At 54.6% G+C, this 56,708-nt stretch carries 55 protein-coding genes, 1 tRNA gene and 1 pseudogene (1 of these 57 running past the window's edge); 27 read left to right on the top strand and 30 right to left on the bottom strand.

What is annotated here, in order from left to right:
- The 3 genes from IM299_RS15100 to IM299_RS15090 form a co-directional block, all read right to left on the bottom strand.
- Positions 1-31, bottom strand: the beginning of a protein-coding gene (locus IM299_RS15100; protein WP_045631062.1) for an amino acid-binding protein. 365 nt of this gene lie to the left of the window's left edge; the window shows 31 of its 396 coding nt (coding positions 1-31); it begins with the start codon at positions 29-31; its stop codon lies beyond the left edge, outside the window.
- A complete protein-coding gene (locus tag IM299_RS15095) occupies positions 24-347 on the bottom strand; it encodes an antibiotic biosynthesis monooxygenase (protein ID WP_048957604.1) in 324 nt (107 codons plus the stop codon). Before IM299_RS15095 ends, IM299_RS15100 begins: the two co-directional genes overlap by 8 nt.
- Positions 348-422: 75 nt before the next feature.
- On the bottom strand, positions 423-1,835 hold the full coding sequence (locus IM299_RS15090) for an aldehyde dehydrogenase family protein (protein ID WP_048957605.1): 1,413 nt from the start codon (positions 1,833-1,835) through the stop codon (positions 423-425).
- A gap of 100 nt (positions 1,836-1,935) precedes the next feature.
- Between IM299_RS15090 and IM299_RS15085 the strand changes: the two genes are divergently transcribed.
- A complete protein-coding gene (locus tag IM299_RS15085; protein ID WP_041911333.1) occupies positions 1,936-2,838 on the top strand; it encodes a LysR family transcriptional regulator in 903 nt (300 codons plus the stop codon).
- On the opposite strand, the gene IM299_RS15080 is transcribed toward IM299_RS15085, so the two are convergent.
- Positions 2,825-3,304, bottom strand: a complete 480-nt coding sequence (locus IM299_RS15080; RefSeq protein WP_014882392.1) for a carboxymuconolactone decarboxylase family protein — start codon at positions 3,302-3,304, stop codon at positions 2,825-2,827. The two genes, IM299_RS15085 and IM299_RS15080, sit on opposite strands and share 14 nt — an antisense overlap.
- A 101-nt stretch (positions 3,305-3,405) precedes the next feature.
- On the opposite strand from IM299_RS15080, the gene IM299_RS15075 reads away from it, so the two are divergent.
- Positions 3,406-4,794, top strand: a complete 1,389-nt coding sequence (locus tag IM299_RS15075) for a PLP-dependent aminotransferase family protein (protein WP_193357745.1) — start codon at positions 3,406-3,408, stop codon at positions 4,792-4,794.
- Between the two features lie 39 nt (positions 4,795-4,833).
- On the opposite strand, the gene IM299_RS15070 is transcribed toward IM299_RS15075, so the two are convergent.
- Complete coding sequence (locus IM299_RS15070) at positions 4,834-4,995, bottom strand: DUF1127 domain-containing protein (protein WP_032644967.1); 162 nt, start codon at positions 4,993-4,995, stop codon at positions 4,834-4,836.
- Positions 4,996-5,171: 176 nt separating this feature from the next.
- Between IM299_RS15070 and IM299_RS15065 the strand changes: the two genes are divergently transcribed.
- Positions 5,172-6,587 (top strand): PLP-dependent aminotransferase family protein, encoded by a 1,416-nt coding sequence (locus IM299_RS15065; protein ID WP_041911335.1) that lies wholly within the window; start codon positions 5,172-5,174, stop codon positions 6,585-6,587.
- Positions 6,588-6,665: 78 nt separating this feature from the next.
- On the opposite strand, the gene foxA is transcribed toward IM299_RS15065, so the two are convergent.
- From foxA to IM299_RS15050, 3 genes are all read right to left on the bottom strand, one after another.
- Positions 6,666-8,774 carry a ferrioxamine B receptor FoxA gene (gene foxA / locus IM299_RS15060; RefSeq protein WP_193357773.1) on the bottom strand — a complete coding sequence of 703 codons (2,109 nt, stop codon included), beginning with the start codon at positions 8,772-8,774 and terminating at the stop codon, positions 6,666-6,668.
- Positions 8,775-8,895: 121 nt separating this feature from the next.
- Positions 8,896-9,849 carry an AraC family transcriptional regulator gene (locus IM299_RS15055; protein ID WP_193357744.1) on the bottom strand — a complete coding sequence of 318 codons (954 nt, stop codon included), beginning with the start codon at positions 9,847-9,849 and terminating at the stop codon, positions 8,896-8,898.
- Between the two features lie 138 nt (positions 9,850-9,987).
- Positions 9,988-10,221: a DUF2171 domain-containing protein gene (locus IM299_RS15050; RefSeq protein WP_063942935.1), complete on the bottom strand. Its 234-nt coding sequence runs from the start codon at positions 10,219-10,221 to the stop codon at positions 9,988-9,990.
- Between the two features lie 220 nt (positions 10,222-10,441).
- Here IM299_RS15050 and IM299_RS15045 point away from each other — a divergent pair, with 220 nt between their 5' ends.
- A complete protein-coding gene (locus IM299_RS15045) occupies positions 10,442-10,627 on the top strand; it encodes a hypothetical protein (protein ID WP_048957611.1) in 186 nt (61 codons plus the stop codon).
- Between the two features lie 38 nt (positions 10,628-10,665).
- Here IM299_RS15045 and IM299_RS15040 read toward each other — a convergent pair whose 3' ends face one another.
- Complete coding sequence (locus tag IM299_RS15040) at positions 10,666-11,787, bottom strand: cupin domain-containing protein (protein ID WP_193357743.1); 1,122 nt, start codon at positions 11,785-11,787, stop codon at positions 10,666-10,668.
- A gap of 135 nt (positions 11,788-11,922) precedes the next feature.
- Positions 11,923-12,525, bottom strand: a complete 603-nt coding sequence (locus tag IM299_RS15035; RefSeq protein ID WP_059355685.1) for an ATP-dependent Clp protease proteolytic subunit — start codon at positions 12,523-12,525, stop codon at positions 11,923-11,925.
- 88 nt (positions 12,526-12,613) lie between these two features.
- On the opposite strand from IM299_RS15035, the gene IM299_RS15030 reads away from it, so the two are divergent.
- Both IM299_RS15030 and IM299_RS15025 read left to right on the top strand, forming a co-directional pair.
- Complete coding sequence (locus IM299_RS15030; RefSeq protein ID WP_193357742.1) at positions 12,614-13,000, top strand: VOC family protein; 387 nt, start codon at positions 12,614-12,616, stop codon at positions 12,998-13,000.
- Positions 13,001-13,179: 179 nt separating this feature from the next.
- Entirely contained in the window at positions 13,180-13,797 is a 618-nt protein-coding gene (locus IM299_RS15025; RefSeq protein WP_193357741.1) for a response regulator transcription factor, read from the top strand.
- A 3-nt stretch (positions 13,798-13,800) separates the two neighbouring features.
- Here IM299_RS15025 and IM299_RS15020 read toward each other — a convergent pair whose 3' ends face one another.
- The 5 genes from IM299_RS15020 to IM299_RS15000 form a co-directional block, all read right to left on the bottom strand.
- Positions 13,801-19,383 (bottom strand): AAA family ATPase, encoded by a 5,583-nt coding sequence (locus tag IM299_RS15020; protein ID WP_193357740.1) that lies wholly within the window; start codon positions 19,381-19,383, stop codon positions 13,801-13,803.
- 9 nt (positions 19,384-19,392) lie between these two features.
- The gene (locus tag IM299_RS15015) at positions 19,393-19,773 is read right to left on the bottom strand and encodes a response regulator transcription factor (RefSeq protein ID WP_193357739.1); all 381 of its coding nucleotides are present in this window, start codon (positions 19,771-19,773) and stop codon (positions 19,393-19,395) included.
- A gap of 20 nt (positions 19,774-19,793) precedes the next feature.
- Positions 19,794-20,057 carry a XapX domain-containing protein gene (locus IM299_RS15010; protein WP_041911344.1) on the bottom strand — a complete coding sequence of 88 codons (264 nt, stop codon included), beginning with the start codon at positions 20,055-20,057 and terminating at the stop codon, positions 19,794-19,796.
- Positions 20,054-20,275: a DUF1427 family protein gene (locus tag IM299_RS15005; RefSeq protein ID WP_193357738.1), complete on the bottom strand. Its 222-nt coding sequence runs from the start codon at positions 20,273-20,275 to the stop codon at positions 20,054-20,056. Before IM299_RS15005 ends, IM299_RS15010 begins: the two co-directional genes overlap by 4 nt.
- A gap of 61 nt (positions 20,276-20,336) precedes the next feature.
- Entirely contained in the window at positions 20,337-21,023 is a 687-nt protein-coding gene (locus IM299_RS15000; protein WP_023331928.1) for a hydrolase, read from the bottom strand.
- 218 nt (positions 21,024-21,241) lie between these two features.
- On the opposite strand from IM299_RS15000, the gene IM299_RS14995 reads away from it, so the two are divergent.
- The 6 genes from IM299_RS14995 (at position 21,242) to IM299_RS14970 (ending at position 29,484) form a co-directional block, all read left to right on the top strand.
- Entirely contained in the window at positions 21,242-23,113 is a 1,872-nt protein-coding gene (locus IM299_RS14995) for an amidohydrolase (protein WP_193357737.1), read from the top strand.
- Positions 23,113-23,520: a DoxX family protein gene (locus IM299_RS14990; RefSeq protein ID WP_193357736.1), complete on the top strand. Its 408-nt coding sequence runs from the start codon at positions 23,113-23,115 to the stop codon at positions 23,518-23,520. The genes IM299_RS14995 and IM299_RS14990 overlap by 1 nt, the downstream gene beginning before the upstream one ends.
- Positions 23,517-25,136 carry an MFS transporter gene (locus IM299_RS14985; protein WP_063438183.1) on the top strand — a complete coding sequence of 540 codons (1,620 nt, stop codon included), beginning with the start codon at positions 23,517-23,519 and terminating at the stop codon, positions 25,134-25,136. The genes IM299_RS14990 and IM299_RS14985 overlap by 4 nt, the downstream gene beginning before the upstream one ends.
- Before the next feature lie 30 nt (positions 25,137-25,166).
- The gene (locus IM299_RS14980; protein ID WP_193357735.1) at positions 25,167-25,988 is read left to right on the top strand and encodes an alpha/beta fold hydrolase; all 822 of its coding nucleotides are present in this window, start codon (positions 25,167-25,169) and stop codon (positions 25,986-25,988) included.
- A gap of 131 nt (positions 25,989-26,119) precedes the next feature.
- Complete coding sequence (locus tag IM299_RS14975; RefSeq protein ID WP_193357734.1) at positions 26,120-28,183, top strand: McrB family protein; 2,064 nt, start codon at positions 26,120-26,122, stop codon at positions 28,181-28,183.
- A complete protein-coding gene (locus tag IM299_RS14970; RefSeq protein WP_193357733.1) occupies positions 28,180-29,484 on the top strand; it encodes an McrC family protein in 1,305 nt (434 codons plus the stop codon). The genes IM299_RS14975 and IM299_RS14970 overlap by 4 nt, the downstream gene beginning before the upstream one ends.
- Positions 29,485-29,518: 34 nt before the next feature.
- On the opposite strand, the gene IM299_RS14965 is transcribed toward IM299_RS14970, so the two are convergent.
- Positions 29,519-30,913: an MFS transporter gene (locus IM299_RS14965; RefSeq protein WP_193357732.1), complete on the bottom strand. Its 1,395-nt coding sequence runs from the start codon at positions 30,911-30,913 to the stop codon at positions 29,519-29,521.
- Between the two features lie 45 nt (positions 30,914-30,958).
- Positions 30,959-32,047 (bottom strand): cellulase family glycosylhydrolase, encoded by a 1,089-nt coding sequence (locus IM299_RS14960; protein ID WP_193357731.1) that lies wholly within the window; start codon positions 32,045-32,047, stop codon positions 30,959-30,961.
- Positions 32,048-32,232: 185 nt separating this feature from the next.
- Here IM299_RS14960 and IM299_RS14955 point away from each other — a divergent pair, with 185 nt between their 5' ends.
- Positions 32,233-33,240: a LacI family DNA-binding transcriptional regulator gene (locus IM299_RS14955; protein ID WP_193357730.1), complete on the top strand. Its 1,008-nt coding sequence runs from the start codon at positions 32,233-32,235 to the stop codon at positions 33,238-33,240.
- On the opposite strand, the gene fosA is transcribed toward IM299_RS14955, so the two are convergent.
- A complete protein-coding gene (gene fosA / locus IM299_RS14950; protein WP_193357729.1) occupies positions 33,226-33,651 on the bottom strand; it encodes a FosA/FosA2 family fosfomycin resistance glutathione transferase in 426 nt (141 codons plus the stop codon). The two genes, IM299_RS14955 and fosA, sit on opposite strands and share 15 nt — an antisense overlap.
- A 199-nt stretch (positions 33,652-33,850) precedes the next feature.
- Here fosA and trpS point away from each other — a divergent pair, with 199 nt between their 5' ends.
- The 7 genes from trpS to IM299_RS14915 all read left to right on the top strand — a co-directional run bounded on the left by trpS (position 33,851) and on the right by IM299_RS14915 (position 38,472).
- Entirely contained in the window at positions 33,851-34,852 is a 1,002-nt protein-coding gene (gene trpS, locus IM299_RS14945; RefSeq protein ID WP_193357728.1) for a tryptophan--tRNA ligase, read from the top strand.
- Positions 34,853-35,103: 251 nt separating this feature from the next.
- On the top strand, positions 35,104-35,586 hold the full coding sequence (locus IM299_RS14940) for a hypothetical protein (RefSeq protein WP_193357727.1): 483 nt from the start codon (positions 35,104-35,106) through the stop codon (positions 35,584-35,586).
- Positions 35,587-35,589: 3 nt separating this feature from the next.
- Complete coding sequence (locus tag IM299_RS14935; protein ID WP_193357726.1) at positions 35,590-37,131, top strand: colicin E3/pyocin S6 family cytotoxin; 1,542 nt, start codon at positions 35,590-35,592, stop codon at positions 37,129-37,131.
- Positions 37,131-37,382 carry a hypothetical protein gene (locus tag IM299_RS14930; protein WP_148386809.1) on the top strand — a complete coding sequence of 84 codons (252 nt, stop codon included), beginning with the start codon at positions 37,131-37,133 and terminating at the stop codon, positions 37,380-37,382. Before IM299_RS14935 ends, IM299_RS14930 begins: the two co-directional genes overlap by 1 nt.
- A 39-nt stretch (positions 37,383-37,421) precedes the next feature.
- Positions 37,422-37,679 carry a colicin E3-like toxin immunity protein gene (locus tag IM299_RS14925; protein ID WP_193357725.1) on the top strand — a complete coding sequence of 86 codons (258 nt, stop codon included), beginning with the start codon at positions 37,422-37,424 and terminating at the stop codon, positions 37,677-37,679.
- A gap of 59 nt (positions 37,680-37,738) precedes the next feature.
- Positions 37,739-37,987, top strand: coding sequence for a bacteriocin immunity protein (locus IM299_RS14920; RefSeq protein WP_193357724.1), 249 nt, complete (start codon positions 37,739-37,741; stop codon positions 37,985-37,987).
- Positions 37,988-38,100: 113 nt separating this feature from the next.
- Entirely contained in the window at positions 38,101-38,472 is a 372-nt protein-coding gene (locus IM299_RS14915; protein ID WP_193357723.1) for a hypothetical protein, read from the top strand.
- Positions 38,473-38,546: 74 nt separating this feature from the next.
- On the opposite strand, the gene IM299_RS14910 is transcribed toward IM299_RS14915, so the two are convergent.
- From IM299_RS14910 to IM299_RS14895, 4 genes are all read right to left on the bottom strand, one after another.
- A complete protein-coding gene (locus tag IM299_RS14910; RefSeq protein ID WP_193357722.1) occupies positions 38,547-39,020 on the bottom strand; it encodes a SymE family type I addiction module toxin in 474 nt (157 codons plus the stop codon).
- A 442-nt stretch (positions 39,021-39,462) separates the two neighbouring features.
- A complete protein-coding gene (locus IM299_RS14905; RefSeq protein ID WP_008501360.1) occupies positions 39,463-39,948 on the bottom strand; it encodes an Hcp family type VI secretion system effector in 486 nt (161 codons plus the stop codon).
- A gap of 1 nt (position 39,949) precedes the next feature.
- On the bottom strand, positions 39,950-40,468 hold the full coding sequence (locus IM299_RS14900; RefSeq protein ID WP_193357721.1) for a hypothetical protein: 519 nt from the start codon (positions 40,466-40,468) through the stop codon (positions 39,950-39,952).
- The gene (locus tag IM299_RS14895; protein ID WP_040020222.1) at positions 40,449-40,964 is read right to left on the bottom strand and encodes a DUF2778 domain-containing protein; all 516 of its coding nucleotides are present in this window, start codon (positions 40,962-40,964) and stop codon (positions 40,449-40,451) included. The genes IM299_RS14900 and IM299_RS14895 overlap by 20 nt, the downstream gene beginning before the upstream one ends.
- Before the next feature lie 638 nt (positions 40,965-41,602).
- Between IM299_RS14895 and IM299_RS14890 the strand changes: the two genes are divergently transcribed.
- Positions 41,603-42,616 carry an HNH endonuclease domain-containing protein gene (locus IM299_RS14890; protein ID WP_193357720.1) on the top strand — a complete coding sequence of 338 codons (1,014 nt, stop codon included), beginning with the start codon at positions 41,603-41,605 and terminating at the stop codon, positions 42,614-42,616.
- On the top strand, positions 42,616-43,200 hold the full coding sequence (locus tag IM299_RS14885; protein ID WP_193357719.1) for a bifunctional 2-polyprenyl-6-hydroxyphenol methylase/3-demethylubiquinol 3-O-methyltransferase UbiG: 585 nt from the start codon (positions 42,616-42,618) through the stop codon (positions 43,198-43,200). Before IM299_RS14890 ends, IM299_RS14885 begins: the two co-directional genes overlap by 1 nt.
- Before the next feature lie 37 nt (positions 43,201-43,237).
- Here the strand turns inward: IM299_RS14885 and IM299_RS14880 are convergent, their stop codons facing one another.
- The gene (locus IM299_RS14880; RefSeq protein ID WP_193357718.1) at positions 43,238-43,672 is read right to left on the bottom strand and encodes a hypothetical protein; all 435 of its coding nucleotides are present in this window, start codon (positions 43,670-43,672) and stop codon (positions 43,238-43,240) included.
- A complete protein-coding gene (locus tag IM299_RS14875; RefSeq protein WP_193357717.1) occupies positions 43,669-44,370 on the bottom strand; it encodes a hypothetical protein in 702 nt (233 codons plus the stop codon). Before IM299_RS14875 ends, IM299_RS14880 begins: the two co-directional genes overlap by 4 nt.
- Positions 44,371-44,713: 343 nt before the next feature.
- Between IM299_RS14875 and IM299_RS14870 the strand changes: the two genes are divergently transcribed.
- Genes IM299_RS14870 through IM299_RS14860 form a run of 3 tightly spaced genes read left to right on the top strand, consistent with a single transcriptional unit; the run spans position 44,714 to position 50,404 of the window.
- The gene (locus IM299_RS14870; RefSeq protein ID WP_193357772.1) at positions 44,714-45,757 is read left to right on the top strand and encodes a DNA cytosine methyltransferase; all 1,044 of its coding nucleotides are present in this window, start codon (positions 44,714-44,716) and stop codon (positions 45,755-45,757) included.
- 5 nt (positions 45,758-45,762) lie between these two features.
- Positions 45,763-48,720 carry an ATP-binding protein gene (locus IM299_RS14865; protein ID WP_193357716.1) on the top strand — a complete coding sequence of 986 codons (2,958 nt, stop codon included), beginning with the start codon at positions 45,763-45,765 and terminating at the stop codon, positions 48,718-48,720.
- A 16-nt stretch (positions 48,721-48,736) separates the two neighbouring features.
- On the top strand, positions 48,737-50,404 hold the full coding sequence (locus IM299_RS14860) for a response regulator receiver domain (protein WP_193357715.1): 1,668 nt from the start codon (positions 48,737-48,739) through the stop codon (positions 50,402-50,404).
- A gap of 530 nt (positions 50,405-50,934) precedes the next feature.
- Here IM299_RS14860 and IM299_RS14855 read toward each other — a convergent pair.
- The 6 genes and pseudogenes from IM299_RS14855 to rraB all read right to left on the bottom strand — a co-directional run.
- A pseudogene (locus IM299_RS14855) lies at positions 50,935-51,249 on the bottom strand (hypothetical protein); the annotation flags it as partial.
- A 756-nt stretch (positions 51,250-52,005) separates the two neighbouring features.
- Complete coding sequence (locus IM299_RS14850) at positions 52,006-52,785, bottom strand: HNH endonuclease (RefSeq protein WP_193357714.1); 780 nt, start codon at positions 52,783-52,785, stop codon at positions 52,006-52,008.
- A 355-nt stretch (positions 52,786-53,140) separates the two neighbouring features.
- Positions 53,141-53,225 (bottom strand) — tRNA-Leu (locus IM299_RS14845).
- 106 nt (positions 53,226-53,331) lie between these two features.
- Positions 53,332-54,054, bottom strand: coding sequence for a topoisomerase II (locus IM299_RS14840; protein WP_193357713.1), 723 nt, complete (start codon positions 54,052-54,054; stop codon positions 53,332-53,334).
- Positions 54,055-54,084: 30 nt separating this feature from the next.
- Positions 54,085-54,843 (bottom strand): tRNA isopentenyl-2-thiomethyl-A-37 hydroxylase MiaE, encoded by a 759-nt coding sequence (gene miaE / locus IM299_RS14835; RefSeq protein ID WP_193357712.1) that lies wholly within the window; start codon positions 54,841-54,843, stop codon positions 54,085-54,087.
- Positions 54,844-54,889: 46 nt separating this feature from the next.
- Positions 54,890-55,315 carry a ribonuclease E inhibitor RraB gene (gene rraB / locus IM299_RS14830; protein ID WP_193357711.1) on the bottom strand — a complete coding sequence of 142 codons (426 nt, stop codon included), beginning with the start codon at positions 55,313-55,315 and terminating at the stop codon, positions 54,890-54,892.
- 99 nt (positions 55,316-55,414) lie between these two features.
- Between rraB and IM299_RS22965 the strand changes: the two genes are divergently transcribed.
- Both IM299_RS22965 and argF read left to right on the top strand, forming a co-directional pair.
- On the top strand, positions 55,415-55,510 hold the full coding sequence (locus IM299_RS22965; RefSeq protein ID WP_213083700.1) for a hypothetical protein: 96 nt from the start codon (positions 55,415-55,417) through the stop codon (positions 55,508-55,510).
- Positions 55,480-56,484: an ornithine carbamoyltransferase gene (gene argF / locus IM299_RS14825; protein WP_193357710.1), complete on the top strand. Its 1,005-nt coding sequence runs from the start codon at positions 55,480-55,482 to the stop codon at positions 56,482-56,484. The genes IM299_RS22965 and argF overlap by 31 nt, the downstream gene beginning before the upstream one ends.
- The last annotated feature ends 224 nt before the right edge of the window (positions 56,485-56,708 follow it).

The following is a 56,708-nucleotide window of genomic DNA, read 5'->3' as shown; positions in this document are numbered from 1 at the left end:
CGTCGCGGAAAATCACGTGAACGTCATACATTCGCGCGCCCTCCCGTTTCGGAACTGTACTCCCGCACCAGCTGCGCCACGCGAATACGGTAGAAAGAGAAAATCGACTCCCGCCCTTCGGCCTGTGCCGCCTGATGGAAAACGTTCTGCTTCCAGCGGCGGATGGCCTCTTCATCCCGCCACCAGGAAAGGGAAAGAATTTTGCCGTCGGTCGTCAGGCTCTGGAACCGTTCGATATCGATAAAGCCGTCGATGTCGGCCAGCAAAGGCTTAAGCTCTGCGGCAAGTTGGAGGTAGCGCGCCTGATGGGCAGGCGCGGCTTTGGCTTCGAAAAGGACTGCGATCATGATGGTCTCTCCGCTGTGATGTTGAGGAGAGAATGCAGGATGGAAAAACACAATGCTTCGGTAAAGAGCGAAGCTTTAGCCCAGAACCGACCTCGGCTCCATAAACGCGCGGATCCCCCACTCGCCCATCTCACGCCCCACGCCGGAGTGCTTAAACCCGCCAAATGGCGCTTTCGGTTCATGGGCCAGGGTGTTCACCAGCACGCGACCGGAAACAATCTGCTGCGCCACGCGGCGCGCGCGGTCCGCACCGCCCAGCACCACCGCGCTCAGGCCGTAGTCCGTGTCGTTGGCAATGGCAATCGCCTCCGCCTCGTCACGATAGGGAATTACGCACAGAACCGGGCCAAAAATCTCGTCGCGGGCAATCGTCATTTGGTTGTTCACGTCGGCAAACAGCGTCGGGCGCACAAACCAGCCGTCCTGCGTGCCTTCCGGCCGCCCCTCGCCGCCCGCCAACAGGAGCGCCCCCTCTTCGACACCTTTGCGGATATAGCCCTGCACCCGCTGCCACTGCTTTGCGCTGACCATCGGGCCGACGTCCGTTGATTTATCGCGCGGGTCGCCGGAGTTCACCGCCGCCACGGCCTGCGCCAGCGCGGTTTCGATCTCCGCCTTACGCGAGTAAGGCACCAGAATGCGCGTTCCGGCCACGCACGCCTGCCCGCTGTTCATAAACCCGGCCTGTATCACCAGCGGGATCGCCTGCGCCAGATCCACGTCATCCAGCAGGATCGTTGGCGATTTCCCGCCTAACTCCAGCGTCACGCGCTTAAAGCTTTCCGCCGCGTTGCGCAGGATCGCCTTGCCGGTATGCGTCGAACCGGTAAACGAGATTTTTGCCACGTCCGGATGGCGGCTGATTGTGTCACCGACCGTCTCACCCCGCCCGGTGACGATGTTAAACACGCCCGGCGGCAGAGCCGCATCGCGCAGCGCTTCGGTGACAATCTGCGTTTGCAGGGCGCTCATTTCGCTCGGCTTGATCACCGCCGTACAGCCCGCGGCCAGCGCGGCCGCCAGCTTGCCGCAGATAAATCCTGCGTCGCTGTTCCACGGCGTAATCAGTCCGGCCACGCCAAGCGGCGTCATCTGCACCGTGGCTGCGCCCGCGTGGGTGACGAATTCAAACGCCTCCAGCGCCTCAATCGCCTGAGCAATCACCTCCGCCGGATAGCTGGCCATCCACGCCGAGCGCGAGGCGGGCGCGCCGTACTCTTCGATGACCGCTTCCAGCAGATCGTCGTGACGAGCGGCCACGGCGGCGTGCATACGTTTAAGCGCGGCAATGCGCTCCTGCTTTGTCGTCTGCGACCACGCGGGGAACGCCGCTTTTGCCGCCGCAACGGCGCGCGCTGCGTCAACCTCATCCGCCAGGCGTACCTGCCCGATGACCTGCGCCGTCGCCGGATTGTATAAATCAAACCGTTCGGTACCGTGCGGGGTAACAAATTCGCCGTTAATAAAGATCTGTTCGATAGTGTGCATATAAACCTCCTCAGGCTGTGTGAGCACAGTCTGGCACGGCTTCTCCGTTGCGATAATCCACGCTATGCTGCAAGGGTTGTTTCGATTTTCAGGATAATCTATGCATCGTTCAGGTCTGACAGAGCTGGAAGTGGTTATGGCGGTGGTGCGGCGCGGCAGCTTTCGCGGCGCGGCGCAGGAGCTCGGCATGTCCGCCACGGCGGTCAGTAACGCCATCGCCGGGCTGGAGAGCCGCCTGGATACTCGCCTCTTTAACCGCACTACCCGCAGCGTGGCGCTCACCGACGCCGGACAGCGCTACGTGGCGCGCGTTGGCCCGGCGCTGCAGGAGATCCGCCTCGCCAGCGAGGAGATCCACAGCGACACCGGGGAACCCGCCGGCACGCTGCGTCTGAACGTGCCGAACCATATCGGCACCCTGTTTCTGGACCAGCTGCTGATCGACTTTATGATCCGCTATCCGAAGATGCGCGTGGAAACCGTCAGCGAAGCGCGCATGATCGACATCGTCGCGGAAGGCTACGACGCGGGGATCCGCCTCGAGGAGTCCGTGCCGCAGGACATGATCGCCGTGCCGCTGACCGGGGAGATCCGCCAGCTGGTGACCGCCACGCCGGACTATTTTGCCCGTCACGGTACTCCGCAGACGCCGGACGATCTGCTTTCACATCAGGGGATCGGCATGCGCATGGCCCACGGGGGGATCTACCGCTGGGAGCTGGCGCGCCGGGGGGAAACGTACGCCCTTGCCGTACCGCCACGCTTTGCGACATCCGATCTTTTCGCCTCGATCCGCGCCGTAAAGGCGGGATTAGGGGTAGGATTTTTGCCGGAACTGTATATCCGGGAAGAGCTTGAGAATGGAGAACTGGTGAGCGTTTTAAACGACTGGGCGCAGCCCTTTGCCGGGCTGCGCCTGTATTACCCCGGCCATCGCCACGTCCCGCCGGGACTGCGGGCGCTGGTGGCGATGATCCGCGAGCGCGGGATTATTCCAGGTTAGCCTTATTCAGCCCGTAAGCCGCGTCCAGCGAGCCGGGCGCCATGCGGGAGGTGATCCCCAGACGGTTCCAGGCGTTGATCGCCACGATGGCGAAGTTCAGCTCTGAAATCTCCACGTCCGAGAAGTGCTCCGCCACGCTGCGGTACAGCGCGTCGCTCACCCCGTGAACGCCAATCTGGGTCAGCGCTTCGGTGAAGGCCAGCGCGGCTTTCTCGCGGGCGCTGAACAGCGGGGACTCGCGCCAGGCCGCCAGATGGTACAGGCGCAGCTCGCGTTCCCCGGCGATTTTGGCCTCTTTAGAGTGCATATCCAGACAGAACGTACAGCCGTTCAGCTGCGACACGCGAATGTCGATCAGGTGCTTCAGCGCCGGGTCGATGGAGGTTTTTGCCACCTCCATGCTCAGGGCAGACAGCGCGTTGGCGAGGGCAGGTGTAACTTTATGGTGGTTAACGCGAGTGCTCATTGTCTTTCCTCTTTTTGTGCGGCATGTGCCGTGCGATGAGGCAAATCTACGCCGTTCATGACATAGTAAAAAGATACAAAAAGCGTGAAATGAGGTAGGACATGAAGCCGGGCTATCACGACATTTATTCCCGCTATCGCGACAACATCACGCGCGGCGTGCTGAAGCCGGGGGACAGGGTACCTGCCATCCGCGTGCTGGCGGAAGAGCTGAAGGTGGCGCGCAAAACCGTCGAAACGGCGTACGCCATTTTGACGGGTGAAGGGTATCTGGTGAGCCAGGGCGCGCGCGGCACGCGGGTCAACCCGGATTTACTGCTGCCGGATAACAATGCCCCTGCGGAACAGCCTACCGGCACGCTTCCGGCCTCGCTTATCAGCCAGCGCGAGCGGGCCGGTTTTCTGCGCCCCGGCATCCCCGCCCTCGACAGCTTCCCCTATAAAAAATGGCTGCTGCTGGCAGGCCAGGCGACGCGCGCCATGCGTCAGGAGGAGATGCTCAACCCGCCCGTCCTGGGCTGGTATCCGCTGCGCCAGGCCATCGCCAGCTATCTCAATATCTCGCGCGGCTTGTCCTGCACCGCCGAACAGGTGCTGATCACCAGCGGCTACAGCGGCAGCCTGCGGCTGATCCTCGACACCCTCGCCAGCCGCAGCGACAAGGTGGTGTTTGAAGATCCGGGCTACTTTATGGGCCAGCAACTGCTGAAGCGGATCGTGCCGCGCCTGCACACGGTGCCGGTCGATCGCTGCGGCATTGATACGGACTACCTGCTTCGTCACCATCGTGACGCGCGTTTTGCCATCGTCACCCCCTCGCACCAGAGCCCGCTGGCGGTGACGCTCTCCCTGCCGCGCAAGCAGCAATTGCTCGACTGGGCCAGCCAGAACGAGGCGTGGATCATCGAAGACGATTACGACGGGGAGTTTCACTACACCCGCAAGGTGCTGCCGTCGCTGAAAAGCCTCGATCGGCACGACCGGGTGATTTTTATGGGTACCTTCAGTAAAACCATCATGCCGTCGCTGCGCATGGGCTACGTGGTGATGCCCGCCAGCACCGTCGGGGCCTTTACCGACTGCGCGGATATCACCACCAGCGGCCAGCCGGTGCTGACGCAGAAGATCCTCACCGCGTTTCTCAACGAAGGGCATTTTTTCCGCCATCTCAAAAAGATGCGTGCGCTGTACCAGACCCGCCGCGACTGGATGATTGCCGCCCTGCGCGAGGTGTATGGCGATCTGTTTTTCACCGAGCAAAACGACGGCGGGATGCATATCGTGGCGTTTCTCACCAAAGGGAGCTGCGACCGGGAAATGGCCCGCTGCTGGCAGGAACAGCAGCTGCAGGTCAATGCGCTCTCGGAGTGGTATCGCGGGTCGGGCAAACGCTATGGGCTGGTAATGGGCTATAACAACGTGCGGTCGTATCAGGAGGCGCTGGATTTGCTGGAAAGGCCGAAGCGGCAGACGCTTGCGCTGTTGAGCTGAACATCGCCGGGTGGCGGCTGCGCCTTACCCGGCCACGGTTTAAATATCATTGCGGGATAACCCGACGTCCTTGAGCTGCTCGTCGCTCATCTGGCTCAGGATGCGGCGGGTGCGGTTGATGCGATACCAGTTGCGGATCGTTTTGCCGATCCAGACAAATACGACGAACGGACGTTTTGAACGGTTCTCGTAGAATTCCATAATGCTCTCCTCACTGTGCCAGTGGGGTTATCATCCTGGAAATAGACCTGCGCAATACAGATGCAAAAACAACTTTTGTTTAACATACAGATCCGCTAAAACGGTATCTGCATGCCGTTTTTTGCGGCAATCTGTACTGGTTTAATAATCTGTATGGTGAAAATAAAGGATACAGCATGACACGCTATCAACACCTGGCCAACCTTCTGGCAGAACGCATTGAACAAGGGCTGTATCGCAGCGGCGAGCGTCTGCCGTCGGTGCGCGCCCTGAGCCAGGAGCACGGCGTGAGCATCAGCACCATACAGCAGGCCTACCAGATCCTCGAAAACCTTCAGCTGATTACCCCCCAGCCGCGCTCCGGCTATTTTGTCTCGAAACGCAAAGCCCAGCCGCCCGTCCCGGCGATGACGCGCCCGGTGCAGCGCCCGGTGGACGTCACCCAGTGGGATGAGGTGATGATGCTGCTGGACGCCCGCGCCGACAAAGAGATGATCTCCTTTGGCGGCGGCTCGCCGGACATTAACCAGCCGAGCCTGAAGCCCCTGTGGCGCGAGATGAGCCGCCTTGCGCAGCATAACCCAAGCGAGATGCTGAGCTATGACGTGCTCGACGGCCGCCTTGAGCTGCGCGAGCAGATCGCCCGCCTGATGCTGGACGGCGGCTCGACCGTCTCGGCAAGCGACATTGTGATCACCAACGGCTGCCACGGCGCGCTGTCGATTGCCCTGCTGTCGGTGTGCAAACCGGGGGACATCGTGGCGGTGGAATCGCCATCTTTTCACGGCACCATGCAGATGCTGCGCGGGTTTGACATCAAGGCGATTGAAATTCCCACCGACTCTGAAACCGGGATCAGCATTGAGGCGTTAGAGCTGGCAATGGAGCAGTGGCCGATCAAGGCGGTGATCCTGGTGCCCAACTGCAATAACCCGCTCGGGTTTATCATGCCGGAAGCGCGGAAAAAGCAGGTTCTGGCCCTCGCCCAGCGGCACGATATCGTGATTGTGGAGGATGATATCTACGGTGAGCTGGCAGCGGAGTACCCGCGCCCACGCACCATTCACTCGATGGACATTGATGGCCGCGTGATCCTCTGCAGCTCGTTTACCAAAACAGTGGCGCCGGGCCTTCGCGTCGGCTGGATTGTGCCGGGACGCTATTACGACCGGGTGATGCACATGAAATACGCCGCGGGCGGGTTTAACGTGCCGGGCACCCAGATGGCGGTGGCGGCGTTTATTCGCGACGGCCATTACCATCGCCACGTGCGCCGTATGCGCCAGATTTATCAGCAGAATATGGAAACCTACACCTGCTGGGTGCGGCAGTATTTTCCGGCGGAGATTTGCGTCACGCGCCCGCAGGGGAGCTTCCTGCTGTGGGTTGAGCTGCCGGAGAAGGTGGATATGGTGTGCGTCAGCAAGCAGCTGTGCCGCCTGAAGATCCAGGCGGCGGCCGGGTCGCTGTTTTCCGCCTCCGGGAAGTACCGCAACTGCCTGCGGATCAACGTGGCGCTGCCGCCGACGGATAAGCATCGCGAAGCGTTGAAGAAGATGGGCGAGGCGATTGTGATTGCGATGGAGGAGTAGCACGTTTTTTAGCGCCGGTGGCGCTACGGAACAGAGTAGGCCGGGTAGGCGAAGCCGCCACCCGGCAAAATCAACGACTCAGAACTTCCACGAAACACTGCCCACAATGCTGCGTTCTGCACCGAAGTAGCAGTAAGAGAGCGAGTTACACGCCGCAAGGTAGCTTTTGTCCGTCAGGTTATTGACGTTCAGCTGCGCGCTCACGCCCGTAAGCCCCACTTTCGACAGGTCATACCCCACGACCATGTCAACCAGCGTGTACGATGGAAGCGTATGGGTGTTCTGGCGATCGCTGGCGATCCCGTTGACATAGCGCACGCCGGAGCCGACGGTCAGGCCGTCCAGCGGGCCGGTTTTGACGTCGTAGCTCAGCCAGGCGCTGGCCATGTTACGCGGGGCATAGACGGCGCGCTTGCCCTCCTCTTCCGGGCTGCTCTTCTTATAGCGAATATCCGTGTAGGTATACGCCGCCTGCATGCGCAGGCTGTCGGTCAGCTGACCAATCGCCTCCAGCTCAACGCCTTCGGATTCGATTTCACCGATGGAACGGTACGGATCGGTCGGCTCCTCTTTGGTGGCAATGTTCTTCTGGTTGATGCGGAACACCGAGGCGCTGAACTGGCTGTTCATCCCTTCTGGCTCATACTTCACGCCCGCTTCCCACTGCTTGCCCTTCATCGGATCCAGGATATTGCCCTGCTCGTCGGCAAAGCTGGTCGGCGTAAAGGCGGTGGAGTAGCTGACGTACGGCGCAACGCCGTTATCAAACAGATACAGCAGCGCCGCGCGGCTGCTGAAGTTGTTTTTATCCAGATCGCTGCGGGTGTGGTTAAAGTTGTCGACGTTCGACACGCTCACCTGGTCGTAACGCCCGCCGAGCGTCAGGCGCCAGCGGTCAATGGACATCTGATCCTGTAGGTAGTAACCGGTCTGGCGAAGCTTATGCTTTTCCCTGCTGTACTGGGTGATGTAGTCCGGCTTCGCACCGTAAACCGGGTGGAAGGCGTCAATCGGCGGGAAGCCGCCATAGTAGCCGGTCACGTTGTTGGTGCGGTCCTGATAGTCCATGCCGATCAGCACGCGGTGGTTCACCGCCCCGGTGTCGAAGCTGCCGTCGACCTGGTTATCCAGGGTGATGGCGTTCATCTTCTCGTCAGAGCCGGAATAGCCGCGGTTCAGCTCGGTGTCATTCAGCCAGCCTGCGGCATACACCTGGTTCAGCTCCACTTTGGTGTGCAGGTAGCGCAGCTTCTGGCGCACGGACCAGCCGCTGTCAAACAGGTGCTCAAGGTTATAGCCGACCATGTTTTCCCGACGATCGTACTTGTCGTAATCGTCTTCACCTTCAAAGAACGTGTTGGAGATTTTCTTCCCGCTGTGCGGCACAACCGTGCCCTCATACGGCAGGCCGGAGTGGCTGCCGCCTTCCGGATCGCGGTGCAGGTAGGCCATCAGATCCAGACGGGTGTTATCGGTGATACGCCAGGTCAGGCTCGGCATCAGCGCGTAACGCTCTTCCTTCAGCGGATCGAACTGGGAATCGGCATAGCGGGTCATCCCGCTGAGGCGCACCGCCACGCGGTCATTATCATCAACCGGGCCAGTGACGTCGAACATCGCCCCACGCTGGCTATTGTTCCCGGCGAAGAGCTTGATCTCCCCGCCCGGATCGAACGACGGCTTACGGGAGGTAAGCGCCACAATCCCGCCCGGCGATGAACGACCATAGAGCACGGAGGCAGGACCGCGCACGACTTCGATACTGTCCAGGAACCACGGATCAACCACCAGCGAGCTGTGGGAGTTGGTGTCGCCCATCATCTTCAGGCCGTCCAGGTAGACGTTGTCCAGGCTGCCGTCAGAGAAGCCGCGCAGCACCATGTAGTCAAAGCGGTTAGACGCCCCAATCTGGTTGCTGTAGACCCCCGGCGTGTAGCTCACGGCCTGACGCACGCTGGTTGCGCCCTGCTCTTCGAACTGCTCGCGCGTGACGATAGAGACCGACTGCGGAGTTTCAATATCCGGCGTTTCAAGCTTGGTGGCCGCAGACTGCATCTGCGAGGTCACCACCACGGTGTCAGTTTTTTGCGCATCCTGCGCCAGTAAAGGAAAAGCGACGCTACCGGTAACCCATCCCACCAGCAGTGCCAGACGCGATTTAGCAAACATAACCCTCTCCAGAGATATTTCTTATTGTTAATAAGAATTATTACCTTTTTGAGAGTGCAAACGGCTATGCGCGCCGCCAGGTTACGTATGCGTGATGCTAAACCGCACGGGATGCGTTCGCGCGATGGGCGAAATTACGTTAGCGGAGTTTGCGCACGTCGCCCGGAGAAATCCCGTAATGACGACGAAACGCGGTGGCGAAATTGGTGGCATGCTGATACCCGCACATCCAGGCCGCCTGCTGCACGCTGTGGCCTTCCAGCAGATAGCGGCGCGCCAGCGCAAGGCGACAGTCGCGAAGATAATCGAAGAGGGTGCAGCCGTAGCGCTGACGGAACTTGCTGCGCAGGCTGCTTGGGCTCATTGCAGCCAGGGCTGCCAGCTGCGCGAGTGTATGATCCCGCTCAGGAGACTGTTCCAGCAGGCTCCGCACGCGTTCAAGACGCGCATGCTCAGGGCGGCTTGGGCAAGGCTGCTGGCGCTGGCTGAGGCCGTGGCCGAGCAGCTGATACATCAGCCCCTCCAGCACCAGCTTGCGTGAGAGCACGCGTCCCCTCTGCCGCTGCGCATGCAGAATACCTGACATCACAAACTCGGGAACCTGCCAGACAAACGCGGGTGCATTCAGGCTTTGCCATTCCAGAAGCAATGAGTCAAGCAGGGCTTCACGTCCGGCATCGTGGGGATACACGCCAAACGAGAGCGTTTTCAACGTGCTGTCGGCATCGTGACGCGCGCTCATTACCTGATCTTCACTCAGACGAGAGCTGAACGCCATGCCCGGGTGGACGGGATAATCGATACCATTGAGCGTGAGCGTCACGCACCCTTCCAGCACCACCAGCATATAGAGCGGGCTGCTGTGGCGAGAGGTGGTTTCATAGGGCTGTAATACACGTACGTCGGAATGGGTCAGCGAAATGCCGGACGAGAGCATCATCTCTTCAACATTCCCCTGCAACACGGGGCTGCCGCTGGCCTGCGCCTCTTTTAACTGGGGGAAACGGTAGTCGATGCCGTAGCGCTCGCCGAATACCTGAAAATCTTCAACAAAAAATATGCGTTTCGCTGATCTATTTTCACTCTGGAGCATAATTCGGGGCCTGCATCGGGAAAAGGACAGGCAAAACAGTACCATCCCTTTGCCATATCAGCAATCACCGGGCGCAGACACTATTACGCTCCGGACGAACCCGGAGCGAAGTCATATATTTCCTTGCGAGAAATATATTTATGCTTCCTGCCACTCAGCAAAAACCTCTTTATGGTTTTTGGTCAGGATAACGTTATTATCTTCGACCTTATCGACCCAGCCGAGAGGAATAAAGTGGTGTTTGCCGCCCGATTCCGGATCGCTCTTCGCAAGCTTGATGCGCTCACCATCAAGATGGTCCACAACCCCGACGTGCGTTCCGCAGCTGGCGACAACCTGAGTGTGATCCTTAATTGCGCTTTTATCTACCATAATCATTCTCCTGTTTCGGTTATTTGCCTGTTGCACGAAAAATAACTGTAGCGCATAAATTCAGGCTTAAAAGTCTTATTAGCATTTTGAAACATCATTGACAGAATGGAATATGATGTCTATTTAGCGCCGAAAGGAAAAAATAAGAATGAGATGAATTATTTCCGATTGATTTTTTCCCGTTCATAATTAAATTATCGCAACCAACGAGGAGGTATTTATGACGATTCGCAACAATCGGGCAGAAATTTCGCTGGCTCTTGGTGAAGCGGTCCTGGACATCGTGCAAAAAGGCCATGAGTTATCGCGAGAGAATCTCGCCCAGGCGATGAAAATCAAAGCGGAGAAAGAGCGCGACGACGAGCGGCTTTTGAACTACTGGAAGGCGTGTAATATGCTGGTTTGAACGTAGCGGCGTTTAGCCAGGCTAAACGCCGCCGGCTATTACTCGTCGAAGTACCAGTATCCCTGGTTAATCAAACCGGTCAGCTCGTCCACAAACGCCGGATTATTCAGCGCATCCCCCAGCTCGGCCTGGCCGAGATCGGTGTAGCGGCACAGCGCGTCCGCCCCGTTCACATCCGCCGTTTCCAGCTGTTCGCTGTTAATAAAGAAGCTGCCGTTAACGTTCAGCACGCGCAGGCCGCTCAGGCGCGACAGCGTTTCGCCCCCTTGCAGCGCGTCGAGCACCTCTTCCACTGAATACGGCGGCTCGGCGGCGGCGATATCCAGCTCGTGGCGCGGCGTGGAGACGAAGCTGCCAAACCATTTCGTGAAATCGTCCGGCTTGCTAATCATGTCGATCATCATCTGACGGATACGATCGAGCTCGTACTGCTCCACGCGGCCCGGGTGTTCGCGGCAGGTCAGATCCGGATCGCTGTAGTGCTCGCCACCCAGATCGTTTTCCAGCGCGTAGTCGGCGAAGCTGCTGATCAGATCGCGACCGTTCGGCCCGCGGAAGCCGACGGAGTAGTTGAGCGCGGTTTCATGGGTGAAGCCGTCATGCGGGAATCCAGGCGGAATATAGAGGATATCGCCCGGCTCAAGATCTTCGTCGATGATCGGCTCAAACGGATCCACGTGCAGCAGCGCCGGATGCGGGCAGAACTGACGCATCGGCAGCTTGTCGCCCACGCGCCAGCGGCGGCTGCCCATCCCCTGAATGATAAACACGTCGTACTGATCGATATGCGGACCCACGCCGCCGCCCGGCACGGAGAAGGAGATCATCAGATCGTCCAGACGCCAGTCCGGCAGGACGCGGAACGGACGCACCAGCTCCGCGGCGGGCATATGCCAGTGGTTCACCGCCTGCGCCAGCAGCGACCAGCCGGTTTCGCCCAGATCGTCAAAGTGCTCAAACGGACCATTGCTGGCCTGCCATTTGCCGTTGAAATGGCTCACCAGACGGCTATCGACTTCCGGCTCCATCGCCAGGCCTGCCAGCTCGTCCGGGGTAATCGGGTCGACAAAATTCGGGAAGGCATTTTTCAGCACTACGGGTTGTTTTTGCCAGTATTTCTCAAGAAATTCCGGCCAGTTCAGGTTCAATTGATACGCCATGGGTAGCACCAGTGAGAGGGGAAACAGGCGCGATTATAGGCAAGAAGGCAGAGGGGGAACTTGTCATGGGTCAAACGAGCGCGCGTAGGTCGGGTAAGGCGAAGCCGCTACCCGACACGTACACGGTAGTAAAACTTAATCCAGGTTCAGCTCGTCGTAATGGGTAATCAGTTTGCCCACGATGCCGTAGTCCAGCGCTTCTGCCGGAGACATCCAGTAGTTGCGGTCGGTGTCTTTTTTCACTTTTTCCAGCGGCTGGCCGGTGGCATCAGCGATCAGCTTGTTGACGCGATCCAGCATGCGGATGATCTCGCGCGCTTCGATCTCAATATCCGTCGCCTGACCGCGCACGCCGCCCAGCGGCTGGTGGATCATAAAGCGGGTATTTGGCAGCGAGTAGCGGTGCTCTTTTTTCGCGGCCAGGAAGATGGTGATCCCCGCGCTCGCCACCCAGCCGGTGCCGATAACGTGCACGTCCGGGCGAATGAATTTGATAAAGTCGTGGATGGTGTCACCCGCTTCCACGTGGCCGCCCTGGCTGTTGATATACAGCTTGATCGGATCGTTGCTGACGCTTTGCAGCAGGATCATCTGGGTAATGACCTTCTGCGCCAGCTCCTGGTTGATCTCACCGGAGATGACAATCGAACGGGACTCCAGCAGTTTTTGCTGCAGAGCGCCCGCGCCGTTTGACCCTTCCGCTTTTTCCTTGTCGCTCTCTTTCAGTGTGTAGTGCATTGTTATGTCCTCAGCTTGTCGCGCTCAAAACCAGAGTGTAGCCTGTTTTATCGGTGAAAGTCCTCACAGACAAATAACGAGGGATCTTATGAATATTGCACATGTCGCACTCTGGACCCGCAGCCTTGAAGCTCAGGTTCAGTTCTGGGAAACGGTGTTTAATGGCCGCAGTAACGAACGCTATGTCAGCAAAAACCGTCCGGGGTTTGAATCCCATTTTATTACCCTGGATGACGGGCCGACCCTCGAGCTGATGACGCTGCCGGACCTGCCCGACGCCCCGTCGCACCCGGAGTTTATCGGCTGGGCGCATATCGCCATTAACGTCGGCAGCAAGGCAAAAGTGGACAGCATGGCCGAGCGGGCGCAGGCCAACGGCACGCTGCTCAGCGCCCCGCGCATGACCGGGGACGGCTTCGATGAAGCGGTGATCGCGGACCCGGACGGCAACCGCATCGAGCTTGTCGGTGCATAAAAACAGCGTTTCATTCCTTCACCGCCCCCGCCCCGGCTCGCTATACTTCATATGGTTATCATATTGTTAAATGATAATGATATTTAATGTGTTAAGATGAAAGTCAGCATAAACAGTCTCTTACGCCACCGTTGGGACTGTTTGCATCCTCGACATTTAAATCAGCACCGGGGCGGTGAATGGAACACATTGTGTATGTGGTTGATGACGATGACGTGGTCAGGCAGTCCGTAATCGGGCTGCTGGAATCGGCAGACTTAAACGCTATCGGCTTTTCATCGGCAGAAGCGTTTCTGCAATACCGCTTTGAGGACCTGCCGTCGTGCGTGATCCTCGATATGCAAATGCCCGCCATTTCAGGTTTTGACGTGGCGGACGCCCTCAAGGACAGCGGGCGAGAGATCCCGATTATTTTCCTCACCGGCCACGGCACCATCCCGATGTCGGTGCGCGCCATTAAAGGCGGCGCGTACGAATTTCTCACCAAGCCCGTCGAATCCACCGCGCTTATCGACGCCATTGAGTCCGCGCTGCAGCTGGCGGAACACAACGCCGAGCGCAATAAAGAGCACTACGCCCTGAAGCAGCGCCATCTCTCCCTCACCCCGCGCGAACACGAGGTGCTCACGCTGGCGATTAGCGGCATGCTGAACAAGCAGATTGCCGCCGAGCTGGGCGTCAGCGAGATCACGGTGAAGGTGCACCGTCGCCGCGTGATGGAGAAAATGCAGGTGCGCTCGGTTGCCGAGCTGGTCAGGGCCGTTGAGCGCCTGACCAAAAGCCAGCCCGCGGAGTAACCTTTACCCTTCCTGCGCCGCCAGCGGCAGCGCAAACGCGAACATCGTGCCGTAAGGCTCCCGACGGCGCGCGCTCAGCTTCCCGCAGTGGCGCTCGATGATGCTGGCGCTGATGGTCAGCCCCATCCCCATCCCCTGTGGCTTGGTGGAGTAGAAGGAGTCAAAGATCTGCTCCAGCCGCTCGGGCTCAATGCCGCTCACGGTATCGGCGATCTCGACGATCACTTTCCCGTCCGCGTTGGCGGTGCTGAGGGTAATGGTGCTGGCGCGATCCTTCACCTCGGCCATCGCCTCCACCGCATTCATCACCAGGTTGAGCAGCACCTGCTGGATCTGCACGCTGTCCCCGGTGATAAAGCTGTCACTGGCGTTTAACAGATAATCCACGCTAATGTGTCGCTGCTCCAGCTCGCTGCGGGAAAGGGTAATAATGTGGTGGATCAAGTAGTGGAGATCGATACGCGCGAAGGTCGGATCCTGCTTGCGCGTCAGGGACTGGATGCTGCGAATGATCTCTCCCGCCCGCGCGCCTTCCGCGGCGATCTCCTCCAGTCCTTCCCGCACTTTATCCAGCCGGGCAGGCTCGCGGTTAAGCCAGCGCAGGCTCGCCCCGGCGTTAGAGACGATGGACATCAGCGGCTGGTTGATCTCGTGGGCGATGGAGGAGGTTAACTGCCCGACGGTGGTGGCACGGGACACCCGCGCCAGTTCCGCCTGCGCGACCCGCATGGCATCCTCCGCGGCGCGCTGGCTGGTGATATCGGTAATGATGCCGTAATACTCGTTCACCTCGCTGCCCACGCCCACCGGATCGCCAATCCCGAGGATGTAGCGCGTTGAACCATCGGTACGCTTAACGCGAAACTCCGCGCGCATAGAGAGCCCCTCGCGCACGCTCTGGGTGACGATGGCGCTGATGCGGGCGTAATCATCCTCATGAACGAATGTCAAAAACTCCGCCATGGAGATCATCTTTTGCCGCTCGGGCAGGCCGAGAATGCGGGCGTACTCTTCGGACATAAACATCAGATCCTGCTCCAGCTCCCAGCGCCAGCTGCCGGTGTGGCTGATCTGCTCACCCAGCATCAGCGAGGTCTGGCTGGCGCGCAGCTCTTTTTCCACGCGTCGGCGCTGGATGTTCTCCGCCAGCAGTTCGGCGTACAGCCGCGCCGTCTCCAGAGAGACCGCAGCCTGCGCCCCCAGCAGGCTCACCACGCGCGAGTGCTCGGCGGTGAAGACCTCCGGCATCAGGCGGTTTTCCAGGTAGAGCACCCCCACCAGCCGCGCCTGTTTAAACATCGGGACGCACATAACCGCCGCCCCCGAGGTCACCAGATAGGGGTCCTGACTGAAGGGATGGAACTCTTCCGGCCTGCCGGTGCGGATCTCCTGCCCGGTGCGGATCACCGCCGCGAGCACCGACAGGGGCATGTCGGTCACCGTCGGCACGTCTTTCAGGATCCGCACCCGCACGCCTTCGGTGCTGGTCCAGGCGCTGGCCTCGATCTCCGGGATGAGGTTATCGCTCACGCGAAGCAGCAGGCCGCGCTGCGCCCCGGCGCGTTCGAGCAGGATGGTCATCAGATTTTCGATCAAGCGCTCAAGATTGATCTCTTCCGACAGCGCGCGGGAGGCTTTGATGACGCTTTGCAGATCGCGGATCGTCTCGTTCTGGGTGAACGCCACCGTGTCGTAGGCGCTGGCCTGCCCGGAGGCCAGCAGGTGCGGGAAATCCTGCTCCAGCTGGCACACCTTGGCCTGTGCGCCCGCGCGGCCCCAGGCGGCAATTGCGCCGCGGAAATGCGCGTCCGAGGCGGTCGGGTAGCCGCAGGCCAGCGCGAAGCGTCCCGCCAGCTCGTGGGCCAGGGCGTTAATGGGGTTAAAGCCACCCTCTCGGGAGAGCCGGACCGCCTTCTCATACTGCTCAAGCGCAATGCTGTTCATCCCGTCCAGACGCACGATTTCGGCGTAGATAAGCGCCTCTTTATCCGCGAACGTGCCGGGATTAATGCGCGCCCAGAGGGCGATTTTGTCGTAGTGGGCGTGAATGCTGCGGCGGTGATTCGCCGAGAAGGTCTCCGGCGTCAGCTGACGGGAGAGCGCCAGGGCGCTGTAGAGATGGTAATCCAGCAGATGGATGTGGCCCGGCGCAGACCACGCGTACCACCCCGCCGTCTCCAGATCCGCCTGCGCGTCGGCATATTCGCCGCAGGTAAAGTGCGCCATGCCGCGGTAGAGCCAGTACCAGAACAGCATTGTGGAGGTCTGCTCCGGCGCCTGCTCCGGCGACGCGGGCAGCAGTGCCTCAGGCAATACCTGCGACGCGGTCCAGGTGCCGATGACCGGCGTGCACAAAAACTCAACGTAGCCACGCTGGACCATCAAAATGGTTTCCACGTCCTGGAAGTGGGTTTTACGCACGAACGCCAGGCCGCGATCGATGCTGGTCAGCACCCCGTCCAGGTGATCGCCCCGCGAGAGGAAGTTAATGACCTGGTGGCAGGCCGCAAAGCAGGCCATCGTCATATCCCCGTGGATCACCGCCGAGGTAAAGCAGGCTTTCGCGCACTCGATGGTAAACGATAAAGGCTGGGTCCAGACGCTGAGCTGGTCCAGCGGCAGCAGGGTTTTGGCTTCGAACGCGTCATAGCCGTGGCGACTCACCAGCTCGCGGGCCAGCGTGCCGTACTGGAACCCGAGGCGGTACTCGGCGTAGCGGTGGCCCATCAGCACGCCAAACCAGGCCATTGCCGTGGTGGAGGCGCCGGTAATGCCGTGGTCGAGGGTCAGGTGCATCATGCGGCAGAGCAGTAAAAAGTGCAGGCGCGGGCAGATGAAGCTGGCGCAAATGCTGGCGCTGTAGAGCAAGTTCATCACCGCTTCGGTTTCCGGGTTATCCATCCGCGAGAGCGGGGCAAACAGGGTTTGCGGCGCGTCACTCGCGCGGTTGCAGAAGCGTTCCCAGGCCTCGTCGCAGTCGGCGTCTTCCGGGTGGCGGCCGATCTGGATCCCAAAAATCCCCAGCCAGCAGAGCGCCGCCTCCAGCGCCAGACGGCTATCCGACTGGCGAATATAGACTTCCACCAGCAGGTTGGCCGCCAGCGCTTTTTCGGTCAGCCCGCCGGGGCAGCCAAGGATCGCATCGCACAGCTCGCGGGTCCGCTCCAGATGGCCGAGCGCAAACTCGCAGCCCGCCTCTTCGATATCGAGCATAAAGTCCGACACCGTCCCGGCGTTGCCCAGCGCCCGGGCGGTCTGGATATAGCCGAGCGCCGATGGGTAATCTCCCGAACGCTTTGCGCGTCGCGCGGCCAGCAGGCTCAGCTCGCGGAACATCTGACGCTGCGGCGCGGGCTGGACGCTGTCCAGCGCGGCCGTGACGTGGTGAACGGCGCGGAACAGCAGCTCGTTCCCCGCCGCCTGACGCGCGGCATCGGCCAGCAGGCTGGCGGTCGTCAGGTGAATATGGCTTTTCTCATGCCGATCCAGCAGCGCAAAGGCCGCCTCCTGCACCCGGTCGTGGGTGAAGGCGTACTTTTTTTCCGTCAGCACGATGAGCTGGGCCATCACCACCGGGTGCAGCGCATAGCGCAATTCCGCCATCGACATGCCGACCACGCGGCAGATCATTTCCATCTCGCCCGTGCCGCCGAGGCAGGCGATGCTGCCCAGCAGGCGGCGCGTCTCGTCGGGCAGCCCTTCAAGCTGCTCCAGCACCAGAGTCACGACGTTTTCGGTGTAGTGCCGGGCGCGGATCGCCTGCAGATCGTAGTGCCACTTATCCTGATATTTGTTGTGCACCACCAGGCCGTCATCAACAATGCGGCGGAAAAACTCGTGTACAAAGAGCGGGTTGCCCCCGGTTTTTTGATGGATCAGCGTGGCGAGGTCGGTCGTCGCCGTACTGCGGGTGCGAAATACCGTCCCCAGCCAGCGCGCCACCGCTTTCACGGAAAGCGCCTGCGGGACAATTGCGCTCGCGTGCTGCGCCGCCTCCGGCAGGCTCGCCAGCAGCTGTTGCAGTGCGGGTTCGGACAAGGCATCGATATCGCGGTGAGCGACCACCACCAGCAGCGGGATCGCGCCGCAGTTCACCAGCAGGTAGTTGAGCGTTTGCAGGCTGGCGGCGTCGCTCCACTGGAGATCGTCGAGCACCAGCACCAGCGGGCAGCCCTGCGAGGCAAAGGTTTTCACCAGCGCCAGCACCATATGGCTGAAGCGCGCCCGGGCATCAATGGAAAACGTATCCGCCGAGAAGCGCGGCTTGCTCTCGAGCAGCAGGCCCAGCTCGGGCACCAGACTCACGGCCAGCGCCTCGTACCCCTCCAGGGCGCGAGACAGGCGGATTTTCCACTTCGCCACCTCGTCTGCCGGCAGCCCCAGCAGGTGCAGCGTCAGGGTGCGGAACGCGGAGCTTAATGCGCCGTAGGGCAGCGACGGCGAAAACTGGTCGACTTTGCCCACCGCCAGCAGCACCGTCCGCTGCTGTAGCGTTTTGAGCGCCGTCGCGATAATTGAGGATTTGCCGATCCCTGACGGCCCGGCGATCGTTACCAGCTCCGGCACCCGGTTCTGCCCCACCCGCTCAAACGCGGCAATGACGTCGTTCGCCTGCGGATGCGTCGCGAACAGGGAGTCCGCCAGCAGGATCGCCGGGGTGCGATCCTGCTGGCCGGGGGTAAAGGCGACGATCTCGCCCTCGCAGGTCAGCGTCGCCTGGCAGCGGCGGAGGTCGGCAATCAGCCCGTCGACCGTCTGGTAGCGGTTATCGGGGTGCTTCTCCAGCAGCTTGAGGATGATAGTCGACAGCATTCCCGGCACGTCCGGGCGAATCACGTCCGGGGCCAGCGGCTCCGAGGCAATATGGTAGTGCGCCCAGTTGGTTTGATCGTCCTCCCCCAACTCAAACGGCAGGCGTCCGGTCAGGAGTTCATACAGCACCATGCCGAGGCTGTAGAGATCGCTGCGGCCGTCAACGGGACGCCGGGTGCGGGTGGTGTGCTCCGGCGACATCCAGGCGGGCGTACCGCCTGAAACGGCAAGCCGGGTCTGGGAGAAGGCACCGGAGAGGCTACAGGAGAGGCCAAAGCTGCCCAGACGGCAGGTGTCATCGTGATGAATAAAAATGCTGCCGGGCTTGATATCGCCGTGGATTAGGTTTTGCAGATGCATCTGGCGCAGGGGGGCGCAGATCTGGATCGCCAGCTCGATAAAGCGCGCGATCCCCGAGATCGCCCTGCCCGCGCGCCGCGCCAGCAGCTCAAAGGCAAACGGGGCGTACACCAGCGCGAAGCGTCCCCGGTACTGGGTGGACGCGACGGCGCGAATGGCCCAGCTGTCATGCAGCACGTCACGCAGCGCAAACTCGTTTTTCAGCAGCCGGGTGGCCCGCTCTTCCTCTTCGTCGCTGACCGCGGTGGCAATGATGAACGAGCCGCCTGAATGGGGATGGCGCGCGTGCATCCAGGCGATACCGCCCTCCTGCGCCAGCACGGTAAAAATCACATCCTCTTTAAGGACAAAAACCCGCCCCTGGTGAAGATTCCCCTGGGCGGGCCAGAATGCAGGCTGCTCGTGTTCGTTCATCCGCGATCCTTATCGTCGGCGGGCCAGCTCCCGCTGTATATGATCCAGCAGAATATCGATGTTAATGGGTTTACGCAAAAATGCAGCGGCGCCCAGGCTAAGAGCGTACCGCTGCATATTTTCATCAGCATGACCGGAGATAAAGAGCACGGGCGGCGGCGGTACGGCCAGCAGCCGCAGCTTGTCAAACAGCTCCAGGCCGCTCATGCCCCGGAGCTTGATATCGGTGATCACCAGCGCCGCGCCGGACAGGGCAAGCGGATGGCTGAGAAACACCTCTGCCGAATCAAAGGTGTCGGTTGAATAGCCTTCCGACTCCAGGAGATTACTCAACCCGCTGCGGACGGAACGTTCGTCATCAATGATGGCAATGCGCCACGGCAGCGTCATGCTGTTTTTCCTCTAACCAGTCATTTAACGTCGCGAGGGTCCTTCGCGGGCGCAGGGGGCGCCGTGCCGCTGATTTTCGGTACGCATTCGTGACGAAACCAGGCGAGGGTAAACGGTTCGCGACTCAGTAAACGCCGTCCCACCGGGATGAGCTGTTCACCCACCAGCATGCCAAACAGGCCAAGCAGGGCGACAACCGGCGGTGCCGGGGAATGAACGTCGAGCAGGGCGTAAATTACCCCAGCAACCACGCCGCACACCAGCGAAATTATCCATGCTCTCATGACGTCGCTCCCGTCTGCGATTTCACCTGCGGAACCGTTACCTGAGGAGGCGGCGCGCCGTCGCGGGATAACAGATGGCGCGTCGCCTGTTCACCCGCCAGCATCCCCAGCAGGCCAATCAGCGCCAGCGCGGGCGGCGCGGGGGAGCGCACCTTCAGCATGGCATACATCAGGCCAATCAACACGCCTGCGGCAAGGGATATCAGCCCAGTACTCATTGTGAACTCCAGAGAAAAAGGCAGCGGCGAGCCGGATGAGGGACCAGCCCGCCAGCGGAACTTAGCGAGCCGGGACCGGCGCTAAGGTGCGGTGCTCGCTCTTCTGGCGAGACGGTGCTTTGTGCACCATGGTGTAGGCGTAATCCACGCCCATGCCGTACGCGCCGGAGTGTTCGCGCACGATATCCATCACCGCGGTGTAGGTTTCTTTACGCGCCCAGTCGCGCTGCCACTCCAGCATCACCTGCTGCCAGGTCACCGGGATCACGCCTGCCTGGATCATGCGCTGCATCGCGAAGTCGTGGGCTTCTTTGGAGGTGCCGCCGGACGCGTCCGCCACCATATAAATTTCGTAGTCACCTTCCAGCATCGCGCACAGGGCAAAGCTGTTGTTGCATACTTCGGTCCACAGACCGGCAACCACCACCTTCTTCTTGCCGTTGGCCTTCAGCGCGTCACGCACCTTCTGGTCGTCCCATGAGTTCATGGAGGTACGCTCCAGAATGTCCTGGCCCGGGAACACGTCCAGCAGCTCCGGATAGGTGTTACCGGAGAAGCTTTCGGTCTCAACGGTGGTGATGATGGTCGGGATGTTGAACACCTTAGCCGCTTTCGCCAGCGCCACGGTGTTGTTTTTCAGCACCTGGCGGTCAATAGACTGCACGCCAAACGCCATCTGTGGCTGGTGATCGATAAAGATGATCTGACAGTTCGCAGGGGTCAGCACTTCGAGCTTTGAAGAGGTCATAGCATTTTCCAGTGGTTAAGGGTAGAAATCGCCGCGATCGCCACGGCGATAAAGTCCTCCTCATCCTGCGGTTTATCGCGCCTGGGCGTAATTATCTCTTCGTATAGTTAACCTTAGGTATAGTTATACTTTGGTATACCTATCCTATTGTATAACTGGATCTTTGCCGAAACCGGTTCCCATAATCCTGACCATTCCCCTCTTAGTCTGGAGCTATTATGGTTACCCTCGGTAAAGCCGATCTCATTCTGGTTAACGGCCAGTTTCACACCGTCGATCGCGAGAACCCTGTCGCGGAAGCCGTTGCCGTGCGCGACGGGAAATTTCTGGAAGTGGGTACCGTCGCCGGGGTGATGCAACACCACGGCGACGGCACCAAAGTGGTCGACTTAAAAGGCCACACCGCTATCCCCGGCCTCAACGACTCGCACCTGCACCTGATCCGCGGCGGGCTGAACTACAACCTCGAGCTGCGCTGGGAAGGCGTGCCGTCGCTGGCCGACGCCCTGCGCATGCTGAAAGAACAGGCCCTGCGCACGCCGTCGCCCCAGTGGGTGCGCGTGGTAGGTGGCTGGAGCGAGTTCCAGTTTGCCGAGCGCCGCATGCCGACGCTGGATGAGATTAACGACGCCGCGCCGGACACCCCGGTCTTCATTCTGCACCTGTACGACCGCGCCCTGCTCAACCGCGCCGCGCTGAAGGTGGTCGGCTACACCAAAGAGACGCCGAACCCGCCGGGCGGCGAGATCCAGCGCGACGCCAACGGCAACCCGACCGGGATGCTGATCGCCCGTCCGAACGCCATGATCCTCTACGCCACGCTGGCGAAAGGGCCGAAGCTGCCGCTGGAGCAGCAGGTCAACTCCACGCGCCAGTTTATGCGCGAGCTGAACCGCCTGGGGCTGACCAGCGCCATCGACGCGGGCGGCGGCTTCCAGAACTACCCGGAAGATTACGAGGTGATTGCCGAGCTGCACGAGAAAAAGCAGATGACCATCCGCATCGCCTACAACCTCTTTACCCAGCGCCCGGGCCACGAGCTGGAAGACTTTGAAAAATGGACCGACATGCTCACGCCGGGCCAGGGCAGCGACTTCTTCCGCCACAACGGCGCGGGCGAGATGCTGGTCTTCTCCGCCGCCGATTTTGAAGACTTCCTCGAGCCGCGCCCGGACCTCGCGCCGGGCATGGAGGACGAGCTGGAGCGCGTGGTGCGCCATCTGGTGGAGCACCGCTGGCCGTTCCGCCTGCACGCCACCTATAACGAATCCATCAGCCGCATGCTGAACGTGTTCGAGAAGGTGAACCGCGACATTCCGTTCAACGGCCTGCACTGGTTCTTCGACCACGCGGAAACCGTTACCCAGGCCAACATCGACCGCATCAAAGCACTGGGCGGCGGCATTGCCGTCCAGCACCGCATGGCCTTCCAGGGGGAGTACTTTGCCGAGCGCTATGGCATCGAAGCTACCCGCCACACGCCGCCGGTGGCGAAGATGCTCGAGACCGGCGTGCCGGTGGGCTTAGGTACCGATGCCACTCGCGTGGCGAGCTATAACCCGTGGACCGCGCTCTACTGGCTGGTCTCCGGCCGCACCGTCGGCGGGATGCAGATGTACGATCACGGCGCCCGCCTGGATCGCGATACCGCCCTGATGCTCTGGACCCAGGGCAGCGCGTGGTTCTCCAGCGAGCAGAACCAGAAGGGGCAGATCAAGGTCGGCCAGCTTGCCGATCTGGCGGTGCTGAGCAAAGACTACTTCCGCGTGCCGGAAGAGGAGATCAAGGGGATCGAGTCCGTCCTGACGGTGGTGAACGGCGACATCGTCTACGCCGCGGGCAGCTTTGGCCCGCTCGCGCCGCCCGCCATCCCGGTCCTGCCCGAGTGGTCCCCGGTGGTGAAGGTGCCGGGCCACTACCGCAGCGCGCCGCCGCAGGCTACTCGCGTCGGCTTGAGTGTGGCTCACCACTGCAGCGGCCCGTGCGGAGTTCACAGCCACCAGCATGATTTCGCCCGCACGTCAGAGATGCCGGTGTCCGACGATAACGCTTTCTGGGGGGCGCTGGGCTGCAGCTGCTTTGCATTCTGATGAAAAACACTACTATGCCGCCCCGGGTCGATCTGGGGCTGTTCTTCCTGCGCCTCACCGGCAGCCTGCTGCTGCTCTACGTGCACGGCCTGCCGAAGGTGCTGCACTTCAGCGAAGAGCTGACGCGCATTGAAGATCCGTTCGGCTTCGGGCCTTACGCGAGCCTGATCCCGGCGATCGTCGCCGAGGTGATCTGCCCGCTGTTGATCCTTGCGGGCGTGTACACCCGCCTGGCGTGCCTGCCGATTATCGCCGTGCTGCTGGTGGCGATGCTGGCGGTCCACCCGAACTGGTCGATTGCCGAAGGGCAGTTTGGCTGGCTGCTGCTGATTATCTTCACCACTCTCGCCCTCACCGGGCCGGGCCAGTGGCGGCTGCAGCGTAAGGCAACGGAGAGGTTCGCATGACCCAGGTTAACGACGTTCGCGACGCCCACGTCGAGACGACGCCCGCGCGGGCGGTTTCGCCCTGGCAGCCGCTGAGCCAACCGGTGTTCCGCATGCTGTGGATCGCCACGGTGGTCTCTAACGTCGGCTCATGGATGAGCGACGTCGGCATCAACTGGAGCATGCTGACGCTCAGCGCCGATCCGCTGGATATCGCGCTGGTGCAGGCGGCGAGCAGCCTGCCGATGTTCCTCTTCGCCCTGCCGTCCGGGGTGATGGCGGACATCGTCGATCGGCGTAAATACCTGCTCTTCTCCCAGCTGTGGGTGTTCATCGCCGCTGCCGGGCTGACGGTGCTCTCCTTCACCGGACACGTCACCCCTACCGTTCTGCTGGTGGCGACGTTCCTGCTGAGCGTGGGCGCGGCGATGAGCTCGCCGCCGTTCCAGGCCGTGGTGCCCGATCTTGTGAGCAAGCCGGAGCTGGGTGCCGCCGTGGCGCTGAACTCGCTCGGGGTGAACATCAGCCGGGCGATTGGTCCCGCGCTGGGCGGTTTTCTGCTTTCGCTCGCCGGGCCGTGGATGGTGTTTGCCCTGAACGCGCTTTCCGTGGTCGGCGTGGCGTGGGTGCTGTGGCGCTGGCGTCCGGCCCCGTCCGTGCAGCGCCTGCCTCCGGAGCACTTCTTCTCCGCGGTGCGCTCCGGCATTCGCTACGTGCACGCCGCGCCGGTGCTGCGCAACGTGCTGGTGCGCACCGTGGCCTTCTTCGTTTTCGGTAGCGCGGGCTGGGCACTGCTGCCGCTGGTGGCGCGCCGCGAGCTGGGCTTGGGCCCGGCGGGCTACGGCGTGATGCTGGCGTGCATCGGCCTGGGCGCCATTGCCGGGGCGATCCTGCTGCCGCGCCTGCGCCAGCGGCTGAACGCCGATCGGCTGATGGTGGCCGCGAGCCTGGTTTTTGCCCTCACCATGCTGGCGCTGGCGTTCGTGCGCCACGTCTGGCTGCTCAACCTGTTTGAGTTCTTCACCGGCTTCGCGTGGATTGCGGTGCTCTCCACCCTCAACCTCGGCGCGCAGCGCAGCGCCGCCCGCTGGGTGAAGGCCCGCGCGCTGGCGGTCTACCTGACGGTGTTCTTCGGCTCGATGACTACGGGCAGCGCCATCTGGGGGCAGATCGCCTCTCAGTTTGGCACCCCAACCTCGCTGGTTGTCGCCACGCTGGGGATGGTGCTGGCAAGCGCAACGGTGTTCCGCTGGAAGCTGGAGAAAGATCCTGATTTAAACCTCGACCTGAGCGGCCAGCCGCTGGACGGCGTGGAGATTGAACTGCCGAACGAGCGCGGCCCGGTGCTGGTGTCGCACGAGTACATCATAGACCCGCAGAACGCGAAGGCCTTCCTGGAGGCGGTACACGAGCTGCGCCGGGTGCGACGCCGCGCCGGGGCGATGAGCTGGGCGGTGTACGAGGATATCGAACGTCCGGGGCTGTTTATCGAGACTTTCCTGATGGGCTCGTGGATTGAGCATCTGCGCCAGCAGGAGCGCCACACCATGAATGACCTCCTGCTGCAAAGCCGCGTTCTGGCTTTTCATCAGGGCACAACATCACCGGCTATTCGCTACCTGGTCGCGCCGGTATAACCCTAACCATCACCTGTACAGGAACACACTATGGCAACGTTTAAGGCAAAAGACGGCACGCAGATTTACTACAAAGAAGGCGGCGCGGGCAAACCGGTTCTCTTCAGCCACGGCTGGCCGCTGGACGGCGACATGTGGGACAGCCAGCTGAACTACCTGGCCGAACGCGGCTTCCGCGCCATCGCCTTTGACCGTCGCGGCTTTGGCCGCTCGGATCAGCCGTGGAACGGCTACGACTACGATACCTTTGCGTCCGACATTAACGACCTGATCGTCACCCTGGACCTCCAGGACGTGACGCTGGTGGGCTTCTCGATGGGCGGCGGCGACGTGACGCGCTACATCAACAACTACGGCAGCGCGCGCGTGGCCGGTCTGGCGCTGCTGGGCGCGGTAACGCCAATCTTCGGCAAATCCGACTCCTTCCCGCAGGGTGTGGATCAGAGCGTGTTCGACGGCATTCGCGACGGACTGCGTAAAGATCGCGCCCAGTTCATCAGCGATTTCGCCACTCCGTTCTACGGCACCAACGCCGGGCAGACCGTTTCCGCGGGTGCTCTGACGCAGACGCTGAACATCGCCCTGCTGGCCTCCCTGAAGGGCACCATCGACTGCGTGACCGCCTTCGGCGAAACCGACTTCCGCCCGGATATGGCGAAAATCGACGTGCCGACGCTGGTGATCCACGGCAGCAACGACCAGATCGTGCCGTTTGAAAGCACCGGCAAGTTGGCGGCGGAGATGATCAAAAACGCCACGCTGAAGGTGTACGACAACGCCCCGCACGGCTTCGCTCTGACCCACCAGGATCAGCTCAACGAAGATCTGCTGGCGTTTGTGAAGTCGCTGTAAGTCTGAGGGCTGACGCCTACGTGCATCAGCCCCTTTTCACCTCAACCCACCTGAACAGGCAGTGACGCCTTTCAGATTAATCCTATAAGATACTGACCTTTACCGCCTTTTCCCGACTTCCGGAGTTTGTGATGGTTCAGGAGCGCACCGCGTTAGCCCCCTTCTTTAATGAGCATATCAGTAACAACAGCCGATACAGCCCTACATGGGGGCCTGCCTATCACCAGATGGTTGAACGTGTAGAGGCAGAGTGGCCAGAGTTTCGCGATCAAAGCCTTATCAAGGCGCTTTGGTATGAACGCTCCAACGGTGTCGCCAGCATCAAACAGGGCGGAATGTCTCAAAATGAATACAATGCGGCACAAATTCACCTGCGGGAAATCACAACCCTGATTGCTCAGGGCTGCACACCGGCAGTGTATGAAAAGGTGATAAACAAACTACAGGCGCTTAAGGCCAAATCTGTTCTCAAGAAACAGTACTGGGCGTTGTGCCATCGGGCTTTTGCCACGCTGTACCCTGAGCGGGTTTCGAACGTGGTCAATACCAAAATGTTTTCCCGCATTTACAACTACTGTAATAACCGCTTCGGTCTTGAACTCTCCGGGAAAGGAAAGTGGTTTGAAAAAAACCTGGAGCTTAAGGCGGCTCTGAACCGCGAGCTGGGCGACCATGTCGATCCTGTCGAACTCAATATGTCGCTGTGGCATCTCTATACGCATTTCATCAAAGATAAGAGTGACATTGGCCTTGTAGGCAGTGAATCCTGGGACGAAGACGACGATCAGGAAACGGACGAGAGCGTGGCGGATGTGCCACTGAACGTCATCTTCTATGGCCCTCCGGGTACGGGTAAAACCTATTCCACCGTTGAGCATGCCGTCCGCGCCTGTGAACCTGCTGAATATTCCCGCCTGCTGGATGGCCTTCAGGGCAGTGATTATCGAAACGCTCTTAAAGCGCTTTATGACCGTCTGGTCTCAGAGCAGCGGATCCGCTTTGTAACCTTCCATCAGAGCTTTGGTTATGAAGAGTTTATTGAAGGGCTGCGTGCGGATACCACCCGTGACGGAAACGTCCGCTATGACATTAAATCCGGCGTCTTTAAACAAATCTGCGAGGATGCGGCGTTTGGCCACGCAGGGGAACAGCTGGCGCTGAACGAGGCGCTATTCCGGTTTCAGAAAGAGCTACTGAACAGCGAAGGCGCTACGCTCAAAACGACGTCAGGAAAACCGTTCGGAGTCACCTATAAAAGTGAAACTAACTTCGGCATCTTCCCTTTTAACAGCCAAAAAGAGGATCTGGGTAATGGATACAACGCCTATGTGAAGGACATCAAAGCCTGGTATCAGAACAACGGCATTGATATCCACAACGAGTCGTATGTCCGGGGGATCCTCACCTATCTTCACAAAAACTACAATCTTCCCGTCACGCCGGAAATAAATGCGCCAGCAAAACGCCAGAACTACGTGCTGATCGTTGACGAGATTAACCGTGGCAATATCTCCAAAATTTTCGGAGAACTCATCACCTTAATTGAGAAATCCAAGCGCATGGGTGAACCCGAGGCCCTGAGCGTGACGCTACCCTATTCGGGCGAAAAATTCAGCGTGCCAAACAACCTGTTCCTGGTAGGCACCATGAATACCGCGGACCGTTCACTGACCGCTCTGGACACCGCCCTGCGCCGCCGCTTCGAGTTTAAGGCCATGCTGCCGAAAGCCTCCATTCTGGAAGGCCACGTCATCAAAGGTATCGATCTCAAACGGCTACTGCAGATGCTCAATGAACGCATTGAGGCGCTGTACGATAGCGAGCACACGCTCGGGCACGCTTTTTTCATATCGGTAATTGAGACGGAGGACGATGACATTGCTTTCGCCCGTCTGCAGCGGGTGATGAAAAATAAAGTGCTGCCGCTGCTGGAAGAGTACTTTTACAACGACTGGCAGAAAATTCGTCTGGTCCTCGGAGATAACCAGAAGCACGATCCCGCCCTGTGCTTTATCCGTTCAATCAAAAATGAGGGAAATATTCAGCGGCTGTTTGGAACGGATGCATCGGACGATCTGCAGGAAGAGGGAGAGCGCTATCACCTTGCCAGCGAAGAGGATCCGGTCTGGAATAACGCCATCGCCTGGCGTCAGATTTACGATGCAGGTGCGCGAGGCCCGGAGAACGATGAATGACCAGGCGGCAGCAGTGGTCCATCTTTGAGTACGGTTATCTGGTTAGCGAAGAGGACAGCGGCCGGGTTAAGGACGCAACGGAACTCCCGCCGGCCTGTTTTGCGTGGCTGGAGCAATGCTGCCTGAAGGATGATGCGGAATACGATCAGCGCCTGCTGACGCTGAAAACGGCCGGGCGCGTTAAGGTGCTGCAGGTGAAAAACTATGTCGGCGTCATTGCGCTGCCGGGAGGGGGGTTTATCGAGGTGCTGCCAAAGACAGGCCATGATAACGCCCGCGAACAGCTGATGATGATGCTGCGCACGCTGAAAACCTTCCGGCACATCGCCACAACCTCCGCCAGTATCAAAACTTCGCGCATGCCGCTGATGGATATCTTTATTCATCAATTTATCCAGAGCGTCCAGGCGGTCCTGCAGCAGGGTCTTAAGCGTGACTACCTTCGCCAGCAGGAGAATCTACCGTGGATGAAGGGAAAACTGCGGGTTTCAGCACAACTGTCGACAAATAGCGTTCGCCGGGATCGCTTTCAGGTGGAGTATGACGAGTACAGTGTTGACCGACCGGAGAACCGCATTCTCAAAACGGCCATCGATACGGTTTCGCGCCTGACCCGCAACCCTCAGCTCATCCAGCAGCTTCGCCCCTTGCAGTCGGCCTTCGAAGGTATTCCTCCCGTTGTTGATACCGCTCACGCGTTCGATCTGGTTCGCCTCGACAGGCATATGCATCACTATGAACAGGCGCTGGAGTGGGCCAAATTGATCCTACACGGGGAGTCACCACTTTGTATGCAGGGTCATGCTGATGCCATATCGCTGCTCTTTCCAATGGAAGCGGTATTTGAATCCTTTGTTGCGGCGTGGATGAGGCATCATCATCATCAACGTTACCAAATTGATACCCAAGCAAAAACACACACTCTGGCTCGCTATCACACCAGGTATATGTTTAGACTCAAGCCGGATATCTGGCTTCGCCCGTATGACACGTCGAAACATTCTTCAATTATTTGCGATACGAAATGGAAAAAGATTAAGCCTCATAAACCTGGCTTTAACATTTCGCAAAGCGATCTTTACCAGATGCTGGCCTACGGAACGAAATATCTCGATAGCCGCGGCGATATGATCCTGATCTACCCGCAGCATGACGGTTTTAGCGATGCGCTTCCCCATCCCTTCGAACTTCATAAGCCGGACAGCCATGCGCTACGTTTGTGGATCGTCCCTTTTACCATCGGAACCAGTATTCAGAGCTCGATACTCCACCTCCCCGAGTCCCTGAAGCTGCGGAATTAGAAGCAGACGCCTGCAAAGCAGGCGTCTGAAGCGATTAATTGACCGATACCGGGCGGGTCAACGCCTCATCCCCGATGCCATTCTGCTCGCTCCCCCGCCTGCGCTCCGCCAGCAGCCGACACACTTCCGCATGCTTCTCCTCGGTAAAGGTAAAGCGCGACATAAAGCCCATGCGGATCAGCGACCCAATCGCCGGCAGCAGGCAAATCCCAAAGAACAGCCCCGACAGCACGCCTTCGCTCTGGATTTGCGCCTGCGGCACGTAGCCGATCATCGTCAGAAACACGCCAATAAGCCCGCCGCCCACCGCCACCGACATCTTGCCGGTAAAGGTCTGCCCGGAGAAGGTGATCGCCGCGCAGCGCTTGTTCGTGTGGTACTCCGCGTACTCGATGGTGTCGGCAATCATCGACGAGGTGAGGATGTTGGTCATCATCACGAACAGCGTGCTCAGGCCGAGCAGAATAAACAGCATCGTCACCTGCTGATACCCGACAAACCACATCACCACGCGCACCGCCACGTCCAGCCCGCAGAGGATCATAAACAGCTTCCGCTTCTGCATCCGGCGCGTCAGCATCGGGGCCACCAGGCACAGCACCGCCGCCACAATCCCCATCACGCCAATCGCCATCTGCAGGCTGCCGTCGCCCAGATTATTGATAAAGAAGTAGATATACAGCCCGCCCGCCACGTTGTGGAACACGCAGAAAAAGAACGACAGCAGGACGATAAACAGCGGCTTGTTCTGGCGCAGGTTGTGGAAGGTGTCGCGCATCGTCACCTTTTCCGGGCTCGGCGGCACGCGCTCTTTGATCTGCATAAAGCCGTTGAGCATCAGCGGCAGGCCCACCAGCATCATCACCAGCGCCGCCATAAAGTAGCCTTTGTCATTGCTGTACTGGGCGAAGAACGCCGCCAGCTTCGGGAAGAAGATGTTGGCGCAGGCAATCCCGGCGTTCACCCCGAGCATCGCCGCCGTCACCGCGCGGGTGCGCTGACCGGAGTCGTTGGTCATCACCGACGACATCGACCAGAACGGGATATCGGAGATGGCGTACAGCGTTCCCCACAGGATGTAGGTCACCCCGGCGTAGAGGATTTTGGTGGTCATGTCCGCTTCAATTTTATAGAACGACAGTAGCGTGACGCCGGTGATCAGCAGCGGGGCGATCAGCAAAAAGTGGCGAAACTTGCCGAACCGGCTGTTAATGGTGTCCATAATGCTGGCAAACAGCGGATCGTGAACCGCGTCCCACGCGCGGGCAATCAGGAAGATGGTGCTCGCCGCCAGCGCCGAGATCCCCAGCACGTCGGTGTAAAAATAGTTAATAAACGAACCCACTAAACCAAAGCTAAAACACTGACCTAAACCATAGCCAAAGTAAGACCACAACTCGCGAGACGGTATTTTCATTGTCATTGCCATAGTGCGTACCTGGTTGCCCGGCGGCTGACCGCCGGGTCGTTATTATTAGCCCTGCGGATTAGGGGCGATTTTGCGCAGTTTCTTCATCAGCGCGATTTCAGCGCGTGAGAACGGGATGCCGTTCTCCTCAAATACGTCGTGGAACCAGAGGCGGCAGTAGTCCGTGGACTCTTTCATCACCACCGGCCACGGCAGCCACGTCTGGGTCTTGCCGCGCACCAGCCCCCACTGATACGGCGCGACCTTCGCCATGTACATCAGCGGCAGCTGCTCTTCGATGGTGCCGCCCACGTGACGCGCCAGCCATTCGGTACAGAAGATTGGGCGGCCCAGCGCCTGAAGCTGCTGAATAATCGCCGTCATCCGCCCGGTGTTGGTGTAGGCGTGATAGCTCACCACGTCCGAGAGCGCCAGCGCGGTCTGGTCCAGCGGATGCTGATAGAACGTCTCGTCCTCCTCTTCCGGCGGCAGACGCCACGCGCAGACGGTGAGCGGCTGGGTCGGGTCTTCTTCACGTACCCACTGGAACGCCAGCTTCATCAGTTCGTGCGCGCAGGTCTCCAGCTTCGCGTCGTACAGCACCTCTTCCGTACCGGTCGCGAAGATGCCGCGGTTGCCCGGCTCGTTATAGAGATCCCACAGCAGCACGCGCTTATCGTCGCGGAACTGGCGGACAACGTCGCGGATATAGCGTTCAATGTCTGCCCAGCAGTCCGGATCGCACACCTTGTCGCGACCGGGGCTCGCCGCCGCCTGGCTGTTGTGCTTGCCCGGCACTGGCGGCTTTTGCGGGCCGAGGTACGGCTCGTCACCGGAGAAGCCGCAGTCGTCCATCAGGGTCAGCATGGTGCTGAACCCGTGGTCGTCGGCAATCGTCAAAAAGCGGTCGATACGCGCCATCAGCCCGTCGCGGTCATGCTCCCAGACGATAAACGGCAGGTTGATGCGCAGGGTGTTGTAGCCCGCCTCCGCCGCCCAGCCCAGCTCGCGGTCAATGGTTGCGGCATCGAAGGTCTCTGCCTGCCAGATATCGGTCCAGTTCACCGCCGTTGACGGCAAATAGTTAAACCCGCACAGCCAGCCTTTTTGTTCATACCACGCCTGTGCCTGCTCCCTGCTCCACTGCTCTTTCATTACGCATCCTCTTACTGATAATGTTTAGCTAATAAATATTAGCTGCGGGATAAATGCGCAAATTACGGCGTTTAGAAAAGCGATGCCCCTCACAAAGTTCACGCTTCGATGAACGAGAAACGTGATCGACGGCGCTAAAGCTTGCGGTTAGGGTATGATGCGAAATCGCGAAAGGGAGAGGACGGATGAAGCGAAAAACGAAAGTGACGATGAACGATATTGCGCGAGCGGCAGGGGTGTCGCAGGCGACGGTATCGCTGGTGCTTAACCAGTCCCGCAACATCAAGCTCAGCGACGAGACCCGCCAGCGGGTGATTAGCGTCGCCACCGAGCTCGGCTACGACCGCCTCCCCGCCGTTCACGCCCCGCGCAACCAGGAAGAAATTGCCCTGCTGGTGAGCTCCATGCAGAGCTTCGACCCGTTTATCGACGCCATCAGCCAGGCGCGGGAAGCGGCGTGGCGCAACGAGACCCTGCTCACCGTCTACGACTACGGCGACGACATCGAGCTGGCGCTTAACATCATCCGCCAGCTGGAGAAGCGCAACTGCATCGGGATTATTCTCGCCTCCCCGGTCACCACGCTGGTGGACATGACGGCATTCCAGGACTGCACCCGCATCCCGCTGGTGCTGCTCAACCAGCGCGACCCCGGCTCGCCGCTGCTGCCGTCGTTTATCCCGGACGACTACGCCAACGCTTTCCAGGTGACTAAACACCTCATCGCCTGCGGGGCGACGCGCATCGCCCACATCACCGGGGAGAGCTGGATGGAGGCCTCCCGCCAGCGTCTGGCGGGCTACCAGGCCGCGCTCCAGCAGGCTGGACTCGCGTGCGACGACGACCTGGTGCGCCAGACCAACTGGCAGTTCAGCGAGTCCTTTACCGCCACCACCTCCCTGCTGGAACTGGCCGAGCGCCCGGACGCCATCTTCTGCGCCAGCGACTGGCTGGCGATTGGCTGCTATCAGGCGCTGGCGGTGAACGGCGTGCGCATCCCGCAGGACATGCTGCTGGCGGGCTACGACGACCAGAAGATCTCCGAACAGCTCACCCCGCCGCTGACCAGTATCCAGCTGCCCTACAGCGAGCTGGGGCGGCTGGCGGTTGAGTACCTGTGCAATCAGGAAGATGCCGCCACGCACGTGACGCTGGCGGGCAGGCTGAAGGTGCGCGCCTCAAGCCTCGTCTGAGGTAAACACCATGCCCGCGTAGGGCTTCTCGCGACACGCCGCCAGACGCGCGGCGAGGCTGCCCACGTGCAGCTCCAGCTTGTGCCCGTCCGGGTCGAGAAAATAGAACGACGCCCCCTCGCTTTTGTTCTGCTTCCAGACGGTGACGCCAGCCTGCTCAAGCCTTTGCGAGAACGGTTCAAAATCCGCTTCCGCCACGGTAAACGCGTAGTGGGTATAGTCGCTCTCCTGCGGCGGCACGTACCGGCGCGCCTCGTCGTACGACAGGCAGAGCCACAGATCGCCGCAGGTAAGATAGGCCCCGGTATTCCAGCGGGCGTGCAGCGTCAGACCAAGCAGTTCGTGCCAGAAGGTGACGCTTTTTTGCAGGTCGCTGACCGCGAGGGTCAGGTGGTTGAGAGATTGCAGCATGACGTGCCCTTTTGTTTTTCGCGCCGGACGTGGTACGGTAAAGAGATGAACATAAACCACGCCGTCCTCACCGTAAACCGCTGGTGGCTGCCTTCTTAAAGGCGGCACGGAGTAGTTTTTCCCATTTTCAGATAGCCGCCGAAAGGCGGCTTTCACTTTTCTAAGACCCCTTTCGGCAACTGCACATTAAGGAGTCTTTATGAACGCACCCACCATCCTCACCGGCGACCGCCCAACCGGCCCGCTGCACCTCGGCCACTTCGTCGGATCGCTGCGCCAGCGCGTGGCGCTCCAGCACACGCACAACCAGTTTGTGCTGATTGCCGACCTGCAGGGGCTGACCGACAACGGCAGCAACCCGCAAAAAATTCGCGACAACATCCCCGAAGTGCTGGCCGACTACCTCGCTGCCGGCATCGACCCGAACCTGACCACGATCTGCCTGCAATCCGCCTTGCCCGCCCTCGCCGAGCTGACGATGCTGTATATGAACATCGTCACCGTCGCCCGCGTGGAGCGTAACCCGACGGTGAAGAACGAGATTGCGCAGAAAGGCTTCGCCCGCTCGCTGCCGGTCGGGTTTATGGCCTACCCCATCAGCCAGGCGGCGGACATCACCGCGTTCAAGGCCGAGTGCGTGCCCGTCGGCGACGACCAACTGCCGATGATTGAGCAGACCAACGAGATTGTGCACAAGATGAACAGCCTGCTGCCCGCCCCGGTGCTGCGCCACTGCAAGGCGATACTGAGCGACACCAGCCGCCTGCCCGGCATCGACGGCAGCGCCAAGATGTCGAAATCGCTGGGCAACACGCTGCACCTTTCAGCCAGCGAAGAGACGATCCACCGTGCGGTCAGCGCCATGTACACCGACCCGAACCACCTGAAGGTGAGCGACCCGGGGCAGATTGAGGGGAACGTGGTGTTTACGTACCTCGACGCGTTTCATCCGGACAAGGAGAAAGTGTCGGCGATGAAGGCGCACTATCAGGCGGGCGGGCTGGGTGACCGGGTTTGTAAGAACGAGCTGGAGGGGTGCCTGCAGGAGCTGATTGCGCCGATGCGGGAGCGCAGGGCGATGTATATGCGGGATAAGGGGGAACTGATGGCGATGCTGAAGCGCGGGACCGAACGGGCGCAGGGGGTGACGCAGGGGACGTTGAGGGAGGTGAAGGTTGGGCTGGGGGTGCCGGTGTTTTGAAATAACGTCATGCAGCGTATGTATTCAAATATTACATGCGCTGCATAATATTATTTATCGGAAACTCAGAGAGTATTACATTTTTAATTAACAGGAACCATTACAGCCCCTGGATTAGAATATGACCGATATCAATCTGGATATTTATTTCGGATTTTAGCCCGACTTATTACCCACTTTATGTATATTCGCCATACAGTCTAAAACCTAGCATTGCTGCATTTACTCTTCTGCCCCTACAAGGAATTGTCATGCAGCTTTATACCAATGAATTTACCGCTGAGTTAAAAGCGGAAATAGATCGTTCACCGTTTTCCGATGAAGAACTGGCCGCCATGCCCGAGGACGCGCGCGCCATCATTGCCGAACAGAAAGCCTTTCATCGACAACATCCCGTCACCGCCATCTGGCGGATCGCCACGGCTGGCAGCCAGACCCGACTGGGCGGCGTTGTTCTTCCCGTCGATCGTGAAGCCACAATGCTCATGGACGATGGGAGTTACACCAGCGTGATTGTCGAAGGCGACTGTGTGGCCTATCCGGATGGAACGCTCGCCACGATTATGACCTCAGCTGGCGAAGCGTTTTCCTGGAGACGTCAGGGCGTTGCGCTGGTTGGCAGCCTGCTTGATAACGATGACGAGATTATCAGCACACCGCTCGGCAGTACTTATCTGGTCACCCGCGAAGGTATTCCACCTCATGAGGACTTCTTAACCTGGCCCGGAGAATAGGACATGGGCTACCGTTCCGATAACCATGGACGCGGTCAGGCGCTGCACGGCGACAGAACAACCACCGGCGCAATATGCTGCACAACTCTGCCCAACTGCACCGAGCACGGTCGCGGCATCGTTCGTGTTGGCGATAAAACCACGGCATGCCCTAAATGCGGCAAACAGGGCGTGATTGCCAACGGTGAGCCACGCGTCAACTGGATGGGGCAAGCCTCAGCCGTCGATGGTTCTGTCGTCATTTGTGGATGCCCTCGCGGAACCAACCGCGTGATCGCCCCATCGGGAGAGTGGCTCGGATCCGGTCCCTCTCCTGAACAGATCGCACAGGAAAAGCATCAGGCCATGCTCGCTGCGCGCAGAAAAGAGGAGCAGGCCGAAGCGCAGCGACAAGCAGAAGTACGCGATCGCAACCGGGTCTTTGCGAAATCTTGCCTGCGTGGAGAAGGCTGTAACGATGCAGGCACCGGAAGTGAGCCCCACACCAACTTCGCCGAGATGGCATTTTACCAGGCCATGCCCAACGACGCCGCGCAGCACGCTCAGGTGGCAAAGCGTAAGGCGATCCCAAAGCCGAAGCAACGCAGCGCACTTTATCGTTGGTGGAACGGGCATCACGAGGAGATGGACTATCAGGCTGCCGTTGCAGCCGAAGAAAGGGCCTGGACCGCGCGGAACGCGACAGCCGATGCCAGCGAACTCGTACTGGTTAGCGGGCGTACTGTCATTTCCGGCACATGGGCCGTGCGCTGCGCTGCACTTGGCGAGATAGCCACGGGAGGCCTTGGTGCACCTGTCGCAGGGCTGCTGATAGGGATGTATCCCGGCAAGCTGAACGACGGCGAACAGGATTTTATCGACAGGATGCGCGCCGAGCAGATGCGGGAATCCCCTACCCGCGTTCGCTTCACCTGGGAGAACGACGCCAGCGGCAACCCGACACCGCGAGGCTGGCATACGCCGCCCGGCAAAGACAGCGTGCGCGTTCGCAGGATGGAGTGGGATAGCCAACGCCAGGCGTACACCTTTACCACCGAAGAAGACCCCGGTATCACCCTCATCTGGACACCGGACCGCACCGGAGACAGTAAGCCGTGGGATACGGGCAATCACAACCCGGTACGGATACCGAACCCGGTTGTGGTTGACCCGCTGCCGGAGGATACGGGGATTGGTGTGACGACCAGCCCGACACCGGAAGAGAGGACATTTGCGGATTATATTCTGATTCTGCCGGTGGGCGGGGTGCCGCCGATTTATGTTTATATTAATTCAGATCACAAATACCATTCACCTCCTAAAGGAAATCCTCCTTTGTCTGCATTTCCTGATGCTAAGAAGGTGCAAGCGAAAACACCAATTAAAGGGGGAGGAAAACTGCGTACCCGTTGGAAGGATTCAAAAGGTAAAATTTACGAATGGGACTCTCAGCACGGTACAGTTGAGATCTATGATCGTTCAGGACGCAGTCACCTCGGTGAGTTTGATCCCACTACGGGTAAGCAAACTAAACCAGCAGACCCAACCAGAAAGGTAGAAAAATAATGATCGTTTACACAATTGATGCATACAGTAAAACAGATGAAAATTTGCTTTTCGAAATCGATATACCTCATCAATACCTCAATGATCTATGTATGATTATGGGAATGAATGCAGAAGATAGAAGCGATTTTTCGTATGGTATCGGCGTCTATAATATCAATGAGCATCAGGCACATCTTTTAGAACGCCTTCTTGGAAGAACATTTTATTCTAATGATTTAACCTTTCAACTTTCTGGAGGGGAAATTTAACCTAACTTTAGAAACAATAATTTAAAAAAGAGGGCTGCCATGGGTTTGAAGATTAGATTGCAATGGTATGATATGAGGACTGAACTAGGTGAAGGTACAGAATTTTCGAACGATTTCGGCGATAATGCGGAGATCATGACCAAAGGTCTTCATATACCGACTAAGAACAATGTGAATAATGGTTTTTTTGATGTTGAAGCCGAATGGATACCAATTCTTCAGCCCCACTTCGTACATAAAACAACCCCCACTATTTATGACTATCAGGTTTCTTTCGACTATAGGGATAATTGGTGAGAGGCATTGCCCGATAATCGTATAGGGCATACTAAAAGATCTCATCTAAGATGAAAAAAATGGATAAAATTGAAGATTACACAGAAGAACTATTTTTGGAATTTGTAAGAAAATATTTTTATGTATCTGATACCACTGAAGCTGAAGATATAAAAAACATTCTCGAATTCAAACGATTGACGCAGCACCCTGATGGTTCTGATCTTATTTACTATCCAAGAGAAGGCAGAGAAGACAGTCCCGAAGGCGTAGTCCAGGAAGTAAAGGAGTGGCGTAGGGAAAATGGTAAACCCGGTTTCAAACCATAGCAAAGATAATCACGCTTTCTGGACCCGTACCCTACTTCACGCCTTATCGAATAGCGGGTGACTGTTAAGTTCCGGATAGCCAATTGAAACTAACGAATACGGAATATTTTTAAATGGAACCTACTCTCGCACAAGTTATTGAGGTCGTACGTGAGTCCTCTGGGATACATCGTAAACCTATTGATAGAAACACCTGGATTGAGGCCGATTTGCATATTTGCGGTATGGACGGCGAAGACCTACTTGAAGACTGCGAAAAAGGGTTTGGCGTTCAGCTTGCCACGGAAGAAGATGGCTATATGAAAACGTTCTCTCTTGCTGAGAACGAGTATCTGTTTACGGGTGAAGGTATAGACTTTTTTGGCATCTGTCGATTTATCCGCTGGGTGCGTGGCATACCCGAACCTGTGATACGCGATTTAACCGTCGGCGAACTTCACGCTGTGCTGGTTAAGGCTGTGAAAGAGCAGGTAAAGCACGAGTGATTTTTACTTACAACGGGCATGGGATGACATGCCCGTTTTATTGCTTCACGGATTACATTGGATGGGAAGCACAGTTACTCCAATATCGCCTGCCCTGTTCCACGCTTAATAATCGGTATATCACCGGTATCATTCAGCGCTCCCGGAAAGGTCTTCAGCCACTGTGCGACTTTCTGTTTATTGATATTCACCACACTCATTCCTTCCAGGCATCCCCATAATTCTCTTGTATGCTGCGGCGTAATCACAATGCAGTCTTTCATGGCGCGGATTTTCACGGGCATGCCGTTGATAAAGCCTGCACGGGTTAGCCAGTCACCGCCCAGAAGAAGGTATTTCATGTCTATACGCGCATACAGTTCGCAGCAGGCGGCGCTGTCCTGCGGCGTTTCCGCGCGGGGATGGACGGGCGCCGCGTTAGGCGGGTTGCCGTGAAGACGGCGGGCGCTGTTTTTGCGTACCAGCTCGCGGTTTTCAATCATGCCGGTGAAAGCGTCTGATTCTGTTTTGCAAACGGTAAACTCTGGCTTAAAATTCGTCGCAGCCATTTTCAACTCCTGTCTAGTTGGTTGTGGTTAGCGGTATGGGGGTGTTGCAGCACCTTCATATCGCGAATTCCTCGTTAAATATTCTTCAATATATCCTTTGCCGTTCGGCATAATTTCCGAAGCTCATTATACAGGACTGAATATAAATACAGCGGCTTTGGGTGGGGTAAATTTGAATTTTGCGAGGGGGATTCAGGAAAAGGGTTGGGTCAGGGAAATTACGCAGCGATGACTATCAGAATATAAGGTGAGCGCCCGCATGGACCTCAGAGCAACCATTCGTCGATCTGCGGGCTGGCAATGCGTCGTTTTATTATCAAGTTCGATGACTGACTGAGCGATCACCTTTAATACAATGGCAGTTACACAGCATTACGGACAGGCTCCTTTGAGAGGATAAGCGTTAATAAAGAGGCGGCACTCAATGCCTCCTTTCTATTTGTTACGCTCTTACGTTCCAATCGTCCGTATACTGGACATTACCATCAACATAACGCCAGGTGATTTTGTCATACATCAGGGAAACAGATTCCATGTGGTTGATCTGCGAGTTTCCTGCCATTTTAGCGTTTGGCATCCCTGGGTTAATGCCCGTCACTTTCACACCCTCAATGGTCATGACGAAGTAGCACTCTTCTTGTCCTGCATGGTTAATGCGATACCAGCGAATCTCCGCACTTTTCAACGTTTGACCGGTGGCAACGGCTTTGTATAGGTACGGGCTGGAGCTATCAAACTCCTTTTCAATCATCATCGGAGAATGTGAACGCTTGCCAGTAATCTTCCCGTTGGCACTGTCTACTGGAATGTTCAGACCATGACTAAAGCCAACAATCTCTATACTCCCCTCACGATCCTGAACGTCTACAGCTCCTTTAATGTCTGCGCCGCCATCGTCCTTAAGCCACATGTAAGCCGGAATAGGCATTTTACAAACTCCTTTTAGTTGTGATTTTCTTCGTGATGAACCAGTAGCAAACAATCGTTAAGAGCAACTGAAAGCCCACAATCGCCGCCATTGTGAAATTTGAATACGTTTGATCCGGGAATAAAGACTGATAAGGCAGCAAGCGAAACAACGCCCAAAACAGGAAGGTAAACCCGAAGATTTTAGCTAACCGTCGCAATGTGGAACTGAACCACTCTCTGGGGATGCCTGCTGGACTAACTTTGTGTGTCGCGCCACTGTACGCCGTGGTAATGGCGCTCATGACAGGTACGCTGATTAATGTATTGATTAAGATGCTAAAGTAGCCGTCTAACGATTCCCAAACTTCTGAATCAGGTTCACCCAAAATGAAGCGGGTAAACTTGTCGGCGCTCTGGAAATCAAAAAGCCCCGTAATAGAATTAACTAATCCATCATACGGAACCATTTCAGCAACGATCAGCATAACAACTGCGAACAGCACTATCTTGATGAATAAACTAAGGGCATGTTTTGCCATTGGAGATCACCTCAATCGTGCCGTATGCCTGTAGCTTCCTCATGCAAGGAACATCTATTCTCTGGCTTCTCAACAGAGCATTACGCAACATGGCAAAATCAGAATCATGTGGGAGAGTGATACAACCTTCTGATAGTACACCTGGATGCAAACGGAAATTGCCACGCTGAACGCTCTCAATCCAAGTGTAATCGTCGATCCCCCAATCATCACGCCATAATGCGAACCATTCAGAATGTTTGAATGTTGCACCATTGGCGAAGTGATTATAAATGTCTCTTCCCACTGTGTTTAGCTGTGACTTGAGTCCACCTTGAGGGCGGTCAACAATCCAGTATTTACCCGCTGGTACTGGCCCCTCTTTGGGGATCATTCCACATGCCCCACGATTACGGTAAGCACCATTACCAGAGAAAGCTAAAAACGTGCCTATACCAGGAAACGATAACGGGGAGTAGTACGCATCATTAATTACGAACTTTCCATGTAGAGCCATAGATAACCCTTTTATCTATAATGATTTATTGGCTTATCGTACTCCTACGCAATCGGACATAAGAAGGTTTTCTTCCGAGAGACCTCTGATTTTCAGACAATAGCCCGCTGGTGGTAAGACAACGTGTAAGGCTGTTAGGCGATAACATCAGAGGTGTGTCAGGAAGCGAAGTTTATCAAGTTGACCATTTACCCTCAGGGGCGAGACCGAACCGCTGGCAGAGTGACCTGCGCCCTGATGTTAGTAATGTCTTCATAAGCCACATGAGGACATCCCCATGAAGAGGCGTTTTTCCGACTAGCGTAATTACTGCTGCCTATTATACAGAACTGAATATAAATACAGCGGTTTTGCGACAGGTAAAATTGGGAAATATGAGGGAGATTCAGGAAATGGGTTTGGGGGATACTGGTAAATCGCTGGCTTGAAAATCAGTCTTATTTTCCTCATCCAGAAATCTATTCATTCGCTAAAGTACCTTAGACGACAAATTCATCGCATCCAGCCCTTCTTATCAGATCCCACAAAAATTCATCAAACCTATAGATTAACGATTTACATCACCCTGATTTTGTTATGTGATCCTGTTACAGGCTTTAGTAACGCCCTGCCCAGCCAACCGTAACAGGACTTCATCGATGGAATTTTATCAGGCCGATCCGACGCTTGAGAACTACTGGCGTGGTGTGATCCTCTTTGGAAGGAACGTCGCATCTTACAAATTTGCGCTGGCGTCAGCGTTGTATGAAGTGGATAAGACGGGCAGCGATTTGATAACGCTCGACCAGCTTGCCGTACCGTTCAGCCGCTATCTTTGCGAGCACCTGAAACATGCGCCAAAACAGATCACCTCCCGCAGCAGCCAATTTCTGGAAACCTGTCTGAAGTTCAACAGAGGTGAAATCACCCACGCCCAGCTTATTGAAGCGACGGTGCGCCTTGGCTTTAACAACGTGATTGATGCCTTTCATTACGTGAACCAGGGCGAGATCGATAAACGTTTTTTCCTTGATGAGCGCAAAACCAACAACGGGATCCGCCTGACGGATAACTTCTATTTACTGGGCGAACGCCTGCAGTATAAAAACCTCGCCTTTGAAACCAATGCCCGCTGGAACCTGGTAGAACAGGCCTGGTCTATGGGGATCTCGCGTAATCTTGTGGGCGTGGAGTTCGACGAAGATAATCAGCTACTGTTCACGAGGGTGAATGCGCGTCGCGTAGACATCACCAGCTGTCGCGACAGCCTGAATGGTTACCAGAAAGGACGGTGTTTTTACTGCTTTAAACCCATCAGTCTGGTACCGGGAGATGCAGAAGTAGCGGACGTCGACCACTTTATTCCCTGGGCTGCCCGCCATGAAGTGAGCAATATTAACGGCGTATGGAACTTAGTGCTGGCCTGCCGGTGCTGTAACCGTGGCGTCGAAGGTAAATCTGCACGCATTCCCGACCTCAGGCTCCTGCAGCGGTTACACACTCGCAATGAGTATTTTATTCAGAGCAAACTGCCGTTACATGAGACGATTGTTCTACAGACAGGGCAACGTCCTGAAGCACGGAAAAGCTTTCTTCAGCGCAACTGGCAGGCCGCACTGGACAAACTTATCCATACCTGGAAACCCAACGCGGAAGGCGAGGCAACGTTTTAATGACACTTCACTACTACCAGAACCACGCGCAGGATTTCTTCAATGGCACGGTCAATGTCGATATGACCTCGCTTTACGAGGCCTTCACCCAACATCTGCCTCACTGCGCACGGGTTCTGGATGCGGGCTGCGGTTCAGGCCGGGACGCAAAGGCATTTCATGAGATGGGTTATCAGGTGGATGCTTTTGATGCCTCTTCCGCGATGGTGGAACTGGCAAGTCAACATACTGGGTTACCCGTACAGCTGATGACGTTTTCAGAGATCGACGGCAAAGCGCAGTACGATGGGATCTGGTGTTGTGCCTCTTTGCTGCATGTCCCCTCTTCTGAGTTGCCTGAAGTGATGCAGAAGCTTGCGGATGCGCTTAAGCCTGGCGGCGTCTGGTACGTGTCCTTTAAGTATGGCAACGGTGAGCGGGTGCAGGGTGAAAGACAGTTTACGGATCTGGATGAAGAGGGGTTGCGGGAGTTGCTGAAGGCGATTCCGAGGATGGAGATCGCTTCGCTGTGGGCGACTCAGGATAACCGCCCAGCCAGGGATGAAACATGGCTGAATGGGATATTACGAAAAAACGCCGCTTGATCAATGCATTGAGCTAATCAACAGGAAGTAGGTTAGCTCAGTCGTTTATCACCTTGGTCAGCTCAACTTCACCCGTGGCGGTATTGAAGTACAAATAGAAAAGGTCCCCGTTTACCTGATCGGGTTTTGACCAGATTTCCTTATCCCCCAGGCGGCGCTTTTCCTTGGTGTATCCCAGCGTTTCGAGATACGCGCGCAACGGTGACGCACCGGTAGCCCCTTTAAAAAATATGCTATTTGAAGGGGCATAACCATCGCCGGAATGCGCCTCGAAATAGTAGTCTTCTGTTACACGCGGGGCGTTTTCAATATCCTTGTCAGTCAGCGTGTGGTAGTGGAAAAAGTCATTTTCGGTGTAAACCGTCGTTTCATCAGAACCTGATGCCACGAGCCAGACAAACAGCCATCCGAGGATAAAGACGGTGACAACCGAGAGTGCACACCACTTCAGGATTTTTAAAAAGATAGTCATAGCTTAGCTCCCATGAATGAGAGCGATGTCCCATCGTTTGTAATGACCTTCACCACTCCGGATGCGAAATCGTCCCACGGCCGAAGCCACGTCATAAAATGCGGAAGATTGACCGTATAAGGCTTGTGCCGCACACACTGGTCCTGCGGATCGGGAAAGAGAATCGGGCGGAAGCCATGGTTTTTATGGGAACCGATAGCGCCGTAGTAATCCCAGCGGCGAACGGCTGATTCATAGCTCACGGGCTTGAGACGATAGCCGTACCGTCCAGGAATAATTGCCCGATAGAACCCGAACAGGTCAGATACCAGATCCTCACCGCTAAAGCCGCTGTCCGTATACCAGGAAAATGACCGCAGGCTTTGCAGGCCTTCGAATCTGGATGCGGTGTTCATCATCATCGCCAGCATGATTCTGTTAATGTCTTCGGTGCTCCGGCCACGCTTAATTTCCCAGTGAGAGAACTTACCGACCCCGAGCCGCGATTTGAATTTTAAGACGCCCATATCTTGCCGATACATGACGGAATAAGAAGGCTTACCGCTACGCTCTCCCTCAACGAATTGACGTTTGAGCGTTGCCACGTCATTGCCACGGGCATGTCCCATATCAAGCCAGCCTAACGCCTCGGTGTAGACGATCCCTCTGTCGAGAACGTCAAATAATGCCCCATCCTTTATCTCTCTTCTGGTGCTCATGCTTACATCTCCATATGTAGTCTAACTGGCTATGTTATAGACGATTTTTTTGGCAGTCCACATGATGATCATTTGTCAATGATGGCGAATATTATGTGTTATACCCATTTTCGCTAACGTCATACTTGGTTAATTTACAACCGAGTCGTTGACTAACTTTGTGATATCTATGGGTTAACAACGTTGAACATCGGCGTGGTGTTGTTCATAATCCCTTCAAAAGGCTTGGGGATGGCCATAACCTCAGGGCGGTAGCGTGGCCAAAGTTTATATCCATACCAATCACTTTTATCTAAAATATGAGTTTATCCGAGTTATTACTGAGTATAAAGAAGGTATCAAATTGATAGTTATAGATTTTTTTTGTGGCTGTGGCGGAGCCAGTGAAGGGCTGCGTCAGGCTGGTTTTGATATCGTGCTTGGAATAGATAATGACTCACAAGCATCAGAAACCTTTAAAGCTAACTTCCCTGATGCAAAATTCATCCAAGAAGATATTAGAAAAATTGAACCACAAGATATCTCCGAGATCATTGATATTCAAGCCAAACGGCCTTTATTATTAAGTGCATGTGCACCGTGCCAACCATTTTCGCAACAAAATAAAAATAAAACCAGCGATGATTCAAGAAGAAATCTACTTGATGAAACCCATCGTTTTATCAGAGAACTACTTCCTGAATATATTATGCTTGAAAATGTACCAGGAATGCAAAAAATTGACGAGAAAAAAGAAGGCCCATTCCAAGAATTTATCAAACTAATTAAGGAGTTGCAGTATAATTATATATCCTTTATAGCTAACGCCGAGAATTACGGTATACCCCAAAGAAGGAAAAGGCTTGTACTTCTGGCTAGTAGAGTAGGCAAAGTAACCCCACCAGATATAACTCATGGTAAAAATAAAATCCCATACAAAACTGTACGTGATTATATCTATAACTTCACAAAATTATCTTCAGGGGAAATCGATCCCCAAGATTCTTTGCACAGAGCAGGAACACTTACCTCTCTAAATTTAAAAAGAATTATGCACACTCCAGAAGGTGGAGATAGAAGAAACTGGCCCGAAGAGTTAGTCAATAAATGCCATAAAAACTATGATGGGCATACCGATACTTATGGAAGAATGAGCTGGGATAAGCCTGCACCTACACTGACGACAAAATGCAATAGTTACTCAAATGGACGATTCGGGCACCCAGATCCAACACAACATAGAGCAATAAGCATAAGAGAAGCATCAAGACTGCAAACATTCCCTTTGAGTTATGTATTTAAAGGTTCTCTGAACTCGATGGCAAAGCAGATTGGAAACGCTGTACCATGCGAACTGGCCAGAATATTTGGACAACATCTCATAGAAAATTGTACTAATAAGGATTAATAGACATGGCTAAGATAAGAACAAAAGCCCGAGCTTTGGATATGCTTGGCAGGCAGCAAATTGCAGGTATACCGACTGCGTTAAGCGAATTATTCAAAAATGCTCACGATGCTTATGCTGATAATGTTGAAGTGGATTTTTTCAGGAAAGAAAATCTTCTTATCTTGAGAGATGATGGTTTAGGAATGACAGCTGATGAATTTGAAGAGAGATGGTTGACGATTGGAACGTCCAGCAAATTAATAGACGATGATGCAATAAATAAACCGGCAATAGATAATAATAAAGCCTTCCGTCCTATAATGGGTGAGAAAGGAATAGGTCGTTTATCTATAGCAGCAATCGGCCCGCAGGTGCTGGTTCTTACCAGAGCTAAAAGAGACAATGAGCTTATGCCGCTAGTTGCTGCATTTGTTAACTGGAGCCTATTTGCTATACCATCACTTGATCTTGATGATATAGATATACCAATTAGAATTATAAAGAATGGTGAACTTCTTAGTAAAAAAATTCTTGATGAGATGATTGAACAAGCCAAAAACAATTTAGAATCCTTAACACAAAAAATATCAAAATCGAAAGTATCGCAAATAAACACACAGTTATCACTTTTCGAATTCGATCCTGCTTTATGGGAAAAAAAATTAGGTGGATTAAAACTTTCAGGAGATGGTCATGGAACTCATTTTATAATAAACCCTACCGAAGAAATTTTAATAGACGATATATCTTCAAGCGATAGCAACAAAACAACAGAACAATCCTCCCGCTTAGAGAAAGCTTTATTAGGCTTCACAAACACAATGTATAATGATTCAAACCCTCCTATTATAGCCCGCTTCAGGGACTATCTGGAAGATGGAGAGTGCATTGACAGAATTAGTGAGTCAATTTTTTTTACACCACAAGAATTCAATATTGCTGATCACCATATAGAAGGCTGGTTTAATGAATTTGGTCAATTTAGCGGTACTGTTTCTGTTTATGGCGAAAAACCAATTCATCATGCTGTGACTTGGAGAAATAATAATCAATTAACCCAATGCGGTCCCTTTAAAATTAAACTGGCATATATACATGGCCGACTCCGTGATTCACGACTCCCCATGGAACTCTGGGCTCCACTGAAGGAGAAAACTGATAGATACGGTGGTTTATATATTTATCGAGATGGATTAAGAATTCTACCTTATGGAGACTCGGACACCGACTTTCTAAAAATAGAAAAACGAAGAACATTATCTGCTTCTGAATATTTCTTCTCTTATCGACGTTTATTTGGGGCAATTGAATTAACAAAAGAAAACAATGCTTCATTAGTCGAAAAAGCTGGGCGAGAAGGGTTCATTGAAAATAAGCCTTATAAACAATTCAAAGAAATGCTTGAGAATTTCTTTATCGAGATAGCAAGAGATTTCTTTAAAGATGACGGTGATATGTCTGAATTATTTATTGAGACAAAACAACGTAGAAATGAAGAGCATGATCTGTTATCAAAGAGATCTAAGCAGACTAAAGCTAAAAAGGACAGATTAAAAAAAGAACTGTTTGAATTTTTTGATAAGCTAGATAAGGATTACTGGAACACTGAAATAAATAAACTTATTAATTATAATGAAGAATATTTCTCTAGCACTGAAATAACTGATGCCAACATAGATTATATATATAGCAAAATTAAAGAACAAAATGACAACGTTATTAATAATCTTCGTAAAACCATAGATATAAGGAAACCATCTGGCGTTGGCTTAACAAAAGAATTATCTAATCTATGGGATAGATATCAAATAGAAAGACAAAAAATTTTAGTTTCGTTAAATGAATTAAAAGATAATGTTGATCGTAAACTTATTGAATTAGATAATAAAAATAACGACTTCCTCAATTTACGAAAAAGGCTTGAGGATTCATTGACTTTACAACAAAACTACTACGATAAAGAGCTCTCAAAATTATATACTGATGCAAAGAATGCTCTGAAAGAAGTACAATCCAAAGCCAATAAACTCATTTCAGATAATAAGAAAAAACATAAGAGCGAGTTAAAAAATATTTCTTACGAATTCCAGTCGACAAATTTAAATGGAAAGGACACGGAATATATATTAGATATAAAAAGAAATCTTGAAAGCAAGATTGAGAACACATCAAATGAAGTCATTAATGAAATAAAAAGATTAACTGACCAGATTGCTATAATAAGTGATAGTACCATTCCTGAGAATGTAACATCAGCTCAAGTGACAGAAGCAATCGAAACCGAGCTTGAACATTTACGAGATCAACAAGCAAATAATGCAGAGCTAATATTATTAGGCATGGCTCTTTCCGTTGTTCACCATGAGTTTAATGGTAATATAAGAGCAATTCGAAGTGCCCTAAGAGAATTGAAAGCATGGGCAGATAGAAATCCAAAACTCGATATTATATATCAGAAAATCAGAACTAGTTTCGATCATTTAGATGGTTATTTAAAAACCTTTACACCATTAACAAGACGTTTAAGTCGTTCTAAAACAAACATAACTGGGAGCGCTCTTTTAGAGTTTATCAGAGATGTATTTGATGATCGTCTTGAGAAAGAAAATATTGAACTCTTTACTACCTCAAAGTTTGTTAATCAAGAAGTTGTAGCTTATACATCAACTATTTATCCTGTCTTCATAAATTTAATTGACAATGCAATATATTGGCTTACTAAAACGACAGGTGAAAAAAGACTCATACTTGATGCGACTGACACCGGATATGTCATTGGTGATACCGGCCCTGGGGTTTCAACTAGAGATCGCGATGTAATCTTCGATATGGGATTCACACGAAAAACAGGAGGCCGTGGAATGGGATTATTTATTTCTAAAGAATGTTTATCCCGAGATGGGTTTAATATAATACTGGATGATTATCGACCTGAACAAGGTGCCTTCTTTATTATTGAACCATCAGAAGAAATAAATTAATAATGGATATTAACAAATGACAAGCTCAACTGACTTTCATAAAATTTCAGAAGACTGCGTTCGCCGTTTTTTACATTCTGTAGTCGCTGTTGATGACAATATGTCTTTTGGTGCAGGTAGCGATACTTTCCCAACAGAAGAAGATATTGATTCTTTAATTGACCCCGACGATGTGACTACCCAAGTAATAACTCCATTAGCTTTTAAAGGTTTGGAATCTACTAAATCAAAAGCAAAAATAAAAAACCATCCTTTTGATTACCAAGCTCTATCAGAAGCATTTGCGAAAGATGGAATTGCATGCTGCGGATTATTAGCTAAAAGCTTTAATGTCGAAGAAAAAGATATCATCACAGCATCCTCCCGTAAAGCTGATATAACAATACTTGATTGGGATATGCAAAGCGATAGCGGACAATTTGCTATAGAGATAATAAAATCAATTATTGCTGCAGATATAATTTCTGGAGGACGTTTACGTCTTCTTTCAATCTATACCGGTGAGAATGTTGCAGCGGTTATGACGAAACTAAATAATGAATTAAAAAAGTCATATGCTACAAAAATAAAAAATGAGAATAGTCTGTTCATTGAAGACAATTACGCACTTGAAAAATGGTGTATAGTTATTATTAGTAAGGATATATATGAAAAAGACCTTCCGAATGTTTTAATAAAAAAATTCGTCAATCTTACAGCTGGACTGTTATCAAATGCTGCCCTTTCCTGTATTTCAGAAATAAGAGAGAATACCCACGGAATATTAACAAAATATAATAACACACTTGATACAGCGTATGTTTCCCACATTTTAAACTTAATGACATCCAAAGAGTCAAGGCCATATGCATATGAAAATGCACATGATTATGCGGTAGATTTAATTTCCGAAGAAATACGTTCAACATTACAAATAAGTGAGAATTTAAAAAAATCGCTGAGTAAGGATTCCTTATCGCACTGGCCAATTTTTCATTATACAACGAATGACTCCAAGAATTTTACATTAACCGGGAAAACTAAAAAAGAATTATCCGTAGAACATCTAAGCAACATACTTTCTGCAGATTCTTTAGGTGAAATTGAAGGTGCTATAGGACGAGCTTCGTTAGGAAAAAAAGATTACTTAAGCCAGGATGGGGAACAAGACACAAAAATAATGCAATTATGTTCGCTTGAAATTACTCGAAGAAATTTAAGATATCACTCCAATATAGATAATGTATCGTTAAAACAAGGCACATTACTTTTAGATGCATATAACTTTGTTTACTTATGCATACAACCATTATGTGATAGCGTCAGACTACATGAAAGAGCCGATTTTCTTTTCCTTAAAGGAACATTAGATAATAATGATTACAACTTATTGATTGAGGATGAAAATGGCAATTTCTATAAAATAAAAATGGCTGCAAAAGCCGCAAATATTATCTCGCTAAATTTTGGCGTTGAGAACGGAAAAGGCGTTGTCATAGGCAAAAAAAATAACTTAGTTAATACTGATTACATCTCGTTCATTCCACTCACTATTGAAAAAGCATGCACTCCCAAAGTATTAAAATGGATAGGGGAAATAAAAACAACTTATGCACAAAAAATAATAACAGATATTGTTAGCAATCTTTCAAGGATAGGTTTAGACCAACACGAGTGGTTGCGAGTAAAATCAAAAGACATATAGGGAAATATCATTAGCGCTCGGTGTTTTTCTGCCTTAATTATTTGAAAAACACCGTCACAATTTATTTATTGCGTGACTGAAAACTTACAATTTATTCAAATAATAGACAAGTAATATATTGCACTATACCTTCACCATATTAACTTACTAACCTAGACAATAGTAGCACTTTATCTTATTAGGTGAGAAACCCAAACGATGGAATATTTGTCGACGAATATAACATAAATATTCCTTGCAAGTTTCTGCCCATGTACTTAGCAACAAACTCGCTATTACTAATGACTAGTTCTTAAGTTGACGTAAGAATTATGGTGACATGGAATCCGCTTAAGTGAAGCATCCAAAGTTACCTAGAGACACTAACGCCCAACTCAAAAAGCTGCTTGCCGATGTTACGCTGAACAGGGAATGAGTTATGGGGCGATTTGTATTGGCATAGCACTAAATCCCACATATCTAAAAGGTTCATTTTTTGACATAGGTTCAGGCAGGTCTCTGGGAATTGAACTAGCTAGTGTTCGATATCACAAACCCTCATGGCTCAGCAGTGCTGGCTTCACTATCGGGGTAACAATATCAGGCGCACCAGCGGAACGGTCCTTTCCATGCTGCAGTAATCGGAAATAAATCTTTTGCCGCAAGATGACATAGACTGTATCGACGTCGTCTTTTTCTTCCTCAAAAAATTTACCGACGATCGCTTCGTCAAGACGACCCGCCGCTATCTCATGTCAGAGAGTGAAATTTTTGGCGTCTTTGCATTCAAAACTGCTTTTTCCTGACTCAGCATCTGCAAGCGAGTTGCGCCAGTATGAGGCAAACCCTAAAGCATTTTCATCCATTACCAATTCTATGACTCAATGAAACCCATTGATTTCGTATTTAAAATCACCGTATGGATAACTATTGCCCATGTTGAAAGGCTGGCTACAATCTTTTGTTCAGGCTCCGATACAAATACTCAGGTTATACAGAGTTTAGAAAACAACCATATCATGCTGCATGGCACATAAAAGCTTTATAACTGAACCTGTAGAGGATTACCGGTTGCGCAGCACGCTCCAGAAACCCGTGAGCCCGACTGGACAATGTTCAGTGCAATATTGGAACCTGTCACCGCTGTCGAACATTGTTCTGTATGTAGGCTCTCCAGCTATTTCTTTGTACGATGCTTGCGAATAAAAGCATTCAAAATGTCGCCTTCACCATGCATGACAGAAAAAAATATTCACACTCTTTCTTTATCAAGAATCCACATAATTCCTTGTGCAAATCAAAATTAACTCCCTTTCCTTTCTGTGCTTTCTTCACACCGAGCTCACATGAACTGATTTATTCAACGTTACAAGGTTCCTTCAAAAAATTCACACCATCAATTCAGTCTTGGAGAATGCATCTATTTGCTGTCGTATCACTGTAGAAAAAAGTCAGATATTTTATTTTCTTTTCGCACTTCAGCACAACTTCAGCCGAACCTTCACGTGTTACTGCATCATAGCTTCCAGTTGAATATATTTTTACCATCTTCATTTTGTACCTTACCCATTACCAAACGAATCACAACATTCTATATCAAAGGCATTTTCGTCAAAACTTAGCTATCTCAGTAAATTCTCCCGATGCCACTCCAGATAACGATATGATTCAACAGGAAACGCCTTTATTTTCTCCGGCAACAAAAGCTGATCTTTAACACTAATATCCAGTTCATCACTAATTAATAAATGTCCATCATTCTCAAAAGAAATCCATCCCTGATCGAAAAGAATATCAATATTTGCGGCCAGTATAATTCCATTAAACGGATCAAGGCGTTCACTCCCATTCTCGCAGGCAGCCCACGGTTTTATATGGCTGGCACGGAGTAACGGCGTAAACGTCGTTCCCGTAACAGGACATGCCGGATATAACATGAGACAATTTTTCCGAAAGGCACCCTGCCCCAGCCGTGCCGCAATCAACTGCTCTCGTACAGTAACTTCAATACTTTTATCCTGCTGAATAGCCAGACAATCACGTTGTGCCAGCTCATCTCCTTCAGAAGATATTAACGAAAGAACACGCTGCTCAATCGCACTGTCTGAAAGCCGACTCAATCGCTGATGCACACGCTGCGCTGAATGAGAAAGCGCAGCAGGAGCGCCCCGCTCGTCAAGCCAGCCAACACGCACATCACTAAGCCAAGAATCAAAACGATCACGACTATTTTTCAGACTATTGCGAAACTCGCTGGCGGTTTTGCCCGCCCCGAAACGGGGATAAAACAAGGCATAAGCCTCTTTCCATTTCTGAACTCCCAGTCCCACGGGGGGTTGAAATTTACCATACTTCGACAAATACCACGCCACTTCAAGCAAATCGTCTTCCGAGCTATTCAATGTTACGTCCTGTTTTTCCAGCGTAAATAATCACTAGATTATGTCTGAAAAGATCGTTAACTAAACTGATCAGATTAGTTATTTTCGGAAAAACTTCTCACACCGATTTTCACAATCAACAAGAAGTACGCACAACCGCTAACAAAAAGGAACGATCCTCTGCAATTCACCTGAATCAAGAGACCATGACAGCCAAATAGCCTAGATGTCAATCGATGAAAATGACCAACGCGGAAAGACAACCGATCAAATATAGTTATTGCCGAAAAATAAATTATCTTTGAATTACTGTCGGATATGGACGGGTCATTGACACAAAAAAAGCCGCCCTTAAGCGACTTTGATTTGCATCTTTTGGTGCCGAAGGCCGGACTCGAACCGGCACGTATTTCTACGGTTGATTTTGAATCAACTGCGTCTACCGATTTCGCCACTTCGGCACTGAAGGGGATGCGGAAACGTTGTGGATTATACCTGTCGCGCGCCGCCATGCAAGCGACGACGCGCTAAACCTGCGCTAAGTGCCCAAAAAACCAGCGCCCTTCGTCAGTCCAGCTCAGACACCGCCAGCCGTATCACCCTCGCCGCCTTCTGCTCCGGCAGCGCCAGCACCTTGGCCCACATCTCCTGCACCATATCGCAGGAGAGCTTCTCTTTGCTCGCCGCCTTCTCCGGCATCTGCAGCAGCTGGATGTCCTCGCCGTACTTATCGGCAAGTTGCTTCATAATCGGTCGCACATCCTCGACGGCCGCCTCGCGTTCGGCCTGCGTCACGGTGTGGCGGTTTTTGCCGTAGGCCGCGCGCATCATGTCGGCGTCGGCCTGCATGCGCCGCGTCATCAGGTCTTTATCCAGCATGCGCATCGGGTTCACGCCGCCCTTCACCATCGGGTAGAGGAAGCGGAAGCAGGCGTCGTCACTCACCTTCTGGATGGCGGCGGTCTGCTCCATGTTGATGGTCATGTAGTTCACCACGTTGGCGTCCGGGGCGTTTTGCAGGCGCGACATCTGCAGATGCAGGATCTGCGGCTGGATGGTGTCGATAATGTGCTGCTCCGGCTCGCCCGCTTTTTGCAGGGCGGCCATCTGGTCAAGGATGCGCTGATGCAGCACAGGCTCCTGCTCCTTGATCACCTGCCAGGCGGGCATCGCGTTAAGGGCGGTATCAATTTGCGCTTCCGGAGCGCGCTGCCTGTCGAAGAAGACCCAGAACGCCACGGCGGCAGCCGCGACAACAACAATGACCGTACTGATCCACGTTTTTTTCATCTCGCATCCTTATCCTTGAGTTGTGCCGGTTTACACCGGCACGCCGCTGTGGAAGCGAAACTCGTGGTCCGGTGTCGAAATAAGTGTGGCTTCAATTTCGCCAAAATGCTGTATGCGCGGTGAGATATCGTCGTCGCTCACCTGCTGAGCCAGCGTCAGGTAGTCCTGATAATGCCGCGCTTCCGAGCGCAGCAGCGAGAGATAGAACTTCTGCAGGTCGTCGTCGAGGTACGGGGCCAGCGCGGCGAAGCGTTCGCAGGAGCGTGCTTCGATGTAGGCGCCGCAGATGAGCTTGTCGATCAGCGTCAGCGGTTCGTGGGTGCGCACTTCCTTCAGCATCCCTTTGGCGTAGCGGCTGGCGGTGATTTTGACGTACGGAATGTCGCGGGCCAGCATCGCCTCGCGCACCTGCCAGAAGTGGTGCAGCTCCTCTTTAATCAGCAGCACCATGCTGTCGATGAGCGCCTGGCCCCACGGGTCGTCGGTTTTGGGCATCACGCTTTTGCCAATCTGCTTATGCAGGGCGATGAAGTCCGGCTCCGGGCCGTCGCGGAAGGTGAACTGTTCGTAGGGTTTGAGCCAGTCGAGCAGCGTGTCGGCACCGCTTTCGTCGGCGACGTATTTACGCACCAGCAGCAGCGCGGTCTGGGCGGCCTTGAGCTCGCACACCATATGGTCGGTGAGCAGCAGCGGCAGGTTCGCCGGGTCGCGGGCTTTATCAATCCATGCTTGCGGGGTCGGGCACTGGAGGAAGTTGAGTACAGGGGCGAGTATCTGCGGGTAATCCATGGTTCTGCCTTGAAAAAGCGGTGGCGCGGGCCACCGCCTGAAACGCTTAGTGACGCACGCCGTCGTCGTCTTCGTCGACGTAATCTTCGTCGTCGCCTTCGTCGCCGTCTTCACCGTTCGGATCTTCGAAGTAGGTTCCCCAGCCGTCGTATTCCACTTCAAACTTCTCGGCCAGGTTCATCAGCTGTTCGACCTGCGCGTCGATCAGCTCCGCCTTCAGCGCGCCTTCGCTCAGGATGTCGCAGCAGATGACGGTGTCGCCCTCTTCCACTTCCAGCTCTTCCGGCTCGGTCACTTCGTAACCCAGCTTGAAGGCTTCTACCGCCAGTTTTTCCAGCGCGTCGAAATCATCCGCAGAGAAATGGTGCTCGATGGTGTACAGCGCGTCCGGATCGCTGCCGTCTTCCAGCAGCTCTTCAATAATCAGACGCGTCTCTTCGCGTTGCTCTTCCAGGTGTTCCGGGTTTGCCATGGCTCAATCCTCTTTAAAGTGCGGCAGATACTTCTATTTTCACATACGGACGGGTTTGCCTCCACCTTTGTAAGAAAGAATTGTGAAACGGGGTTGCAAATGAATAATTACACATATAAAGTGAATTTTAATTCAATAAGTGGCGTTCGCCATGCGAGGATAAAATGTCTGATCTGTACAAGAAACACTTTCTGAAATTGCTCGACTTTACCCCTGCACAGTTCACCTCTCTGCTGACTCTTGCCGCACAGCTCAAAGCCGATAAGAAAAAGGGCAAGGAAGTACAAAAGCTTATCGGTAAAAACATCGCGCTCATCTTCGAAAAAGACTCAACCCGTACCCGTTGCTCTTTCGAAGTTGCCGCATTTGACCAGGGCGCGCGCGTTACCTATTTAGGGCCGAGCGGCAGCCAGATTGGGCATAAAGAGTCAATTAAGGACACCGCGCGCGTGCTCGGGCGGATGTACGACGGCATTCAGTATCGCGGCCACGGCCAGGAAGTGGTCGAGACGCTGGCGCAGTATGCGGGCGTGCCGGTGTGGAACGGGCTGACCAACGAGTTCCACCCGACGCAGCTGCTGGCGGACCTGCTGACCATGCAGGAGCACCTGCCGGGCAAGGCGTTTAACGAGATGACGCTGGTGTACGCGGGCGATGCGCGCAACAACATGGGCAACTCGATGCTGGAGGCGGCGGCGCTGACTGGGCTGGATCTGCGCCTGGTGGCTCCGAAGGCCTGCTGGCCGGAAGAGAGCCTGGTGGCGGAGTGCAGCGCGCTGGCGGAGAAGCACGGCGGCAAAATCACCCTGACGGAAGACGTGGCGGCGGGCGTGAAGGGCGCGGACTTTATCTATACCGACGTCTGGGTGTCGATGGGCGAAGCCAAAGAGAAGTGGGCGGAGCGGATTGCGCTGCTGCGGGGGTATCAGGTGAACGCGCAGATGATGGCGCTGACCGGCAATCCGAACGTGAAGTTCCTGCACTGTCTGCCCGCGTTCCATGACGACCAGACCACGCTCGGCAAGCAGATGGCGAAGGAGTTCGACCTGCACGGCGGGATGGAAGTTACGGACGAGGTGTTTGAGTCGGCGGCAAGCATCGTGTTCGACCAGGCGGAAAACCGGATGCATACGATTAAGGCGGTGATGGTGGCGACGCTTGGGGAGTGATTTAATCCTCTGCGGTCTGGTGCCCTCACCCCGGCCCTCTCCCACAGGTAGAGGGAGAAAACCCAGCCCGTAGGCCCGTGCAAGCGAAGCGCCGCCGGGCGAATCAGGCGACGATGCGGCCTGATGCCCTCACCCCGGCCCTCTCCCTCTGTACAGTCCGGGGACATGGTAGACAGGTGTTCGGGGACATGGTGAACACTTTTTAACATCCTTTACCCATGGTG

Origin of the sequence: Enterobacter cloacae complex sp. P47BA (assembly GCF_014930485.1) — a bacterium.
In the GTDB taxonomy this organism is placed as follows: domain Bacteria; phylum Pseudomonadota; class Gammaproteobacteria; order Enterobacterales; family Enterobacteriaceae; genus Enterobacter; species Enterobacter bugandensis.
The sequence above is the reverse complement of the archived record's forward strand: the minus strand, read 5'-3'. Positions and strand labels throughout refer to the sequence as shown.

Bases quoted from the DNA above. Each gene is read 5' to 3' on its own strand.
- IM299_RS14985 (WP_063438183.1), top strand. From the start codon at position 23,517: ATGACCCAGGTTAACGACGTTCGCGACGCCCACGTCGAGACGACGCCC.
- IM299_RS14915 (WP_193357723.1), top strand. From the start codon at position 38,101: ATGGAACCTACTCTCGCACAAGTTATTGAGGTCGTACGTGAGTCCTCT.
- IM299_RS15010 (WP_041911344.1), bottom strand. From the start codon at position 20,057: ATGAGAGCATGGATAATTTCGCTGGTGTGCGGCGTGGTTGCTGGGGTA.
- IM299_RS15020 (WP_193357740.1), bottom strand. From the start codon at position 19,383: ATGAACGAACACGAGCAGCCTGCATTCTGGCCCGCCCAGGGGAATCTT.
- IM299_RS14930 (WP_148386809.1), top strand. From the start codon at position 37,131: ATGATCGTTTACACAATTGATGCATACAGTAAAACAGATGAAAATTTG.
- IM299_RS14890 (WP_193357720.1), top strand. From the start codon at position 41,603: ATGGAATTTTATCAGGCCGATCCGACGCTTGAGAACTACTGGCGTGGT.
- IM299_RS15040 (WP_193357743.1), bottom strand. From the start codon at position 11,787: ATGGCGTATCAATTGAACCTGAACTGGCCGGAATTTCTTGAGAAATAC.
- miaE (WP_193357712.1), bottom strand. From the start codon at position 54,843: ATGGATTACCCGCAGATACTCGCCCCTGTACTCAACTTCCTCCAGTGC.
- rraB (WP_193357711.1), bottom strand. From the start codon at position 55,315: ATGGCAAACCCGGAACACCTGGAAGAGCAACGCGAAGAGACGCGTCTG.
- fosA (WP_193357729.1), bottom strand. From the start codon at position 33,651: ATGCTGCAATCTCTCAACCACCTGACCCTCGCGGTCAGCGACCTGCAA.
- IM299_RS22965 (WP_213083700.1), top strand. From the start codon at position 55,415: ATGAATAATTACACATATAAAGTGAATTTTAATTCAATAAGTGGCGTT.
- IM299_RS15055 (WP_193357744.1), bottom strand. From the start codon at position 9,849: ATGCTCCAGAGTGAAAATAGATCAGCGAAACGCATATTTTTTGTTGAA.
- IM299_RS14940 (WP_193357727.1), top strand. From the start codon at position 35,104: ATGCAGCTTTATACCAATGAATTTACCGCTGAGTTAAAAGCGGAAATA.
- IM299_RS14990 (WP_193357736.1), top strand. From the start codon at position 23,113: ATGAAAAACACTACTATGCCGCCCCGGGTCGATCTGGGGCTGTTCTTC.
- IM299_RS15045 (WP_048957611.1), top strand. From the start codon at position 10,442: ATGACGATTCGCAACAATCGGGCAGAAATTTCGCTGGCTCTTGGTGAA.
- IM299_RS14975 (WP_193357734.1), top strand. From the start codon at position 26,120: ATGGTTCAGGAGCGCACCGCGTTAGCCCCCTTCTTTAATGAGCATATC.
- IM299_RS14875 (WP_193357717.1), bottom strand. From the start codon at position 44,370: ATGAGCACCAGAAGAGAGATAAAGGATGGGGCATTATTTGACGTTCTC.
- trpS (WP_193357728.1), top strand. From the start codon at position 33,851: ATGAACGCACCCACCATCCTCACCGGCGACCGCCCAACCGGCCCGCTG.
- IM299_RS14925 (WP_193357725.1), top strand. From the start codon at position 37,422: ATGGGTTTGAAGATTAGATTGCAATGGTATGATATGAGGACTGAACTA.
- IM299_RS14965 (WP_193357732.1), bottom strand. From the start codon at position 30,913: ATGGCAATGACAATGAAAATACCGTCTCGCGAGTTGTGGTCTTACTTT.
- IM299_RS15000 (WP_023331928.1), bottom strand. From the start codon at position 21,023: ATGACCTCTTCAAAGCTCGAAGTGCTGACCCCTGCGAACTGTCAGATC.
- IM299_RS14895 (WP_040020222.1), bottom strand. From the start codon at position 40,964: ATGGCTCTACATGGAAAGTTCGTAATTAATGATGCGTACTACTCCCCG.
- IM299_RS14860 (WP_193357715.1), top strand. From the start codon at position 48,737: ATGACAAGCTCAACTGACTTTCATAAAATTTCAGAAGACTGCGTTCGC.
- IM299_RS15015 (WP_193357739.1), bottom strand. From the start codon at position 19,773: ATGACGCTGCCGTGGCGCATTGCCATCATTGATGACGAACGTTCCGTC.
- argF (WP_193357710.1), top strand. From the start codon at position 55,480: ATGTCTGATCTGTACAAGAAACACTTTCTGAAATTGCTCGACTTTACC.
- IM299_RS15070 (WP_032644967.1), bottom strand. From the start codon at position 4,995: ATGGAATTCTACGAGAACCGTTCAAAACGTCCGTTCGTCGTATTTGTC.
- IM299_RS14920 (WP_193357724.1), top strand. From the start codon at position 37,739: ATGGATAAAATTGAAGATTACACAGAAGAACTATTTTTGGAATTTGTA.
- IM299_RS15090 (WP_048957605.1), bottom strand. From the start codon at position 1,835: ATGCACACTATCGAACAGATCTTTATTAACGGCGAATTTGTTACCCCG.
- IM299_RS14980 (WP_193357735.1), top strand. From the start codon at position 25,167: ATGGCAACGTTTAAGGCAAAAGACGGCACGCAGATTTACTACAAAGAA.
- IM299_RS15050 (WP_063942935.1), bottom strand. From the start codon at position 10,221: ATGGTAGATAAAAGCGCAATTAAGGATCACACTCAGGTTGTCGCCAGC.
- IM299_RS15085 (WP_041911333.1), top strand. From the start codon at position 1,936: ATGCATCGTTCAGGTCTGACAGAGCTGGAAGTGGTTATGGCGGTGGTG.
- IM299_RS14880 (WP_193357718.1), bottom strand. From the start codon at position 43,672: ATGACTATCTTTTTAAAAATCCTGAAGTGGTGTGCACTCTCGGTTGTC.
- IM299_RS14840 (WP_193357713.1), bottom strand. From the start codon at position 54,054: ATGAAAAAAACGTGGATCAGTACGGTCATTGTTGTTGTCGCGGCTGCC.
- IM299_RS14865 (WP_193357716.1), top strand. From the start codon at position 45,763: ATGGCTAAGATAAGAACAAAAGCCCGAGCTTTGGATATGCTTGGCAGG.
- IM299_RS15025 (WP_193357741.1), top strand. From the start codon at position 13,180: ATGGAACACATTGTGTATGTGGTTGATGACGATGACGTGGTCAGGCAG.
- IM299_RS15035 (WP_059355685.1), bottom strand. From the start codon at position 12,525: ATGCACTACACACTGAAAGAGAGCGACAAGGAAAAAGCGGAAGGGTCA.
- IM299_RS14910 (WP_193357722.1), bottom strand. From the start codon at position 39,020: ATGGCTGCGACGAATTTTAAGCCAGAGTTTACCGTTTGCAAAACAGAA.
- IM299_RS14885 (WP_193357719.1), top strand. From the start codon at position 42,616: ATGACACTTCACTACTACCAGAACCACGCGCAGGATTTCTTCAATGGC.
- IM299_RS14955 (WP_193357730.1), top strand. From the start codon at position 32,233: ATGAAGCGAAAAACGAAAGTGACGATGAACGATATTGCGCGAGCGGCA.
- IM299_RS15005 (WP_193357738.1), bottom strand. From the start codon at position 20,275: ATGAGTACTGGGCTGATATCCCTTGCCGCAGGCGTGTTGATTGGCCTG.
- IM299_RS14960 (WP_193357731.1), bottom strand. From the start codon at position 32,047: ATGAAAGAGCAGTGGAGCAGGGAGCAGGCACAGGCGTGGTATGAACAA.
- IM299_RS15080 (WP_014882392.1), bottom strand. From the start codon at position 3,304: ATGAGCACTCGCGTTAACCACCATAAAGTTACACCTGCCCTCGCCAAC.
- IM299_RS14995 (WP_193357737.1), top strand. From the start codon at position 21,242: ATGGTTACCCTCGGTAAAGCCGATCTCATTCTGGTTAACGGCCAGTTT.
- IM299_RS15030 (WP_193357742.1), top strand. From the start codon at position 12,614: ATGAATATTGCACATGTCGCACTCTGGACCCGCAGCCTTGAAGCTCAG.
- IM299_RS15065 (WP_041911335.1), top strand. From the start codon at position 5,172: ATGACACGCTATCAACACCTGGCCAACCTTCTGGCAGAACGCATTGAA.
- IM299_RS14900 (WP_193357721.1), bottom strand. From the start codon at position 40,468: ATGGCAAAACATGCCCTTAGTTTATTCATCAAGATAGTGCTGTTCGCA.
- IM299_RS15095 (WP_048957604.1), bottom strand. From the start codon at position 347: ATGATCGCAGTCCTTTTCGAAGCCAAAGCCGCGCCTGCCCATCAGGCG.
- IM299_RS14905 (WP_008501360.1), bottom strand. From the start codon at position 39,948: ATGCCTATTCCGGCTTACATGTGGCTTAAGGACGATGGCGGCGCAGAC.
- IM299_RS14970 (WP_193357733.1), top strand. From the start codon at position 28,180: ATGACCAGGCGGCAGCAGTGGTCCATCTTTGAGTACGGTTATCTGGTT.
- IM299_RS14935 (WP_193357726.1), top strand. From the start codon at position 35,590: ATGGGCTACCGTTCCGATAACCATGGACGCGGTCAGGCGCTGCACGGC.
- IM299_RS15075 (WP_193357745.1), top strand. From the start codon at position 3,406: ATGAAGCCGGGCTATCACGACATTTATTCCCGCTATCGCGACAACATC.